At 49.3% G+C, this 56268-nt stretch carries 61 protein-coding genes and 1 pseudogene; 9 read left to right on the plus strand and 53 right to left on the minus strand.

All coding sequences use genetic code 11. The annotated features are described in order from the left end of the window. Positions 1–427 precede the first annotated feature (427 nt). From ACE5LO_RS21485 to ACE5LO_RS21555, 15 genes are all read right to left on the minus strand, one after another. Complete coding sequence (locus ACE5LO_RS21485; RefSeq protein ID WP_375522030.1) at positions 428–1306, minus strand: nucleotidyltransferase-like protein; 879 nt, start codon at positions 1304–1306, stop codon at positions 428–430. Positions 1307–1439: 133 nt separating this feature from the next. After that, entirely contained in the window at positions 1440–3143 is a 1704-nt protein-coding gene (locus ACE5LO_RS21490) for a glycosyl hydrolase family 18 protein (RefSeq protein WP_375522091.1), read from the minus strand. Between the two features lie 123 nt (positions 3144–3266). After that, complete coding sequence (gene perR, locus ACE5LO_RS21495) at positions 3267–3686, minus strand: peroxide-responsive transcriptional repressor PerR (protein WP_375522092.1); 420 nt, start codon at positions 3684–3686, stop codon at positions 3267–3269. A gap of 71 nt (positions 3687–3757) precedes the next feature. Next, positions 3758–5092, minus strand: coding sequence for a DUF4097 family beta strand repeat-containing protein (locus tag ACE5LO_RS21500; protein WP_375522031.1), 1335 nt, complete (start codon positions 5090–5092; stop codon positions 3758–3760). A gap of 4 nt (positions 5093–5096) precedes the next feature. After that, positions 5097–5687: a hypothetical protein gene (locus ACE5LO_RS21505; RefSeq protein ID WP_375522032.1), complete on the minus strand. Its 591-nt coding sequence runs from the start codon at positions 5685–5687 to the stop codon at positions 5097–5099. 166 nt (positions 5688–5853) lie between these two features. Beyond that, positions 5854–6312: a GNAT family N-acetyltransferase gene (locus tag ACE5LO_RS21510; RefSeq protein ID WP_375522033.1), complete on the minus strand. Its 459-nt coding sequence runs from the start codon at positions 6310–6312 to the stop codon at positions 5854–5856. After that, entirely contained in the window at positions 6309–7754 is a 1446-nt protein-coding gene (gene gatB, locus ACE5LO_RS21515) for an Asp-tRNA(Asn)/Glu-tRNA(Gln) amidotransferase subunit GatB (protein WP_375522034.1), read from the minus strand. The genes ACE5LO_RS21510 and gatB overlap by 4 nt, the downstream gene beginning before the upstream one ends. A 26-nt stretch (positions 7755–7780) precedes the next feature. After that, positions 7781–9238, minus strand: coding sequence for an Asp-tRNA(Asn)/Glu-tRNA(Gln) amidotransferase subunit GatA (gene gatA, locus ACE5LO_RS21520; RefSeq protein ID WP_375522035.1), 1458 nt, complete (start codon positions 9236–9238; stop codon positions 7781–7783). A 27-nt stretch (positions 9239–9265) separates the two neighbouring features. Continuing rightward, positions 9266–9553, minus strand: coding sequence for an Asp-tRNA(Asn)/Glu-tRNA(Gln) amidotransferase subunit GatC (gatC, locus tag ACE5LO_RS21525; RefSeq protein ID WP_375522036.1), 288 nt, complete (start codon positions 9551–9553; stop codon positions 9266–9268). A 203-nt stretch (positions 9554–9756) separates the two neighbouring features. Then, positions 9757–10134: an ATPase gene (locus ACE5LO_RS21530; RefSeq protein WP_375522037.1), complete on the minus strand. Its 378-nt coding sequence runs from the start codon at positions 10132–10134 to the stop codon at positions 9757–9759. A gap of 166 nt (positions 10135–10300) precedes the next feature. Next, positions 10301–10498: a hypothetical protein gene (locus ACE5LO_RS21535; protein ID WP_375522038.1), complete on the minus strand. Its 198-nt coding sequence runs from the start codon at positions 10496–10498 to the stop codon at positions 10301–10303. Between the two features lie 191 nt (positions 10499–10689). After that, a complete protein-coding gene (locus tag ACE5LO_RS21540) occupies positions 10690–11316 on the minus strand; it encodes an MBL fold metallo-hydrolase (protein WP_375522039.1) in 627 nt (208 codons plus the stop codon). Between the two features lie 3 nt (positions 11317–11319). After that, positions 11320–11889: a thioredoxin family protein gene (locus ACE5LO_RS21545; RefSeq protein WP_375522040.1), complete on the minus strand. Its 570-nt coding sequence runs from the start codon at positions 11887–11889 to the stop codon at positions 11320–11322. A gap of 1 nt (position 11890) precedes the next feature. After that, entirely contained in the window at positions 11891–12505 is a 615-nt protein-coding gene (gene uptA / locus ACE5LO_RS21550; RefSeq protein ID WP_375522041.1) for an undecaprenyl phosphate transporter UptA, read from the minus strand. A 43-nt stretch (positions 12506–12548) separates the two neighbouring features. Continuing rightward, positions 12549–12779 (minus strand): hypothetical protein, encoded by a 231-nt coding sequence (locus tag ACE5LO_RS21555; RefSeq protein ID WP_375522095.1) that lies wholly within the window; start codon positions 12777–12779, stop codon positions 12549–12551. Between ACE5LO_RS21555 and ACE5LO_RS21560 the strand changes: the two genes are divergently transcribed. Beyond that, the gene (locus ACE5LO_RS21560) at positions 12667–12990 is read left to right on the plus strand and encodes a dehydrogenase (RefSeq protein WP_375522042.1); all 324 of its coding nucleotides are present in this window, start codon (positions 12667–12669) and stop codon (positions 12988–12990) included. The genes ACE5LO_RS21555 and ACE5LO_RS21560 overlap by 113 nt on opposite strands. Before the next feature lie 59 nt (positions 12991–13049). On the opposite strand, the gene ACE5LO_RS21565 is transcribed toward ACE5LO_RS21560, so the two are convergent. The 4 genes from ACE5LO_RS21565 to yyaC form a co-directional block, all read right to left on the minus strand. Next, positions 13050–14243, minus strand: a complete 1194-nt coding sequence (locus ACE5LO_RS21565; protein WP_375522043.1) for a class I SAM-dependent methyltransferase — start codon at positions 14241–14243, stop codon at positions 13050–13052. 24 nt (positions 14244–14267) lie between these two features. Next, positions 14268–14921 (minus strand): DUF6483 family protein, encoded by a 654-nt coding sequence (locus ACE5LO_RS21570; protein WP_375522044.1) that lies wholly within the window; start codon positions 14919–14921, stop codon positions 14268–14270. Positions 14922–15000: 79 nt separating this feature from the next. Continuing rightward, positions 15001–15795: an alpha/beta fold hydrolase gene (locus ACE5LO_RS21575; RefSeq protein ID WP_375522045.1), complete on the minus strand. Its 795-nt coding sequence runs from the start codon at positions 15793–15795 to the stop codon at positions 15001–15003. Positions 15796–15816: 21 nt separating this feature from the next. After that, the gene (yyaC, locus tag ACE5LO_RS21580; protein ID WP_375522093.1) at positions 15817–16329 is read right to left on the minus strand and encodes a spore protease YyaC; all 513 of its coding nucleotides are present in this window, start codon (positions 16327–16329) and stop codon (positions 15817–15819) included. Between the two features lie 189 nt (positions 16330–16518). On the opposite strand from yyaC, the gene ACE5LO_RS21585 reads away from it, so the two are divergent. The 4 genes from ACE5LO_RS21585 to ACE5LO_RS21600 all read left to right on the plus strand — a co-directional run bounded on the left by ACE5LO_RS21585 (position 16519) and on the right by ACE5LO_RS21600 (position 18502). Further along, entirely contained in the window at positions 16519–16743 is a 225-nt protein-coding gene (locus ACE5LO_RS21585) for a DUF1128 domain-containing protein (RefSeq protein ID WP_375522046.1), read from the plus strand. A gap of 215 nt (positions 16744–16958) precedes the next feature. Beyond that, positions 16959–17648, plus strand: a complete 690-nt coding sequence (locus ACE5LO_RS21590) for a phosphatase PAP2 family protein (protein WP_375522047.1) — start codon at positions 16959–16961, stop codon at positions 17646–17648. Between the two features lie 102 nt (positions 17649–17750). Beyond that, entirely contained in the window at positions 17751–18149 is a 399-nt protein-coding gene (locus tag ACE5LO_RS21595; protein ID WP_375522048.1) for a YtxH domain-containing protein, read from the plus strand. Between the two features lie 5 nt (positions 18150–18154). Next, the gene (locus ACE5LO_RS21600) at positions 18155–18502 is read left to right on the plus strand and encodes a DUF5665 domain-containing protein (protein ID WP_375522049.1); all 348 of its coding nucleotides are present in this window, start codon (positions 18155–18157) and stop codon (positions 18500–18502) included. Between the two features lie 200 nt (positions 18503–18702). On the opposite strand, the gene ACE5LO_RS21605 is transcribed toward ACE5LO_RS21600, so the two are convergent. From ACE5LO_RS21605 to ACE5LO_RS21665, 13 genes and pseudogenes are all read right to left on the minus strand, one after another. Further along, the gene (locus ACE5LO_RS21605) at positions 18703–19677 is read right to left on the minus strand and encodes a magnesium transporter CorA family protein (RefSeq protein ID WP_375522050.1); all 975 of its coding nucleotides are present in this window, start codon (positions 19675–19677) and stop codon (positions 18703–18705) included. Positions 19678–19790: 113 nt separating this feature from the next. Further along, a complete protein-coding gene (locus ACE5LO_RS21610; protein ID WP_375522051.1) occupies positions 19791–20561 on the minus strand; it encodes a sigma-70 family RNA polymerase sigma factor in 771 nt (256 codons plus the stop codon). After that, positions 20558–21010, minus strand: a complete 453-nt coding sequence (gene rsbW / locus ACE5LO_RS21615; RefSeq protein WP_375522052.1) for an anti-sigma B factor RsbW — start codon at positions 21008–21010, stop codon at positions 20558–20560. Before rsbW ends, ACE5LO_RS21610 begins: the two co-directional genes overlap by 4 nt. A gap of 33 nt (positions 21011–21043) precedes the next feature. Next, on the minus strand, positions 21044–21367 hold the full coding sequence (locus ACE5LO_RS21620; RefSeq protein WP_375522053.1) for an STAS domain-containing protein: 324 nt from the start codon (positions 21365–21367) through the stop codon (positions 21044–21046). A gap of 68 nt (positions 21368–21435) precedes the next feature. Further along, positions 21436–22674, minus strand: a pseudogene (locus ACE5LO_RS21625) (response regulator); the annotation flags it as partial. An 18-nt stretch (positions 22675–22692) separates the two neighbouring features. Further along, positions 22693–23565 carry a CheR family methyltransferase gene (locus ACE5LO_RS21630; protein ID WP_375522054.1) on the minus strand — a complete coding sequence of 291 codons (873 nt, stop codon included), beginning with the start codon at positions 23563–23565 and terminating at the stop codon, positions 22693–22695. Positions 23566–23646: 81 nt separating this feature from the next. After that, complete coding sequence (locus ACE5LO_RS21635; protein WP_375522055.1) at positions 23647–27276, minus strand: response regulator; 3630 nt, start codon at positions 27274–27276, stop codon at positions 23647–23649. Continuing rightward, positions 27273–28442 (minus strand): PP2C family protein-serine/threonine phosphatase, encoded by a 1170-nt coding sequence (locus ACE5LO_RS21640; RefSeq protein ID WP_375522056.1) that lies wholly within the window; start codon positions 28440–28442, stop codon positions 27273–27275. The genes ACE5LO_RS21635 and ACE5LO_RS21640 overlap by 4 nt, the downstream gene beginning before the upstream one ends. Positions 28443–28572: 130 nt before the next feature. After that, positions 28573–28914 (minus strand): YflT domain-containing protein, encoded by a 342-nt coding sequence (locus tag ACE5LO_RS21645; RefSeq protein ID WP_375522057.1) that lies wholly within the window; start codon positions 28912–28914, stop codon positions 28573–28575. Between the two features lie 93 nt (positions 28915–29007). Next, complete coding sequence (locus ACE5LO_RS21650; protein WP_375522058.1) at positions 29008–29526, minus strand: hypothetical protein; 519 nt, start codon at positions 29524–29526, stop codon at positions 29008–29010. Between the two features lie 57 nt (positions 29527–29583). Further along, positions 29584–30081 carry a DUF948 domain-containing protein gene (locus ACE5LO_RS21655; RefSeq protein WP_375522059.1) on the minus strand — a complete coding sequence of 166 codons (498 nt, stop codon included), beginning with the start codon at positions 30079–30081 and terminating at the stop codon, positions 29584–29586. Positions 30082–30331: 250 nt separating this feature from the next. Then, positions 30332–31519 (minus strand): SH3 domain-containing protein, encoded by a 1188-nt coding sequence (locus tag ACE5LO_RS21660; protein WP_375522060.1) that lies wholly within the window; start codon positions 31517–31519, stop codon positions 30332–30334. A gap of 94 nt (positions 31520–31613) precedes the next feature. Then, on the minus strand, positions 31614–32546 hold the full coding sequence (locus tag ACE5LO_RS21665) for a DMT family transporter (protein ID WP_375522061.1): 933 nt from the start codon (positions 32544–32546) through the stop codon (positions 31614–31616). A 168-nt stretch (positions 32547–32714) separates the two neighbouring features. Between ACE5LO_RS21665 and ACE5LO_RS21670 the strand changes: the two genes are divergently transcribed. Then, positions 32715–33557 (plus strand): TrmB family transcriptional regulator, encoded by an 843-nt coding sequence (locus ACE5LO_RS21670; protein WP_375522062.1) that lies wholly within the window; start codon positions 32715–32717, stop codon positions 33555–33557. Between the two features lie 6 nt (positions 33558–33563). Here the strand turns inward: ACE5LO_RS21670 and ACE5LO_RS21675 are convergent, their stop codons facing one another. Next, a complete protein-coding gene (locus ACE5LO_RS21675) occupies positions 33564–34550 on the minus strand; it encodes a Gfo/Idh/MocA family protein (RefSeq protein ID WP_375522063.1) in 987 nt (328 codons plus the stop codon). A gap of 198 nt (positions 34551–34748) precedes the next feature. Between ACE5LO_RS21675 and ACE5LO_RS21680 the strand changes: the two genes are divergently transcribed. Then, positions 34749–35606 carry a MurR/RpiR family transcriptional regulator gene (locus ACE5LO_RS21680; RefSeq protein WP_375522064.1) on the plus strand — a complete coding sequence of 286 codons (858 nt, stop codon included), beginning with the start codon at positions 34749–34751 and terminating at the stop codon, positions 35604–35606. A 16-nt stretch (positions 35607–35622) separates the two neighbouring features. Here the strand turns inward: ACE5LO_RS21680 and ACE5LO_RS21685 are convergent, their stop codons facing one another. Beyond that, positions 35623–36498: a cation diffusion facilitator family transporter gene (locus ACE5LO_RS21685; protein ID WP_375522065.1), complete on the minus strand. Its 876-nt coding sequence runs from the start codon at positions 36496–36498 to the stop codon at positions 35623–35625. A 315-nt stretch (positions 36499–36813) separates the two neighbouring features. Between ACE5LO_RS21685 and ACE5LO_RS21690 the strand changes: the two genes are divergently transcribed. Beyond that, positions 36814–37017 (plus strand): hypothetical protein, encoded by a 204-nt coding sequence (locus tag ACE5LO_RS21690; RefSeq protein WP_375522066.1) that lies wholly within the window; start codon positions 36814–36816, stop codon positions 37015–37017. A 97-nt stretch (positions 37018–37114) separates the two neighbouring features. On the opposite strand, the gene ACE5LO_RS21695 is transcribed toward ACE5LO_RS21690, so the two are convergent. Both ACE5LO_RS21695 and ACE5LO_RS21700 read right to left on the minus strand, forming a co-directional pair. Then, entirely contained in the window at positions 37115–38743 is a 1629-nt protein-coding gene (locus ACE5LO_RS21695; protein WP_375522067.1) for an ABC-F family ATP-binding cassette domain-containing protein, read from the minus strand. A gap of 111 nt (positions 38744–38854) precedes the next feature. Further along, positions 38855–39874: an MBL fold metallo-hydrolase gene (locus ACE5LO_RS21700; RefSeq protein WP_375522068.1), complete on the minus strand. Its 1020-nt coding sequence runs from the start codon at positions 39872–39874 to the stop codon at positions 38855–38857. Between the two features lie 286 nt (positions 39875–40160). On the opposite strand from ACE5LO_RS21700, the gene ACE5LO_RS21705 reads away from it, so the two are divergent. Continuing rightward, positions 40161–41300 carry a virulence factor gene (locus tag ACE5LO_RS21705; protein ID WP_375522069.1) on the plus strand — a complete coding sequence of 380 codons (1140 nt, stop codon included), beginning with the start codon at positions 40161–40163 and terminating at the stop codon, positions 41298–41300. Between the two features lie 513 nt (positions 41301–41813). On the opposite strand, the gene ACE5LO_RS21710 is transcribed toward ACE5LO_RS21705, so the two are convergent. The 17 genes from ACE5LO_RS21710 to ACE5LO_RS21790 form a co-directional block, all read right to left on the minus strand. Further along, positions 41814–42398: an ATPase gene (locus ACE5LO_RS21710; protein ID WP_375522070.1), complete on the minus strand. Its 585-nt coding sequence runs from the start codon at positions 42396–42398 to the stop codon at positions 41814–41816. Then, positions 42391–42567 (minus strand): hypothetical protein, encoded by a 177-nt coding sequence (locus tag ACE5LO_RS21715; RefSeq protein WP_375522071.1) that lies wholly within the window; start codon positions 42565–42567, stop codon positions 42391–42393. Before ACE5LO_RS21715 ends, ACE5LO_RS21710 begins: the two co-directional genes overlap by 8 nt. Positions 42568–42898: 331 nt before the next feature. Next, the gene (locus ACE5LO_RS21720) at positions 42899–43993 is read right to left on the minus strand and encodes a toxic anion resistance protein (RefSeq protein WP_375522072.1); all 1095 of its coding nucleotides are present in this window, start codon (positions 43991–43993) and stop codon (positions 42899–42901) included. Between the two features lie 11 nt (positions 43994–44004). After that, entirely contained in the window at positions 44005–44691 is a 687-nt protein-coding gene (locus ACE5LO_RS21725; protein ID WP_375522073.1) for a hypothetical protein, read from the minus strand. Between the two features lie 117 nt (positions 44692–44808). Then, positions 44809–45834: an ATP-grasp domain-containing protein gene (locus ACE5LO_RS21730; protein WP_375522074.1), complete on the minus strand. Its 1026-nt coding sequence runs from the start codon at positions 45832–45834 to the stop codon at positions 44809–44811. Between the two features lie 16 nt (positions 45835–45850). Further along, positions 45851–46669: an HAD family hydrolase gene (locus ACE5LO_RS21735; protein ID WP_375522075.1), complete on the minus strand. Its 819-nt coding sequence runs from the start codon at positions 46667–46669 to the stop codon at positions 45851–45853. Continuing rightward, positions 46666–47793: a cysteine protease StiP family protein gene (locus ACE5LO_RS21740; RefSeq protein ID WP_375522076.1), complete on the minus strand. Its 1128-nt coding sequence runs from the start codon at positions 47791–47793 to the stop codon at positions 46666–46668. The genes ACE5LO_RS21735 and ACE5LO_RS21740 overlap by 4 nt, the downstream gene beginning before the upstream one ends. Before the next feature lie 18 nt (positions 47794–47811). Continuing rightward, the gene (locus ACE5LO_RS21745; protein WP_375522077.1) at positions 47812–49152 is read right to left on the minus strand and encodes a phosphoribosyltransferase family protein; all 1341 of its coding nucleotides are present in this window, start codon (positions 49150–49152) and stop codon (positions 47812–47814) included. Then, positions 49133–50344, minus strand: a complete 1212-nt coding sequence (locus ACE5LO_RS21750) for an HpcH/HpaI aldolase/citrate lyase family protein (RefSeq protein WP_375522078.1) — start codon at positions 50342–50344, stop codon at positions 49133–49135. Before ACE5LO_RS21750 ends, ACE5LO_RS21745 begins: the two co-directional genes overlap by 20 nt. Positions 50345–50463: 119 nt before the next feature. Further along, on the minus strand, positions 50464–51192 hold the full coding sequence (locus ACE5LO_RS21755) for a MeeY/MeeF family manganese export membrane protein (protein ID WP_375356678.1): 729 nt from the start codon (positions 51190–51192) through the stop codon (positions 50464–50466). An 87-nt stretch (positions 51193–51279) separates the two neighbouring features. Beyond that, positions 51280–52545: a TerD family protein gene (locus ACE5LO_RS21760; RefSeq protein ID WP_375522079.1), complete on the minus strand. Its 1266-nt coding sequence runs from the start codon at positions 52543–52545 to the stop codon at positions 51280–51282. A gap of 62 nt (positions 52546–52607) precedes the next feature. Further along, positions 52608–53189, minus strand: a complete 582-nt coding sequence (locus ACE5LO_RS21765) for a TerD family protein (RefSeq protein WP_375522080.1) — start codon at positions 53187–53189, stop codon at positions 52608–52610. Positions 53190–53202: 13 nt separating this feature from the next. Then, on the minus strand, positions 53203–53781 hold the full coding sequence (locus ACE5LO_RS21770) for a TerD family protein (RefSeq protein WP_375522081.1): 579 nt from the start codon (positions 53779–53781) through the stop codon (positions 53203–53205). 48 nt (positions 53782–53829) lie between these two features. Then, a complete protein-coding gene (locus ACE5LO_RS21775; protein WP_375522082.1) occupies positions 53830–54402 on the minus strand; it encodes a TerD family protein in 573 nt (190 codons plus the stop codon). Positions 54403–54430: 28 nt separating this feature from the next. Next, positions 54431–54877 (minus strand): tellurite resistance TerB family protein, encoded by a 447-nt coding sequence (locus ACE5LO_RS21780; RefSeq protein ID WP_375522094.1) that lies wholly within the window; start codon positions 54875–54877, stop codon positions 54431–54433. 153 nt (positions 54878–55030) lie between these two features. Next, entirely contained in the window at positions 55031–55609 is a 579-nt protein-coding gene (locus ACE5LO_RS21785; RefSeq protein ID WP_375356681.1) for a TerD family protein, read from the minus strand. Positions 55610–55658: 49 nt separating this feature from the next. Then, on the minus strand, positions 55659–56249 hold the full coding sequence (locus ACE5LO_RS21790) for a TerD family protein (protein ID WP_375522083.1): 591 nt from the start codon (positions 56247–56249) through the stop codon (positions 55659–55661). Between the last annotated feature and the right edge of the window lie 19 nt (positions 56250–56268).

The following is a 56268-nucleotide window of genomic DNA, read 5'->3' on the forward strand; positions in this document are numbered from 1 at the left end:
ACGAACCAAATGGCTTTGCGGATCGGTTTTACGATGTAAAACCTACTCACTCGTTGTTCAGTTTTCAAAGATCAAACACTTGCTTTTCATCATCACCGCATCTCAGCGGCGACTTTTATAATATATCATACCCTTTCGTATTACGTCAACAACTTTTTTTCTTTTTTTTCATACGTGTAAGTTGTTGTTATTTTTAATCCATAATAACGCAAAGGCGAATTTTAATTTAACATGTACTTTGCCGAACAGTCAACCTTTTATACAGCTCAATCCTTTAACTCGCAATCCCTTATAGTGCATGTTCAAAAAGTCAGGTTTTCAGCACCGAGAAGGTATTTACTTCGTGATCAAAAGATGACTTTTTGAACTACCTCTTATAAAAAAAGAGAGCCGTTCCATATTAACAGCCCTCTTCTCATTTAATTAACTAATTGGCTGTATAACACAGCTCTCTTGCATATTCATTGGAAAACGCTCTCCGCACCGTGGTTTCTTTAATATAAGAACGGTAAACCAGCTTGCGCAGAACCAAAGGAAGCTCGAACTGAACATGCTTCAGTTCCGGATGATTAAGCAGTTCATGGATTGACCATGGTTCGCTGCGGCTCCGGAGTATTTTAAACAGCAGAGCGGAGCAATCCGCCATCTTGGACATGACCGAAAATTCGCAGGCCAGCAAAACAAGCTCAATCCGCTGTTCTACTGTCTCGGTACTGATAATCAGCTCTTCATACAGCTTATAGACCGATTTGTCCATTGAACGGACCTGATTCAGCACATTTTGAGATGGCATGATGCCGCGTTCGATGACCTCAATACTTGCCCAGTGCTGAAGAGCCTTAAGAACACTATGATAAGCATCAAGCACAGAGCCTTCCTTAAGATACTTTTTGGCATTCACATAATCTTTAAGAAAACGAGCAAACTCATGAAAAAGCTTCTGTTCACGCATTTGACCATCAAATTCCCTGATTTCCTGACGCAGGAGTTGTATCTTGTTGCCGGCTTCCCAAATAATATCACCTTCCAGCAAGTAATGCACCAGATCATGCTGTTCTCCGTCAATCAGCCAATGCCAGATACACGATAAAGAAGCGCAAAGGATCTGGCACCGCAGTTCTCCAATTTTTACGTGCTTAAGCGGTTTCTCCGGTGTGTCAGACTCACAAACAATCAATATAAATGCTTCAAAATCATGAATTATAGACCCTACAAAGTGATTCCCTGACTTTCGATATGCTATGGCACCGATGGCATCCTTCTCTAACAAATCAACGGACAGCAAATCTAAACTAGTTAACTGCACGTCACCCTCCATAACAATGAAGCGGACACACCGCTATATAAAAGTTTTATATAATATTCTACACATGCACCCCAATTCCTTCTTAACCAAGCAGACTTAATTTCAAAATGGAACATGCATTCCTATAAGATTTTTACTTTGCATTGAACGTTTTCAGCACATCCCAGGCATCATTACTTGCAAAATTGCGATTCCAAACACCGACGCCCCCCAATTGAAGGGATTGTGCAAGCTTCACTCTGGCCTTCAATGAGCTCTTATCTTCCAGCCAGATTTTTTTGGGCACACCGTCCTCTTCATATTCAACATAGTTCTGTTGTTCTTTCTCCAAAAATTGAGGCTTAAGCTTATGTTCCTTCAAAATTTCGGCCGCGCTCTCCATTCCGATGGCTTTGGAGCTGACTTTAGTCTCCCCGTTCTTTTCCTCCTCAGACCATACTCGTGTATATAGTGGAATACCCAGCACCAATTTTTCAGGCGGAACGCCATCCTCGTCAATAATCCGTCTAACCGAGGTCTCAGTCCATGGAAGGGAAGCCACCGATCCAGCTTCTGGGCTGGATGCCCAATGTTCATCATACGCCATTACCATCATATAATCCGTGATTTTCCCCAAAGAAGCACGGTCCAGGAATACCGACCATAGCTCGCTATCGGATTTGGGGGTTACATCAATCGACAAAATCAGATCATTGGCCCGTGCCAGCGGCTTCAGCTCTCTTATGAATTGGGTCACATTGGTCCCATCCTTGGTATAGACATTTTCAAAATCGATATTAATGCCATCAAGGTCATACTGCTTGGCTAAAGCGATGGTCTTCTGGATGATCCCCATACGCCGTTCATACGTGGATAAAGCGCCGGAGGTGAGATCCGGATCAAAGCCGTTGCTGAGCAGCCCCCACACCTCCATACCGCGATGATGCGCCCACAACACATATTGCGGATCGGCATTATCTTCGATCTCTCCCTCTTCGCTTGTGATGCTGAACCAGGTCGGACTCACCACATTGACTCCCGGGAGCGAACCAATACTGGAAGTGTCAGGATTTCGCGAATATACCGCTTCCCAAGCCAGATTTACAGCTTTGCCTTTCCACTTCTTCTCCGAAACAGACAAGCTCTCTTTCCCCGCCTTCACCTTTCGCGTTCCATCCAGGGTGACATGATCCGACTGTACATACCCTGTATAACCATTATCCAATTGGGCGTAGTACCAGCCGTTCTCCCGCTTCCATAACTGTAATGCCGTCCCTTGGGTCATGTCCTCTACTATAGGAGCATAGTTGGAAGGCTTTGTCCGCAGTACAACACTGGAACTGCGTCCCTCCACCTGCACTTTGCCAAGGTTAACACTTTCCCCCGCCGTCATAAGCATGACCGCCCCGGTCGTGGTATCCTCCTGCATTTCAGTGCCGTAAATCTCCTCAACCGAATCATACGGCACGTATATCTCATTGTTGATTTCGGCAACTGCCCTGGCGGATTTATATGCCTCCCCGTTGAGTTCCCCTTTTTCCTGCTCCTCGGACAGATAAAGAACCTGCTGGCGAGTAGCCATAATTACCGATTCTGTTGTTTCTTCGTAACGCACGGAATCATCAATAAATTCTTCTATAAACGAAAGCGGCAGCATCAGATTTTCCCCTGTGCCTTCCGCTGTATACTCTGTTATTTTTCCTTGAATAAAAATAGGCTTGTCCTGCCAATCCGGTTTTTCGTGCAGTGGATTCCCCCACCATAATACCGCTGCTGTGCAGGCACCCGCTGCAATCAACAGTAAACTGACAATTCCTTTACGCCCCTGCCGCTGTCTATGCCTATCTTTCCGCTTCATTCTGGACAAAAATAATCCCCCATCTGATCACAGTGTCGCATATAGCAGTGAAAATAAAAAAACGTACGAAAATTCAATTCAAACATGAATTTCCACACGTTTCATTTTAAGGGAAGCTGGTGTCTACCTGCAAGATTTGCATAGTCCATGCAGTTCCAGCCTGTGTCCGTGGACTTCAAAGCCCGTTTCCTCAGCCGCGAACTTCTCTACATCCAGCAGGGAAGGGTAGCTGAAATCCTCAATCTTGCCGCATTTCTCACACACAATATGATAATGGTCCGATATATTGGCATCATAACGGCTGGAGTTGTCTCCATACGTCAATTCATGCACCATACCCGCTTCAAGGAAGACCTTCAGATTGTTATATACTGTTGCAACGCTCATGCTTGGAAACTGAGGCTCCAACGCGCGATAGATTTCGTCAGCCGTGGGGTGCCCCATGGATTCCATTAAATAATTCAATATCGCATGGCGCTGGGGCGTTATGCGTACACCGGTATTTTTCAATTGTCGCAACGCATGCTCGACACGTGTTGCCATCATGCCCACCGCCTTAATTTGTTCCTGATCCTAGGTATTAAAGACATTGTAAAGTGAACCCAAGATTTTTGTCAACGCGGCGTTCCTGCTTCCTCCGGCGTTTCAAGAGAAGGTGCGAACTCAGGCTGTGACATCTCAGAGGAACGCACTGTAAGGTCGCTGTTGCCTTCCACCAACAAGCTATACTGTCCATCGCCGACCTGTCCAGACACCTTCTTCCCTTCCACCTCAAAGGGAACATCAGCAAAAATATCGCCGTAGCTGCTTGAGCCCTCCAGCCGGAAGCTTCCAATAACAGGCAAACGAAGTGTAATATCTCCTACTGCGCTATATATATTCCAGTTGCCACCAATCCTGTTGGATTGTACCGCGATACCCCCATTCAATGAGCTGGCATCCACATTCCATGAGGCGCCGTTGATGCCGATATTGCCATTTTTGGTATCAGCCTTAATATCCCCTTCCGTTCTGGCAGCCTGGATGTCACCGACGAGCGTATTCAGCGTGGTTGAGCCCGAAATATCTCCCGCAAACATATTGCCACGGTTGGTACTCATTTCCATATTGCCCGTAACCCCATGGACATTAACCGTCCCGTTTAACGTCGTTCCCCGTATATCGCCTATCACATCGTTGACCGCAAGGCTGCCGTTGCCGCTTTGCAAGGATATGGAATGGATCGCATTTACTCCGGTTAACGTTATGTCTCCGTTAGATGTCCGAATGTCCATATCGAAACGACGGTCCTCCGGCAGTACGATCTCCATATTCATCAGCGGCTGCCTTTTGCTGGATGCCCCGTACCCTTGCGCCGACGTCCGGATCCGAATCGCATTGCCATTTGTGGCTTGCAGCGAAGAGGCTTCAGCAATCACCCTGGCTTCCTCTGCAGTCACTTGATCAATCCACATCGTGGTGTGAACCTCCACATCTTGAACCGCTGCTTTGCGTACAATAATATCCCCGTTGACCCCCTCGACCAGCAGCTCCGACGTTTGCATTCCGACTGGCACAAGCACACTGCCTTTATCCATGCGGTTGTCTTTCTCCTCGCTGAAATCCATGGACGCGGCAGTCAGATTAAGGCTGACCCTATTCCATAAATACATGTAATGCTCCTGCTGAGTTACTATAAAAACGGAAGCACACAAGAGCACCGACAGCAGCAAGCCTTTTAGATCGAGTCTGAAAAGGCGTTTCCGTTTTTTAAAAGCATCTGATCTGCGTACAGTTCGCCAGCAAAAAAGAAAATATTCCAGCCCCAGGCCAACGAAGAGCAAAGGCCACCATGTCAGCAATTCCATCATATAGTCAGTGCCCTGCACCAGGTCTGTAAATAACAAAACCCCCACGGATAGAAGAAGAAGGGAGGCGGTATACCGCCCTACTCTGATTTTACGCTGCATAGCGTTATGTCCCTCCTTTCCGTGAGGATCTGCCCCACCGGAGGGATACCCCGAGCTCACGGACAAACATGAGAACTCCAATGATAACCAGCAAAAAGGCCAACAGATAAAATCCGTAGTCTGCAAAAAAATAATCCAGCCAGCGGGGTCTGATACGGAAAAGAATCATCAAGGCTCCACCCGCCACCAGCAGCAAGAAAAACAAAATTCCCGTTTCCCACACCTCGTAGCGGCTTCGTTCCTGCCCGGACTGACTGTGAATCGTGACCCGCCGGGGCTTGCGTTTATGAAGAATAATATAATCTGCCGACTGAAGCGCATCATAGACGTTATAAAAATAAAGAACAGGAATGAACATACCCAATAGAACAAGCAGCGGCACATTGATCCGCATCACTGCTGAGGATACGTACAGCATGGCTGAAATATCCACAAGCAGCAGCAGAATAAAAGTTACGCCCCTGATAAACTGCCCCATAAAGAGATGACCCGCCCCTGGAAGCAAGGCAGCCAGTACGACAGCGGCAAGCTTCCGCAAGCGCGGCCGCAGCTGCCTCGTCCGCTGTGTATGATTCCGTGAAATCTCGGGATTCATAGCAACCTCCTGGGCTTCTTGTTTGTGATATCAGGAAGCCGTTTCTACGAATTTTTACTGTCCGTTACTTTAAAATAGTACCCTATTCCGTTCTGTGAGTAACTGGCAAAAATCTGGGACAAGCCAAAAAAGATCCCGCTTCTGCGGGATCCAAAGGTTATATCAGCTAATTATTCAGATGGAACGTTTTTAATTCTACACCCGGGGCAATTTGCTGCACAGCTACAGGCCGGAACCCATATTTCTGATACAGGGAAACCGCAGGCGTATTCAAAGTGCCTGTGGAGACAATAAACAATGGAATGTTCCGGTGCAGCTCCAGCACATGCTCAATCAGCGACCCGGCAATTCCTTTCCGGAAATGTGCGGGATGAACCATCATTCTGGAGATCGTGAGCGAGCCAGGCTGCTCCGTCTCCGTTGCGATGGCACCAATAATCTCTCCATCCTCACTGACGGCTCCGTAAAATTGTTCGCCACAGGCGCGAAGGGTGTCCATCGTGTCCATCAACGGCGGTATTTTGTCGAATCCGATTTTCTCCGCTTCCAGACGGTATGCCACATGCTGGAGCTGCCACAGCTGCTCAAGCGTATCATCGTCCTGCAGGGATAAAGCTCGAATCATGAGTGTCCCAGCACTTCAGCAAGCAGTTTGTTTACAAGCCCGGGATTCGCTTTCCCCTTGCTTTCTTTCATGACCTGTCCTACCAGGAAGCCGATCGCTTTTTGTTTGCCTGCCTTATAATCCTCTACAGACTGCGGATTGTTGGCAACTACTTGCTCTACAATCGCCATAATGGCACCCTCGTCACTGATCTGAACCAGACCCTTCTCTTCCACAATCTGCTGCGGAAGCTTGCCGGTCTCCAGCATTTCCTTGAAGACCGTTTTGGCAATCTTGCTGCTGATCGTCCCTTTATCCAGCAGTCCAATCATCTCACCAAGCCCCTGTCCGCTCAGCTTTACATCAGACAGTTCTGCATTCATGCTGTTCAGATAGCCAAGCAGGTCCCCCATAATCCAGTTGGAGACCGCTTTGGCATCCTTCGTATACTGCAGACTGTTCTCAAACAGGTCCGCCAGCGCTTTGGAGGAGGTGATAACGGCCGCATCATACTCAGGGAGCCCGTATTCCGAAGTATAGCGGGCTTTGCGCTGATCCGGGAGCTCGGGGATAGAGACACGGATCCGCTCCTTCCAATCCACATCGATGTGAAGTGTAACAAGGTCAGGATCCGGGAAGTAACGGTAATCATGTGATTCTTCCTTGCCACGCATGGCAATCGTCTTGCCCTGCGTCTCGTCCCAGCGCCGGGTCTCCTGGACGACGGAGCCGCCCTCTTCAAGGATCTGCTCCTGCCGGAACTGCTCATACTCCAGCCCACGCTGAACGCCGCGGAAGGAGTTCATGTTCTTAAGCTCCGCCCGTGTGCCGAGCTTTTCTTGGCCGAACGGACGAAGGCTGATGTTGGCATCACAGCGCAAGGAGCCTTCTTCCATTTTCACATCAGACACTTCGCAGTATTGCATAATGGAGCGCAGCTTCTCCAGATAGGCACGCGCCTCTTCCGGCGACGAAATTTCCGGCTCCGACACAATTTCAACCAGCGGTGTGCCGACACGGTTAAAATCAACGAGCGATGCGAATCCGCCGTCAACATGCGTCAGCTTGCCCGCATCCTCCTCCAGATGCAGACGGGTGATGCCAATTCGTTTGGTTGTGCCGTTCACTTCAATATCAATCCAGCCGTTCTCGCCAATCGGCTGATCATACTGTGAAATTTGGTAGGCTTTGGGCGAGTCCGGGTAGAAATAGTTTTTACGGTCGAATTTGCTCACGTCGCCAACCGTGCAGTTCAAGGCCATGGCCGCTTTCATCGCGTATTCCACAGCCTGCCGGTTCAGCACGGGCAGCACACCCGGATGACCGAGGCAGATCGGACAGGTATGCGAATTCGGCGGTGCTCCGAACTCCGTCGAGCATCCGCAGAAAATTTTCGATTGAGTATGGAGCTCCACATGGACCTCCAGTCCGATGACGGTTTCATACTTGGATGTTGTAGACATATCGGGATAACCTCCTTCTCTCCGGATTACAGCTGCGGCCGCTGCTTGTGAAACTCCGTATTCTGTTCAAATGCATGCGCCACCCGCAGCACCTGCGCCTCGTCAAAAGGTTTGCCGATAATTTGCAGGCCGACAGGCATCCCTTCCGCCAAACCGCAAGGAACACTGATCGCAGGAACGCCGGCCAGGCTCACCGGAATGGTCAAAATATCGTTCAGGTACATGGTCAACGGATTATCAACCTGCGTGCCCAGCTTAAAGGCCGTAGTTGGCGCAGTCGGTCCGACAATGACATCGTACTTCTCAAACACCTGATCAAAATCACGTTTGATCAGCGTGCGCACCTTCTGTGCTTTCAAATAATACGCGTCATAATATCCGGAACTGAGCGCATAGGTGCCGAGCATAATTCTCCGTTTCACTTCCGGCCCGAAGCCTTGGCTTCTGGATTGGTGGTACAGATCAAGCAGGTTCTCCGGGTTGTCCGCCCGCACGCCATAACGAACTCCGTCGAAGCGAGCCAGGTTGGAGGACGCCTCCGAGGAAGCCAACAGATAATAGGTTGCGACGGCATACTCCGTATGAGGCAGCGACACTTCTTCCCACACTGCTCCCATGCCTTCAAGCGTCTTCAACGCTTCAAGCACTCTCTCTTTCACCTGCGGATCTACACCTTCGCCAAGATATTCCTTCGGCACTGCGATACGCAGCCCTTTCACATTACCTGTGAGGTTAGAAAGATAATCCGGCACATCGACCTTGGCGGACGTGGAATCCATCCCGTCGTATCCTGCGATAGCTTGAAGCACATACGCCGAATCCTCGACATTTTTCGTAATCGGCCCGATTTGGTCCAGCGAGGATGCAAAGGCAACCAGGCCAAACCGTGACACAAGCCCGTAAGTAGGCTTAAGACCGACTACACCGCAGTAAGAGGCTGGCTGCCGGATAGAACCCCCTGTATCCGAGCCCAGCGTAAAATAAGCTTCGCCTGCGGCAACCGCTGCGGCAGAGCCTCCGCTGGACCCGCCAGGAACCCGGTCCAGATCCCATGGATTACGAGTCGGGTAAAAGCTGGAGTTCTCGTTGGAGCCGCCCATGGCAAACTCGTCCATATTCATTTTGCCCAGAGTTACGGCGTCCGCAGCATTAAGCTTCTTCACTACGGTGGCATCATACACGGGATTAAAATTGCTCAAAAACTGGCTGGCACAGGTTGTGCGCAACCCTTCTGTGACGATATTGTCCTTAATACCGACCGGAAGGCCAAACAGTAATCCGCGCTCCCCTTCTGAAGCGAGACGGTCGTCCAAACGGCGGGCAGCCGCCCGGGCCCCTTCCTCATCTATCGTAAGATAAGCCTTCACTTTCTCCTCACGGGCTCCAATATTCTTCACAGCCTCGTCAACCAGGTCCGTGACGGAAACATCCTTGCTATTCAGCCTGTTATGTAATTCCGGCAGCGTGTTATCAAACAAACTCAACTCAAACATCCTCCTTTCACCTTCGAACTATTCCAGTATCGCAGGAACCTTAAACTGTCCGTCTTCCTCCTCGGGAGCGTTGCGCATCACCTGCTCCAGTGTCAGGCTTGGACGCGCCTCGTCTTCCCGCATGACATTGCTTACATGCAGTACATGAGTCGTCGGCTCCACTTCGTCCGTCTCAAGCTCATTCAGCTTCTCCGCATAATGCAGAATGGCATTTAATTGCTCGGTCATGAGCTCCTCTTCCGCAGAGGTCAGGTTCAATCGCGACAGCTTGGCCACGTGGCGTACGTTTTCCAAAGAAATGTCCATGCGGTGTTTGCCTCCTTTGTGTATGTAAAGCGCTGTCCTCCGTGCTTTTAAAATAACGTTTTTATTATAGGTTAGAACGTTTTACAATTCAATGTCGCGGGGGAAAAGTTCTTGTCCATCTTCGGCTGTCTTTCCCGTAAAAATTAAAAGGGCCGCCGGATCTGGCCCGACAGCCTCAGAACCGGCCTAAGCCGGTGGTTAAATCAAATCCATGCGCGCAAATTAACCTGCTTGATAAAATCCGATGGTGATAATGATTCCGCTGCGGTTTCTTCTTCCTTATTCTCTATTCCACCGTTCATGACACTACGGAACAATTGCTCATTATGAGTAGCAAGGGCGTAATCGATCAGTGCTTCGCGTTCGACCCTTTCAGCTTCCCTCTTCAGCATTTGTGTCTCAGGTTCTACATCTCCGGCTGGAACAAAGAAATTCCGGTTGATCTTCGGCACACGGATAACATAATCAAAGGCGTTATCCGGATTCCGGTCATAGGCAATAATATAACCGTGTTCCCCCACAGGGAGATTCTGCTCAAAGGCATCCGTGACGATCATTATCTTCTCCCCTAAACGATACATCGTCTACCTCCTGGCTGTCTTAGTTATCTGTTTAGTCTACTAAAAAACGATCAAAATGTCTATGAGCAAATTCAATTGATTCCAAGTGAATTTGCGGGAAATGAGCACGCTGGATACCTTATTCTATGGATCAGCCATTGGAAAGGTCTCCACGTCCTTCCTTATATTAACGTCTAAACCGGTGCTCCGTCAGCCGGCGATGCCAATACTGATTGCTCCAGTCTCCATGCTGTTTAAGATGCCTCCAGCCCGCCGGAATCTCTTTATTGCTTTGCTCCGTGCTTTCCCCTCCGGTGATCGTCTGCGAATGCGGACATATTGCATTTCTTATTTGTTCCGCAGTAAGCCGGACCTGCTGTTCCAATAGCTCTCCCCCCTAAAAAGACAGCAAAAAAAGACAAAAAAAAGAACGCAAACCGGGATTAATTCCTCAGTCTGCGTGCTTCGCGGATGGTTATATAACTTCTAAAGGTTATATTAGCAAACGGCATCGCTCTTGTCCAGAAGGTTTTTGAAAAAAACGGCGGCTTTTGACGAATATTTGCGTTTTCCGTGTCAGCGGATATACGGATTGTTTGCTTTTTCGTAACCAATCGTTGTTTTGGGACCATGTCCCGGATACACCGTCACCTCATCATCCAGCCGGTACAATCGATGCACCGAATCAATCAGATCCCTTTCCCTGCCGCCGGGCAGGTCAGTTCGTCCTACGCCCATCCGGAACAGCACATCGCCGCCGAACAGATCCTTGCCACAGTGAAAGCTCACGCTGCCCGGGGAATGCCCGGGGGTATGGTACACCTTAAACTGATGACCGATCAATTCCAGAACCTGACCTTCACTAAGATCATACTCGGCCGGGGCCGCCGTCACCGGCTGCGAGATTTGCGGCCACATGAGAGAGCCGTTCAGCTTGGGAGAAGTCATCCATTCCTGCTCAAGCGGATGCAGATACACCGGACAGCCTGCGGCCCGGCGTACCTCTTCGACTCCTGCCATATGATCGAAATGCGCATGCGTAAGCAAAATCGCTTCAATGGTCAAACCTTCGATGGCTCTGACCAGGGAGCCAGGATTCATCCCCGGATCGATAATAAAGCCGCGGCCCGTATCTTTGTCCTGCACGAGATAAGCATTCGTCTGCAGGGCACCGAGATTAAATGAGCGAATAGTTAAGGCCATAGCTTACAGCCCCGAGATGAGCTCGCGCAGCTCTTTCACAATGACGCCGTGAATCCCGGTTCCTTCCCCGTATCTGGCACGAATCTCCGCGCGGGCAGCGTCCAGCTTATCCTGGTAGTCTGGTGCTTCGCGGTCGGGATTTTCTTTTTTGAACTGAACCATAACCTCTTGAACATGCGCAGGGCGAGGTCCCCAATGGCCAAGCACATGCCCACCGGTATCCGCAAAAATAACGATAGGGATGGAACGGCTGCCCATGGTCAGGAAATCGTTCATCAGCGCATCATGATTTTCCAGAATGAGCACCTCTGTCGGTATTCCTGCACTCTCCATGGCACGGAACACCACGGGCACACAACGCACCACATCCCCGCACCAATCGGCAGCGAGAATCAGGACGCGCAGATCATCGCGGTGGTTCAGACTTGCAAAATACTCGCGGTCGCTCTCATCCTTCCACGCAAACCGGTCATACCAGGAACGGAATGCCTCCTTGTTCTTTTCCATGCTGTCCATGAATTGCTCGGGCGTGAGCCCTTTGCCGAAATATTGGGAAACATTGCTGCGGGCCATATTACACACTTCCTTTCTTGTTTTTGGAGATGATCCATTTGATTAGAAAATATGCAGCCAACAGAACAACTGCAGCCAACAGGATAGGAGTTACGTAAGGGGCGGCCTTTTCATCGATATGCTCCCATTGGTTGCCGAGAAGCATTCCTAAATAAATAAACAATACACTCCATGGAATAACAGCCAAAGTAGTTAAAATGATAAAACGCCAAACATTCATACGCGATATTCCTGCGGGGATGGAGATGGCATGTCTGACTACCGGAATGAAGCGGGCCGTGAAAATCACGCCTGTGCCGTATTTGTTAAACCAGGCTTCCGCATGATCGATATGCTTTTTGTTAATCAATATGTACTTCCCGTATTTCTCAAGCACAGGTCGACCGCCGTATCTGCCAATCCAATAGATGAATAACTGCGCCAACACGCCGCCCACGGTTCCGAAGAATACGGCTGGCCAAAATTCAACCTGCTGACTGTAAACCAGAAACCCTCCGTAAGCGAGCACGATCTCACTGGGAATGACCTCCACCATTAAACCCAGCGCAATTCCTATGTAACCAAGATGTTGAATCCACTCGAACAATTGAGAAATGATATTTGAAATGATACCCATTGTTCCTCCGCTCCCTTTATATTCTCGTCCACGGTTTATTCTATCACAGCGGCAGAACGGACTGCCACCAGCCTCCTGACCCGTTTATGCGGGCATATTGCCGGGGTAGCCGCCCCGGACCTGCCAGCATATCATGAATTGTCTTGAAAGGAGGATGACCATTGCCTGCCAACCATTTGCCGAAGCACACACAAGGACCATCCGCTCTGCCAACGGCACGCGGGATACGCCGGGCCTGCAGCAAGGAGCTGTACCGCACCTGCAAACGTCTCAAAACATATATCCCCCCCGATTTGGTGCGGAAGGGGGAGGAGTTGTACTGCCGCAAGGTAGCCGGGAATCTGATCTGGATCACGGAGAACAGCAGCAACCGGAAGCTGCTGTGCGATTGGTGGGACGAAGAGGTCGGACCTGAGCTTGCCGAACTATGGCAGGTGGAGAAATCCGTATTATGCACCGCCTTCCGGAGCTCTTACGGCGGATAAGCTCAGTTTAGACAGAGAGAGCGGCGCCGTGCACCGGCCCCGCTCTTGCAGCACTTATTTTATTGGGATTTGGATTGCGATGCTCCGGCTCCTTCCGGGAGCAGATCAGCGCACGCACGTTCCAGATAAGGATCGGCATGCAAAAAATCACGGAACACCGTATATTCACTCCACAGTCTGGAGCGGTCTTCCTGCTGTCCTTTTACAGCCCGGATCAGGAGATTTTTGGGCGTATGCTCCAGATCAATAAACTCCAGCAGTTGGGTACGGTAACCGAGAATATCCAGCAGCTTGGCCCGGATTCCGTCCGTAGCCAGGGCTGAGAAGCGTTCCTTCAATATCCCGTGCGACAGCATCGGCTCCATCACTTCATTAGAAATTTGATTGAAGAGCTCATGCTGGCAGCAGGGAACAGACAGAATGACCGAAGCGTCCCAGCGGACGGCCTTTTCGAGCGCGGCATCCGTCGCCGTATCGCAGGCATGCAGCGTTACGACCATATCGACCTGGTCCAGCTCGTTATAGTCGGCAATATCCCCGACCAGAAATTTCAGATTACTATACTGCAGCTTGCCTGCCAGAAGATTGCACGTTTCGATCACATCCGCTTTCAGATCGAGACCGACCACGTTCAGGGGCCTTCGCTGCTGCACCGCCAAATAATGATACAGCGCAAACGTTAGATAGGATTTGCCGCAACCGAAATCGACAATCGTCAACGGGCGACCTGCTGGCAGATAGGGCAGCACATCCTGAACCATTTCAAGGAAGCGGTTAATCTGCTTGAATTTATCATATTTGCGGGCCAGCACCTTGCCCTCTTCATTCATAATGCCCAGTTCAACGAGAAACGGGACAGGCTCCCCTTCCTCAAGCACATAACGCTTTTTGCGGTTATGGGCCAGATTGGTAGCAGACTTGGAGGGAGATTTGGTCAATATGGAAACTTTGAATTTTTTGCTGATTAACACCTGGTAATCCGCCTCAGCCGTACACAGCAAGCCCTGACGGAACGCTTCTTCGAACAGGGCAGTCATACGCCCGGCCGCTTCGGATGGGGTCAAATTTTCGTGAGTTACCTTATTGCTGTAAACATAGGCGAACTGGTAGAACAGCTCCTTCTTCAGTTCAACCGGTTTGATTTGCACCTTGGTGAAGGAGGCCTGCTCCTTCTTGCGCAGCTGGCTGAGCGTTGCCGTGATCAGCGATCCCTCCGCCAGCACCTGGTTAACAAGATTACGCAGAGATTCCAAAACAATAACCTGCTTTCTGCCTCATTAGGCCCATTCTAGCTGCAGCAGCTCTTCCTTTCCCTGCTCCGCTTCCGTGCGGGAAAGGCCACCGCGTTCCAATTCATCATCCGGCCGCTGCAGAAGACGATCATAGAAAGCGACCGCTTCATGAAGCAGCGGCTTCTGTTTGACGCCAAGATCAAACCATATTTCATCCGCCCGGGCATACTGGCCCTCTCGCTCAAAATAAGCTGCAAGAAGTTTGTCCAACTCCAGGGGAAAAAGATATTCCTTCACCTGCTCATGAACAGCCGATATTCGTTCAGGCAGCATCTGCAGCTCCCTGGAAGCGCCGTTCAAAGCGCTGTATACATATAAATGAAGAGCCTTCATCAGCAGCTGCAGCCCCTGATCCGGCTCTCCTGTGTCCATTCTGATCCTTCCCGCTTCCTCCAGCAGGCGGGACGCCTGCTGCAGCTTGTCCACTTCTACGGTCCCACCCATGCGGAACAGATCAATGATCTGTTCGGGGGGCAGCGATTCCAGCAGGGGGAGCGACAGCCTGAACCGTTTTTTCAGCAGCTCGTCCAGCCTGGCGAGCGCTTCTGTATGGCGGTTCTGCTGCCTTAAACCGAGGGCCGCGCCCACCGCCTCCGTCATTTCTTCCATCATGCGGAGTAAATAATCTCTTCTGAACACGACCGAATCCCGTCCTTTCACACCCGGCAATATTATGCTCTATGCCAGGACTGCAAGCCTCTCCTGTTCCAATTGTAGATCAATCCGCCGCAAAAGCCAAAAAGTCCTTAATGACTTCGGCCAGTTCACGCGGAGCCTCCATCATGCTCATATGCCCTGCCCCGTTGATGATAGTCTGCCGAATGTTCGGCTTGTCTGCGGTAAAGGCGCGTGCAGCAGGGACCACCTGATCGTGCTCCCCGGCTACGAGAAGCACCGGCAGAGGTATGGCTGTCAGCACATCCCGCCGGTCGGGACGCTCACGCATGGCCAGGGCCACTCCGACCGCTCCTTGCGGGGGAGTCGTGTAGCCGATCTCCTTGGCCTTAATCACTTTGTCTGCCATAGAATCCAGATGCTGAGGAGCAAACAGTCCCGGCACCATGCCGTCGACAAAAGCCTTAATACCTTCCGTTTCAATCGTAGATACAGCTTTGAGACGCTTTTCCTTGCCTTCCTCCGTATCCTCATGTGCCGTGGAATGGATCAGCCCGAAGGCGTTGAACCGTTCCGGACGCCGCTGTACGGCGGACAGTGCAACATAGCCGCCCATGGAATGGCCGAACAGTGAAGCTTGGGGAATCTCAAGCTTCTTCAGAAGGTTAAGGACATCATCCGCCATTTCTTCCATGGAATAGGCCCCTTTGGGCGCATCCGACTGTCCATGCCCGCGCAAATCCGGCACGATGCAGCGATAATGAGGGGACAGAAGCGGAATCACGTCGTCCCAATAAGCCGAGCTGCCGCAAAATCCGTGCAACAGCACAATAACGTTGTCACCTTTTCCCTCATCCGCGTAATAGATGGTCGTTCCTTCACACACCTGTTTATTCATAACGATCGCCCTCTTTCCATATCATTTTGTCCGGCTGCTTAAAGTCAGCCCAAAGCCTGCGGATGCGGCATCCGCGATACAAGCGGCCATAGTCATTACCTGATGCAGAGACGTCGTCTGCAGGGTCCAGTAAGGCTTGGGCCCCATCATGTTAACCACACCTGCAACGCTGTAATTGCCGATCGTAGGAAGCTGAAGCCCTGTGGATCGCGCCGGCGCAAGCGGAGCCTCGGCAACGAGGAACAGCCCGACCGAACCCGGCTGGCCCAGGCAGGCATCAATGGCTATAATCCGCTGTTCCGCTGGAATTCGGCGGATCTCCGCTTCCAGGGTTACTGCATCGCATGGAGCAGCCAGTGTGCCGATCACGTGCGGAAAGCCCTTCTCCTTCAACAGTGTGCCGGCCAGCGGCCCAAGCGCATCTCCCGTAGACCTGTCTGTTCCGATACAGACAAAGGTCACCTCGGCAGCCTCAAACCGCCCATGGATACTGTGAAAAAATGCTGCCAGCTCGCTGCCCGGCACCCGTTTCATCCCAGACTGGTTCTTCCGTCCGCCATCCGGCGTTTCCCTCAACACCTTGTCTGTCCACCTCATTCCGTCCCGGTATTTGCTTTGATTCTAACGCATACCCGGCTGTTCAGGCAAAATAATTGGTGGCCTCTCCGCAAAACATGATACAATACTTCCAACCCCCCCTTGTGAAAGGATGAATAAATACCGATGGATTTATCGCAGAAATCCCAGACCAATATCGAATATATGATCGAAGCCATCAAGAATAAGCTGCGCATGGCAAGCGGCGCCGCTATGCAGTCCTCCGCTTTCTCCGTGGAGCAGTATGAAGATCTTCATGACATTTATGAAATGGTGATGAACAAGCCCAATCTCAGTATTTCAGAGGTTGAAGCGGTTGTTTCGGAGCTTGGACGGCTGCGCAGCTCCTGAATTGTCAAACCTGAAGCAGCTAAAGTAAACGCAGATTGTGGGCCCGGGCTCATAATCTGCGTTTTTTTTGCGCGGCCCCCCTTGCAGATCTTACTGTGGTTTGCGGCAGTTCTCCAGCTTTTATTATAATAAAAACGTCTACCGACGTATATTCACAGAAGACAGACCGCGTTTAGCAGTAGTTTTTATTACGATTCTGGAGGATGCCAGCAAAAATGAATCGTCATACCACCCATTATTACCGTTATCTTCGTCGTATTGCCCTTGCAGTGCTCATCATACCTTGCATCCTTTGCATGCTTGTACTCCTCGCCAGAATGATCGGAACAGAACCGCTGCTCCGGCTGGATGTATGGCTGCAGTCCTTAATATTTCCCGTCTCCGGTGACGTCCTTCACCGCCTTCTCCCGGCAGCCCTTTTTATTACAACACCCGGTTCCTTCTGGGTTACCCTGCTTGCAGCGCTTGCTTCTGCCTTATGGTTCTGGCTCGGAAGAAAAAACAGGATCACCGCGTTTTCCGTTCTGGTCAGCTTTACAGCCATGTGGAGTCTGAACTCCCTCGTCAAGTTGCTGCTTCAGCGCGACCGGCCAAGCCTGCAGCATCTGACCGAAGCGGGAGGTTACAGTTTTCCCAGCGGACATGCCATGGTCGCCATGGGCTTTTACGGAACGCTCTTTGCGATCTGGGCCATGCACAACCGCAATCACGGCCGCTCCATTTCTTTTCCTCTCGTTGCTGGAGCTTTATTGATATTGCTGATCGGCCTGAGCCGTATCTATCTTGGCGTTCATTATCCGAGCGACGTGGCTGGAGGATATATTGCAGGAGCCCTCTGGCTATGGTTTACATTGCCTCCCCTGTATACATGGATTCAGGACAGCCGCACCCCGGGAAAATGGTAGGCTTGGACGCATCATGCCATTTCGACTCCTGTTTCAGCCGGCAGCACTGCGTTTAATACGAAGGTAAGCGAAGGTGATACAAATCTTGAAGGAGTGATTGAGATGAATAAAGCGGAAACTCAGTATCCGGCACAAAGCGGTTCCACATTTGCCAAAGGGATATTTATCGGCGGTCTTCTTGGAGCGGTCGCTGCACTGCTGTTCGCACCAAAACCCGGACGCGAGCTGCGCAGCGATCTGTCCGATAAGATGACGACAGTAACAGACAGAACCAAAGACTATGCTGCTATGGTAGGAGCCAAGACGAAGGACACAGCTTCGATGGTGGGCGGCAAGGCAACGGATTTGGCCAAAACCGTAACCGCAAAAACATCCGATGTTGCTAAAACCGTCGCCGAGAGCAAAGACAAAATCGCATCAACCGCAAAACAGGCTTCCGAAGAAGTGATGGAAGAAGCCGTCAAAGCAGATAAAGACGTTATGAATGCTGCGCGGGGATAACATTCATGGGCAAAGTCAGCAAAGAAAGCATGCCTGCCTATGAGGTGGACGAGCATCCCTTTGAACTGCGCCATGAGGTCAAAAGGCTCAACGCCCGGCTGGATCAATTGGCGGATGCCCTGGAAAAATCCCAGTTTCGCGATATGATTGAAAACTACTCCAATCCAAAAAAGCGCATTATCAGCAATTTAACGGCAGGCATCGCGAGAGGGCTGGGCCTGTCCCTTGGCACCATTTTGATTATCTCTTTGTTAGGCTGGCTGCTGTCCTTCCTGGTGCAGCTCAATCTTCCCGGTATCGGCAGCTTCCTGGCCGAGCTGCTGAAGTATGTGGAAGCAGCCAGAAACAGCTGAATAATATACAGGGACCTCTCAACAATTTCTTTAATGAGGGGCCTTCTTTTGCACGAAGCAGCGGAGAGGACGAAGCAATTCCGGAAAAGCGGCAGCGTTCGCCTTTGGCCCGAAGGGTCAACAGCGATTGTAGGAATGCTTCGTTCTCGGAGCGTCTCACAACATACGAAAGTAACGCCTCAGGATTTTCAGTGCCTAATTCAAATGTTCCTCTCTTTTTTGCCCGCCCGCAGCAGGTCTCCTGTGAAGCCTTTTTTCCTCATCCATATGTACATGCCGGCCATGCTGATCAGGGTCGTTATCATCACCACTGTGAAGCCCCAGGGTGTCTTGATCCATGGCAGATTTTCAAAATTCATGCCCCAAATCGCTCCGACTACCGTTGCAGGGGTAAAGACGGCCGTCACAATCGTCAGGGTCTTCGTGATTTCATTGCCCCGGAAACCCGAGATGGCGTTATCTATAGAGATGAGTGTATCAATCTCCCGCTCATAGTGCTCGAATAAACGCTGCATGCGTTCAACCCGGTAAAGCATCCGCTGAAAGAACGGATTATCGTCCAGAGCATCGAGATACGCTTCACGTGATGCCGAAATCAGCTCCTGAAACGGTACAAACATATTGCTCCAATAGAGTAGCTCAAAGCGGGAATCCAGTATTTTGTCCATCAGCGTTCTGGCGTTCTTCTTCTTCATGCTCTCTTCCAGGGGCCGCAGATTGAGCTCAAAATGATCCATCCCATTCTGAAAATAATGCAGCAGAATCCGTACCAGGACAAAAAGTCCGTCCGCCCCGCTCCCGCACTCGTCCAACATGCGCATTCTGTCTTCCGAGCTCATAAACATTCTGGTCCTCTGATCCAGATTAAGTGTCACCAGCCGTCTGCCATGAACAAAAAAATGAAACATGCTGGCACTATAGTTGCTGGTAAGGCTTTCTTTAACCGAATACTGCAGCGTTCCGAAGAGCATCGGATCCCTTCCGTCCAGATAGTGAACGGACAAGTAGTTGGACTCTGCTTCTTGAATCACTTCCAGCCATGCCCCTGTCTCGGGCATCTCTTCTTCCAGCGCAGTCAGAATCGGGGTCGACCATGCATCGGTTTCAATGTCCCACCATTCCCATGCCCCTTTATTGAACTTATGTTTATAATATTCCGGTACGCGTTTACTCAAGAATCCCCCTCCTGATCAAAATATTCTTAAAAGGACACCCTTATCCAGTCACAGAATAATGGGTGTCCTTTATGTCGGGCATACAGGGTCATAACAGCATAATATATTCTGTTTCATAAGGGAGAATTGGACATTATGCGCTTCAGCTTCTCGGTTGCTCTTTTCTGAATCCGCGAAACGCTCATCTGGGACACGCCAAGCTTCTGGGCGATCGCCCTTTGAGATTGTCCATCCTGAAAAGCCAGCAGCAGCACCTGCTGCTCCTGCTCCTTCAACTGGCTGAGTGCCTGCTGAAGATCCATACGCTTCTCAACCGTATCAAAATCGTTCGTATCCGAGCTGATCAATTCCCCGAGTGTTGCGGCACTTTCATCCTGCGACAGCGGAGAATCAAGAGAGACGTAATGATAGCATTCACGTCCAGCCAGCACCTCAATCGTCTCCTCGACCGGGAGATCCAGATATTCGGCAATCTCCTTGACGTCCGGAGAACGCTCCAGCTTGACGGTCAGTTCGTCTATGGCGTGCTGTATGAGGGCACCCTTCTCCTTGATCCGGCGCGGAACCTGAATATACCATGATTTATCACGGAGAAAGTTCTTCATATGCCCGATCATGCTCTTCATGGCATAGGGCTCGAAGGGAATCCCAAGCTTGATATCGTATTGCTGCAGAAGACGCACCAGGGCCATTTGACCGGTTTGATACAAGTCCTCGTACAGGTCAGGCCTGTTCCGGGCAATTTTCCCAGCCGCCATTTTGACCATAGGCTCGTACTTTTTGATCAGCACGGTGGCAATCTCATTATCCTTGGTTTGTTGGTACTCCCAGATCAAACCAACGGCTTCATCCATGGACTCTGGGGGAGTTACCTTTTCCTTCATACCTTCTCCTCACTTTTTGTCATGCGTTTCACAAGGATGACTTCCGTACCCTGCCCTGCCTTGTTAATCACGTTGACGTCATCCATAAGCGCCTGCATAAGATAAAAGCCCAATCCGCCAACCTGGACGTCATCCAGTTTTTTATCATGAAGTGTTGCTCCGGTACCCGTGCCATTCATCCGCTCAAAGCTCTCCCCTTGATCTTTTACACGGATGCTTAGCTCGGTATCATTAAATTCGAAGCTTACCTCAACAAACCCTCCTTTTTGGCTATATGCGTACAATACGGAGTTATTACAAGCCTCGGATACAGCTACTTTCATATCTTCGATTTCTTCATAGGAGAACCCCATCTTGGAGGCAATGCCATACAGATTCAATCTCACAATATCCACAAAATCAGCGGTCGCCGGCAAATTTAACACTATTTTCTGAACTTCACCATTCATCCTCTTTTCGATCCTTTCCTATTGGGAATTCTCCTATGAAGCAAAGAACTTGGCGATACCCGTCATATCGAAGAGCTTTTGAATCCGAACCGGTACCTCTTCAACCATGAAGCGTGCTTCCATGCCGTTCCTTGCCTTTAAAATCGACAGCAGAATGCCAATCCCCGTACTGTCAATATACTTCAAATCCTTCATATTCATAATCAAATCCTGCCCGGCTTCCTCCACCAGGGGTTCCATGATCAGACGGAAATCGGGCGCTACCGACAAGTCCAGCTCACCGCTTAAATAAACGGTGCATGCTCTGTCACGCAATTCAATTTTGGCGTTAAACTTATCCGTTTTATTGGTATTCATATAGGCCTCTCCCCCCGAAAAATAGTTTCTTTATTCATAACCCGTTATGTCAGTTTTTGAAACAAAAACGGGGAATTCCACTCCTCCCGCTGCTCATCCTCAGGCATCGGCTCCTGATGCAGCCCCATTTGCACAGTGAACATAAATGTCGCCCCCTGCCTGGAGGTTGTATCCAGCCGAATATCACCGCCCATCATCTGAATAAGGTTTCTGCAGATGGCCAGTCCAAGCCCGGTTCCTCCGTATTTGCGCGTCATGGAGGAATCCAGCTGCGAGAAAAACTGAAACAATTGATCCGCTTTGTCGGGAGGAATGCCGATCCCGGTATCCTTTACCGTAAATTCCAGGGTGACCTTGCCCTTGCCCGACTCCCCGGCAGACACCCGTAAATGGACGCCCCCCTGATCGGTAAATTTAATAGCGTTAGAGATCAGGTTGATCAGCACCTGGCGCAAACGCGCCATGTCACCGAACACCACATTCGGAACACCAGACTCCACATGGAAACCCAGCTCCAGATTCTTTTTTCCGGCATCCCTGGAGAAAAGGCTGAACACCTCCTGAATACAGGAATTAAGCTCAAACGGATGCTCTTCAAGCTCCATTTTGCCGGATTCCAGCTTGGTAAAAACAAGAATATCATTGATGACAGCCACCAGCGCATCTGCACTGCGGCGTATAATATCACCGTATTCCCGCTGCTCATCCTTCAGTTCCGTTTCCATCAGCAGGTCAATCATGCTGATGACTCCATTCATCGGGGTACGGATTTCATGGCTCATCATGGCCAGAAACTCGGTTTTGGCTTTCGCGGCAACCTCCGCCACTTCCTTGGCGGTTATCAGCTCCTGGTTCATCTTCTCCAGCTCCAGCGTTTTTTGCTGCAGCAGCATGGACTGGGTTTTCAATCGTTTGTTGGTCAGGTACATTTGCACGAAGCCTTCAATTTTCGACTTTAGAATTTGTGGAATAAAGGGCTTCACCATGTAATCGATTCCGCCCGCGGAATATCCCGCAAACAGATGCTCCGCTTCCTTGCTGTTGGCAGAAATGAAGATGATCGGGATGTCCTTCGTCTTCTCTCTGGCTTTAACCAGCTTGGCTGTTTCAATACCGTCCATCCCCGGCATTTGCACGTCAAGCACGATAACGGCAAAATCATCCTTCAGCAAACAGCGCAAGGCCTCTTCACCCGAAGTTGCCTTGACGAGATTATACTGTTCATTCTCAAGAACCGCTTCCAGTGCAAGCAGGTTCTCCGGTCGGTCATCTACCAGCAAGATATGAATTGGTTCATGCAACCCCATAGAATCCTCCTGAGCTCTCTATTTAATCTTCCGGTATATTTTCTCTACCCGGTCAAGCGGCTCGTAAAAGTCGCTGTAATCCGTGAAATGGATAGACTCCTTCGCCCCCAGCACCAGCACGCCAAAGCGGCTCAGGCTTTCATGAAACAAACCGTGCACCTGATTCCGCAGCTCATCGTTGAAATAGATCATGACGTTGCGGCAGAAAATGACGTTGAACTCATTGAAGGACCGGTCTGTAGCCAGATTATGCTCCGCAAAAATCATATTTTTGCGCAGGAAAGGATGAAACATGACCGAGTTATATTTGGCTGTGTAATATTCCGAGAATGACTGTGCTCCGCCGGAGATCAGGTAGTTTTTGGTATACAGCTTCATTTTATCGATTCCGTAAACCCCTTCTTTGGCCTGCTGCAGCGACCTGGCATTCATATCGGTGGCATAAATGCGCGCCTTGTCATAAAGCCCCTCTTCATGCAGCATAATCGCCATCGAATACACCTCTTCACCGGTCGAACAGCCCGCATGCCAGATTCTGATATACGGGTATGTGCGCAACATCGGAATGATCTTCTGACGGAAGGTGCGAAAGAGCTGCGGGTCCCGGAACATCTCCGTGACCGGAATGGACAAGCTTTGCACCAGTCTCTCCAAGCAGGCACGATCGTGCAATACCTTCTCCTGCAAACCCGATATGGACTTTACACCTTCCGACTGGACACAGTGATGAATGCGGCGCTTCAGCGAGGGAAGGGCATAATTTCTGAAATCATAGCCATACAAACGGTGTATACCCTCAATCAGCAGTTCCAACTCAATTTGCTCCCGTTCATCCGCATTCAGTCTCCCTTCCTCTTCAGATTTTCCTTCCGCCAGATCTCTCGCTGTCATATACTCGCTCCACTTCCTAAAGGTTTTACATGCTGCCGGTTCAATTCCGTTCCGTTTATATCTATTACCCCGAAAAGCCGGCTACGAATACAGCCACACTCTCATTAATGATAAGAGCTGATCCGTTTGAACCGGTTTTTTGACATAATCCGAGGCCCCTGCCTCAATGCACTTCGCCCGGTCTTCCTTCATGGCCTTCGCCGTAAGCGCAATAATAGGCAGCCTCTCGTATTCCGGCATGTTCCGGATATGTCCCATCGTCTCGTAGCCATCCATTTCAGGCATCATCATATCCATGAGAACCAGATCGAACTTCGTATCTCCTTGGAGTAGCTCCAGAGCTTCCTTGCCGTTCTCCGCAAAGGTGACGTTCATGCGGTAGCCCTCCAGCACACTCGACAAGGCGAATATGTTGCGGATATCATCATCGACAAGCAAAATGTTTTTCCCTTCAAACAATTCCTCTTTGTTGTACAGCTTTTGCAGAATGCGGCGCTTGTCCTCCGGCAAATTGGCTTCCACCCGATGCAGGAACAGCGTCGTCTCATCCAGCAGCCGTTCCGGAGATTTGACATCTTTGATGATGATGGACTCAGCATATTTGCGCAGACGCATTTCCTCCTTGCTGTCCAGCTCCTTGCCTGTGTAAATAATGATCGGCAGATCGCTCAGGCTCTCATCATCCCGGATGCGGTCCAGCAGATCAAAGCCGGTCATGTCCGTCAGCACCAGATCGAGCACCATACAGTCATAGTGCTGGCTTTTCAGCTCATCCAGTGCTTCTTTGCCGGTAGAAACGGCTGTAATGGCGACATCATCATGCTCGATAAGTTCAATGATGGATTGCCGTTGGGTATCATTGTTCTCCACGACCAGCAGCCGCTTCAGCTTGCTGTCCATGTAAGATGAGATTTGGGCAAAAGCCTTGTCCAGGCTTTCTTTGGTTGAAGGCTTCTTCAGATAAGCAATGGCCCCCATCATCAAACCCTGCTTGACATCATCAATCACCGAAATGACATGCACCGGGATATGCCTTGTAGCAGAATTGCTCTTCAGCTCGCCCAGAATGGACCATCCGTCCATCACAGGCAGCTGAATATCCAGAATAATAGCGTCAGGAAGGTAGGTTTTTGCCATTTCAAGCCCCATGTCTCCCTGCAGGGCAGACAATGCTTTGTAGCCGCGCTTTCTAGCCATTTCAATCAGGATATTCGCAAAATTCACGTCATCTTCGATGATCAGCAATACTTTATCCTTGGGCCCAATCTGCTCCCGGTCATCTTCCAGCTTGGGTGTATCCGGTACAGGCTGCTCCCTGTCAGGCTTTCTGCTCACTTCTAAAAGGAAGCGACCCTCCCTGATCCTTTGCATATCAGGGTCAATCATCGGAGCCGCTTCTCGTCTTGCGTACTCGCTCACCGCAGGTCCGCTCGCGGCATCATCCGGCACCTTCGCTGTAGTCTCCACAGGCAGGTACAGCGTAAAGCAGCTTCCTTCTCCCTGCAAGGACTCAACCTCGATGCCGCCGCCAAGCAAGCGGGACAGCTCGCGGCTGATGGACAACCCGAGACCGGTACCACCGTATTTGCGGCTCATAGTCCCGTCTACCTGCTGGAACGCCTCAAAGATCAGATCCGTTTTGTCCGGCGCAATGCCGATGCCGGTATCACGAACAGACAGTGCAAGATAAGGCTGGTTCTCATTCAGATAGGCCGGCAGCTCTTCCTTGTCCGCCTCGGCTATCGTAAATTCCACCGAACCGGACGATGTGAACTTGAAGGCATTGGACAGCAGGTTGCGTATAATTTGCTTCACACGGTATCCGTCGCTGATGATGGCTTGCGGAAGCCTGCCTTCCCTTTTGCTCACCAGCTGCAGTTCTTTTTTGGCCGCTACCGGCGCAAAGTTTTGCTCAACAAACTTCTCAAGTCCCTCCAGGCTGACGGATTCATAATTGATGTCCATCTTTCCGGCGTCTACTTTGGACAGGTCCAATATTTCGTCGATCATTTTAAGCAAATCGGCCCCTGACATATAGATAGTCTGGGCGTACTCGACCTGCTTCGAATTCAGATTAGCATCCCTGTTCTCGGACAGCAACTGGGACAGGATGAGCAAGCTGTTCAGGGGTGTGCGCAGTTCATGCGACATGTTCGCCAGAAACTCCGATTTGTACTTGCTGGTTACGGCAAGCTGCATCGCCTGCTGCTCAAGCTGCGCACGCGCCTTCTCGATCTCCAGGTTCTTCTCTTCCACTTCCTGAACCTGTTCCTCCAGCACTCTTGTCTTGGCCATCAGCTCTGTATTGAAATGCTCCAGCTCTTCCTGCTGCCGCTGCAGCTCTTCCGACTGGCACTGCAGCTCCTCCGTGAGCGCCTGCGATTCGCGCAGCAATTGTTCCACGCGCAAACGGCGCTGAACGTTGTTAAGAATAACGCCAAGATTCATCACCAGCTGTGAGAACAGCCTCTGCTCAAGCTCCCCGAACGGCTTGAATGCTGCCAGCTCGGCTACGCCAAGCAGCTCGTCCTCGAACACGATCGGATAAATCATAATGCCGGTCGGCTGCGCTGCCCCAAGCGAGGAACTGACGGATAAGTATCCTGGTGGCGCCTGATCCAGGATCACCGGTTTATGATCCATAGCGCTCTGGCCAATCAGCCCTTCCCCGAGCATGAACTCTTCCTTTCTTAACATCGATTTACCCGTCCCTGCGTAAGAGCCGAAAGCAAATAACCGATCAGACTGCTTCTCTTCATCCAACAAATAAATAGAGCCATAACTGGCGCCCAGAATAGGCGTGAATTCACTGATAAACATCTGAGCGATTTGCTCGCGTGAATTCACGCCCCGCAGCAGTTCCGTAACACGTGCCGTATTATTGCTGAGCCAGGTCTGGTCCTGCTGCGACTGGATAATGGATTGCTCCAGCTGACGTTTCTCCTCCAAATCGTCGGCCATTTCTTTGAACACCTGCGCAATTTGGCCGATTTCGTCTTTGGAGGTTACCCTCAGCCGCCTGATGGCTTTAAAACGTCCTTTGCCAAAGCCGTTAATCATCAGCGCCACAGTGTTAAGTCCGCGCGTAATGCTCGGAAGCACCCAGAGAATGATCAGCAGAGACAATAGCAGACCGGCAGCCATAATGAGGGTTGACGTTTGGATGGCTTCGCGGAACACCTCTCTGGAAGCCGCTATTTCGTTGTCCACCTCGGTATCCTGATAATTGGAGAGCGTATTAATTCCCTCCACTACAGCTTCCTGGGCAACCAGCCCTGTACTGTTCCTGTACGCATTGGCTTGATCATAATCTCCTTGCCCAAGAAGCTGCATAAGGTGGGCTTCATATTGTTTAAAGCTTTCCCATGAGGTTTCCACATTGTCTATCAGCACCTGTTCAGAGGCGGAGGAGGGGCTCCCTTTAATCGCTTCAAAAGTAATATCCCCTGTGGCAATCATCTGATCCAGCTGCTGCTTTCCTTCGGGAACGGAAGCGCCGGGGTTGAGCAACAAATTAACCATAACTATAGCCATATCATTCACCTGGCTGCGGATCATGGCAGTCTGACGGACCTTCAAATAACGGTCTTCGTATACTTTGCCCAGTTGGCTATTCATTGTACCCAAACGGTCATAACCGATCAGAGTCAGCACGATCATGACCGCCATCAGCACCCCGAAGCCGATGAGCAGCTTATTTCTGATTTTCATGCCGAAGCCTCTCCTTCTTTCAACGAAATCCACACCAGACATTTATCGTCATCGCGATCCAGTGGCACTTCCACTTCAAAGAAAGCCTTCCGCATGACGTCCTCTTCCCACTCACGATAGTCGCGCAAATGATGAATCAAATATTGCAGCTGCTGTTCATGATCCCCTTCCACTGCTTCGAGCAACCCGTCCGTATACAGCGCAATCCGCTCACATCCCTCGTAGTGAATCGTTTCCGCCTGGACTTCGATTTTGTCGAACAGCCCCACCGGATAGCAGACGCTGTCCAGCGTGGTGACATTTCCGTCCTTCCCGATCATCAGTCCCGGGGGATGCCCGGCGTTAACATAGTCGATGCGCTTCATCCGCGTATCGATCACCATATAAATGGCGGTAAAGTAGTACTGAACCAGTTGCTTGCCAAGATCCAGCTGATTAAAGCGGCGGTTCAGCTCCTGAATCACTTTCACGGGATCCACGTAAGTAGTAACGGTGTCTTTGAGGACCGATGCGATGAACATACAGAACAGGGAGGAAGAAATGCCGTGTCCCATCATATCCAGCAGAATGACGGCATAACGCCCGTCCCCCAACGGATACCAGGAATATAAATCTCCGGCAAGCTCAAAAGACGGCTGGTACAAAGCGTGAATATGCACGAGCGGATCCTGTATGGCTGGACTGAGTACGGCCTGCTGCACCATCGCGGCCAGCTTGAGTTCGTCCTGAATCCGCTGGTCCCTTTCCCTATGCCAGTCCTTCTCCTGCTTCAGACGCAACGCCAGCCGGATTCTTGCCATTAGCTCCACTTTATTGATCGGCTTGGTTACGTAATCCATGGCTCCCGCATCCAGCGCCTCGGCCAGCTTTTTCGAATCGCCGATCGCTGTCACCATAATGATCGGGATGTCCTTGAGATGCTCGTATTGCTGGACGATATTGCAGGCTTCTATGCCGTCCATTTCGGGCATCATCATATCAAGAAGTATCAAATCAATATCCGAAGGGTGGGGATGGATTTCAACCGAACGATCCTCCAGGCCCAAATATTTGAACATTTCCGCAGCTGAGGTGGCGGAGACCACATCCCTATAGTTTTCCTTCTTCAATATCTCCCGGATAATGATCACATTCGTCGGATTGTCGTCTACGATTAAAATTCTCATCTCTCTCTCCTTCTTCATTTGAGACTGAAGCTGACATAAACATAGATAAGGAATGAGACGAGCGTGCCCCATTCCTTATCTATGTTTACGGATGATGCCGGGTAATACCTGGCAGAGCAGCCGGTTTGAATCAGGATTTTTTGGCAATCACAAGCACTTTGCCAAGATCAAGCTCTTTTTCATAAAATGCCGCTTCGGCTTCAGTAAAGCCCATCGACACGATTTTGGCTCGCAGCTCGTCGCCGCGTGAGCGGAACAGGTTGGCCAGAGAGTCAAACATGCCTTCTTCCTTCATGCCAATTTCTTGTGCATCCGCTGTCCCGGCAATACGGTCCGTACGGTCCTGGCTATGCGCCAATACAAACACGTCTTCATAACGATAGCCTGTACTGCGCAGTTCCTTAACCGTGTCTACGGCCTGCACCCCGTTTTCCACCACTTTTGCATAAGCCTGTGCATTCGTCGAATTCATCGTTCTCACTCTCCTTAACAGTATTCTGGTTTCACTGTTTGGGCCGGCTCAGGTACGTTGTATCATTAACCTGCTGCAGCGATTTTGAAACATTTACTGAGAATTTTCAGCAAAAAACTCCACGGCCTGCAGCTCTCCGCTCACCGGGTCCGTATAAACTTTGATAGCTTTGTGCCCACGGATGTACACATCCCCGTCTTCTGCCGCAAACTGAACACGCCCCAGTTCCTGAGCAAGCGTGCCCCGGTTCAGCGGCAGCCAACGGTCATTGATTTTGACCCGCTTGACTTCCGGGTCCACATGCACGTAATCGACATACCCGTACCGGATGCCTACCACGGCGTCAGCATAATGGTATTCGGTTGAGCGAAGCAGCCAGTCTTTCGTAACCTGTAGTGGTTTTCCCTTTTTATGCAGAACATCTTCTTCCCGGTCATCAAGCGAGATACCATTCAGCGTAATGAACCGGGACATAGAGGAATGCTTCGGAACCGTTGCCACCGCGTGCACCGCCTTGTCTGCGGCCGGCGGCGGAGCAGCAGTCTGAACCGCGTCCGCTCCGGAAAAAGGAGAAAGCAAAGCTGCAAGCATCATCAGTTGGATCAACATCATTCTGCTCACCCTTTCAATGAGTTTCATTGCTTCCGGTAGTGCGGATTCACCGGCGGTTTATCTGCTGCGCATTCTGCTCCATGCCCCGGCCGCAATGTCCACATAGGCCAGCCAGTTTCTCGCTTTACCGGATTTGCCGTACACCGCATCATAGCTTTGGAACGTGCGGTCTGGTGGCTGGGACGGGCTTGCCGGCACCCGTTCCTTTGCTGCGGTGCGGGCCGTTTTCGTCTTTTGCAGCTTGGACATGAACGTCGTGGACAGTTGCTTGCCCGCTGCCGTGATTTCCGCCAGGACATCCCCCAGATTTTTTACCGTGGTCACGACCGGATCGATCTGCTTCATTTTGTTTTCCACGTCCACCGTGATGTCGTTCGCATGTCGCAGCATCTGTTTGACCTCATAGCTTAATTCATCAATCGTTTTTTGCACCTCTTGCAACGTATCTGTTACCTTCTCCAATGAATCCGAAGCTGATCGAAGAGTTCTGACCATAAAAAATACAAGCACCGCAAACGCGACCGCGATCATAAAAATACTGATTTGTGTTAGCATAGCCTAACCTCGCTTTCCTGTCGCAGATGTCTTCGTTCCCCTTGTACTGCTTAGTTACCCCTACCATTAGGGCACGAAACAAACGATATGCGAAACGATATGCGAAACGATATGCGAAACGATATGCGAAACGATATGCGGGCTATAGCCCAGAAGTGCAAGTCCTCTGCCGGAAAGATATACTGCACAAAAAAAGCCCTGAACTCAGGCGGACATAGACCCGCCAAAGCCAGAGCTTTGCTGTGATTGTTTACTTTAAAATCCGGTCGGCCACACTGCCCCCAAACAGGAAATGATCCTGCCAGGTTTTGCTGAAATCGGTGACCTTCACGCCTCCGGCAGCCGCCGAGAACGTATGCAAAAGCTGGTTGTTCCCCAGGTAAATCGCTACATGCGAAATGGTGGAATTCGGCAGGCCAAGCCCTGCTTCGGCTTCCGCCCTTGAGCTTGCATAGTCGAAGAATACCAGATCCCCGCGCTTCAAAAGGGAAATGTCGTACACTGGCTCGCTGTTCTGCTGAACCCAACTGCCTTGCTGGCGGGAATCCGCCGGAAGCTGGTAGCCCAGCCCCTCCAGAAAAATTTGCCGGATAAAGTCCGAGCAGTCAAACGTATCCGTCGTGTTCCGGTCTGAACCGAATTCATACGGGGTACCCAAATAACTCATTCCGGTGGCGATGACCGTTTCGGTCGCCTCGGACACGTCCGTTCCGGTGTAAGCAGGCTCAATCTGCTTCACCGGCGGAGCGGAAAGAACAGGCTCACTCCAGGAGGAAGCAGCAGACAATGAAGAGGCAGGAGCCGGAGAGGACCCAAGGATGCCTCCCTTCTTCAGAAACTTTTCCGAAGAACTGACATAACCGCTCAGACCGCTGAAAGTCTGCACCTTATACCAGTAAGGGTCGGTTGTATCAAGAATGGAGACCACCTCACCCGTTCCAAGCACGCCCAATACAGCGGACTGCGTGGACGGCTGTCCGCGCAAATTGACGGTAGTCTGAATCGTCCCCGTCTGGCCGGCTTGTCCGGATAAAGCAGTGGCCGTTGAATTCACTGTCACATTGACGAAAGCTAATGAACCGGCAGGCTTCTGCGGGGCGGCTGCTGTGGCAGGGACGTTTAGTGTTGGTGAAGACGCGCTCCTGCCGATCTTTATGTATTGAGAGGAACTGCTTGTGTACCCCGTTAATCCGGCGGCTGTCTTTACTTTGTACCAATAATTGTCCGCCTGTCCGAGGATGGTGACCGTCTCACCCTGCTTTAGAAAAGCGGCGGTTCCACTGTCCATCGAAGGTGCCGTTCGCAAACGGACGGCGGTTTGGATCACGGCACTCTGTTCGGAAGAAGCAGCAGCCGAGGCAGGGCCGGAGAATGCAGTATCCGTAATAATGCCTATTACCGAAGAAGCGAGCAACAGGGTTAAAGCGCTTTTTTTCATGCGTGACCTCCATGCTTTCCGCAGCTTTATTTGCTAAATTCCAACATGATTTCTCTCAATTATAACTAAAGTATGGAGGAATCCGACATAGTTCTTATGACCCATTACCTTTTGTTGTGTTATCCCCCACGCTCAGCATAACTCCGGCAATGATCAATATCCCGCCAATCCAATCGTAAATATGCATGACCTCCGCAAGGAACACAGACGAAAATAATACGCCGAATAGAGGAACCAAGTTCATCAGCGTCACAGCCGTACTGGAGCTGAGTCCGCGCAGCCCGTAATTATAGAGCATAAATGCTGCCACCGAGCAGAAAATCCCCAGATAAAGGAGCATCCATAGCGACTCCGCAGTTGGCGCCTGCCATCTGGACCTTTCGAGCAGGGCAAGCGGGATAAATGCAATCGTTCCGGTGATGGTCTGGTAAAATGAAACGGTGACCATCGAATAACTGCTGACCACTTTGCGTGTTGTAAAGTTGTAGGCAGCAAATACAACGCCGGCAGCAATCAAAATCAGGTTGCCTGTCAGCTGCCCCGAGCCGGCTCCCGGACTACCGCCTGAAATCTGGTATACCCCCGCTATAGCCATTACAATCCCCAGCCCCTTCAGCCAGGAAATTTTCACACGGTAAAATATAAATTCAAGCAGTGCGGTAATAGCCGGATAAGAAGCGACAATCAGCGCGGCGCTTGAAGCTGTTGTCAGTTCAAGTCCGATATTCTCCAGTGCGAAATAGAGCGTTGTTCCCAGCATTCCGCTCAATGCCATCCACCCCAGATCCTTCGGTGCGGGTAAGGCAAATTCTTTTCTGACCAGCATCACTACTCCCAAAATGACCGAAGCTATGAGAAAACGGGCTGCCCCCAATGTAAGAGGAGGAAAGGAATGATAAGCGATCTTGGTCCCTACAAATGAGGTGCTCCAAATCAATATGGCAACAACAGCGGCGGTCAAGTAAAGGCTTCTGCTGCTTTGTGCTTGTTCCATACCCGGCTTTCGGGCATCAGTTGAAGTATCCATGCTCTACCTCCTGGCTATTATGACTATAATAATTAGTAGCTACTTATGTAGTCACTAAATAAAAGGTATAGCATTGGCAGGATAGGGTGTCAAGTGTAATAATGGAGTATAATCGGATAAACGAACGAAAATGGGCTTTGCGCGAAGCGAGGATCAGGAGGTTCTAGAATGAAATCAGAAATCATCAAAATGCTGCAGGATTTGAATTTTACTGAATATGAAGCCAAAGCATATTTGGCACTGCTTGATAAATCGCCTTTATCGGGGTATGCGATTTCTTTGAATTCAGGCGTGCCCCGCTCCAAAATTTATGAGGTGCTGAGCGTCCTGGTGGAGCGCGGTGAGGTGATGGTCAGCCACGAAGACCCGTCATTGTATACCCCGCTGCCGCCACAGGAGCTGATCCGGCTGAAAAAAAGCAAAATGGAATCCTCTTTTGAGGCTGCCGAAGCAGCGCTCTCCCACTACTCCTATGTTTCTCTGAACCGGGAAAATATTTGGAATATCACCGGATATGAGGCCATATTGAGCCGTACGAAGGAAGCGATCCACCGGGCGGCCGGGCGGATTTTGCTGGAGATCTGGACGGAGGAAGCACAGCTGCTGGAACCGGAGCTACGGGAGGCGGCAGAGCGGGGCGTAGAGATTCTGATTGTCGTATACGGAGAACTGGAATTCGATTTTGCGCAGGTATATCCACATGATTCGAGTGAGGAGATTACGCAGGAATACGGCGGCCGCTGGATTGTGGCAAGCACTGACGACCGCGAAGTGGTCGCAGGCATCGTGTCCCTCGGCACCGACAGCCGCGCCGCCTGGACGATGCACCCCGGCCTCGTCATGCCGATCACCGAGGTCATCATCCATGATCTGTACATCTACGAGATGCTGCAGGCGCATCGCGAAACGCTAGAGCACACCTTCGGCCCCAATCTGATCGAGCTGCGAAAAAAATATAATTTCGGACCATCCGGCTACAGCATGGCGGTAAGGTTGGGGCTAGGAAAATAACACTATTCACTCATCCGCAGCAAAATGGATCCCTGCATCCCGCCGGGCCTGGCAGGCTATGTCAATCACCGATACCGAATGGCGGAGATTCTTATAGCATTGGTCATAATCACCGGAACGGAACATTTCTGCAAAGGCCACAAACTCGTTGACCATATGGTTCTGTGCTTTATTAAAATTGCAGGCTCTCTTGTCCTGCCCAATATTCACAATAACCGAATCGGCCAGATTAGGCGGACTGTCCAGCCGGATAAGGCCCTTTTCGCCCTGGATCGTAATGAAGCCGTCGCTATCGGAATCCTTGGAGCCGCAGCATACTGCGAGACTTTGGTCATAGCGGAGAGTAACAATACCAGAGGTGTCTATTCCGTTATGCCCGATATTTGCAACATAGCGCACCTCCTGAGGCATTCCCAATAACCCGGCAACAAAATGGAGATTATAAATATTAAGATCATACAGCGCTCCGCCTGAGTAATAAGGATCGAATGCCGGCAGAACCGTTCCGGTCGCATATTCGGAGTATCTGCTGGACACCTTGGAGAAATTGCTTTGAATAAGCTTAATATCACCAATCAGAGGCAGCTGCTCCTTGATAAATTGATAATTAGGGGAATAGAGCAGTGTTATAGCCTCGAAGAGAAACAAGTTTTTTTCCCGCGCAAGCTTCTCCAGCGTTAATGCTTCCTGGAATGTAGAAGTAAAAGGCTTTTCCACGATCACATGCTTGCCCGCCTCCAAAGCTTTTTTGGCATATTCATAATGAAGACTGTTAACGATACCGATGTAAATAAAATCAATGTCGCCATTCTGAAGCATGGCTCCGTAATCGGTATATATTTTTCCAATGCCGTACGTTTTGGCGAGTTCTTCGCCTTTTTCAATCCCCTGTTCACGGACGCAAATCGCTGTGCATTCTATAGAATCAATTTCCTGTAACGCATCCAGGCAAAATCTCACAATCATTCCGCTGCCTGCAATTCCAATGTTCATCACTTCAGCTCCTTAGGCAATACAATGGTTAAAGATGTCGAGCTTTATTATAGTTCGCCGCATTTAATTGTGAATGCATCCGGCCAAGATTATAATTAAAGTACGGTAATTCTAGTTATATGCCGTTACAACAGCGTACCTTAGGTAACGAAAAGCCATTTCTGAAGAAAGGTTTGGCTTTGTCAGGAGGATTCACACATGCTCCAAAAACTGATCAAAATGGATAATATGTCTGATTCCGAGCGGGCCATTGCGCAATACATGATCGACAATAAAGAAAAGGTTCTGCACATGACCATCCATCAGCTTGCCAGGGAGACCTATTCTTCCAACCCAACGATTATCCGTTTGTGCAGAAAGCTCGGAGTGGACGGGTTTCGGCAGTTTAAAATCGTACTTTCCTCTGAATTGGAACGGCATTACGATGAACTATATCCCGTAGACGTAAATATGCCTTTTCGAGAAAAAGAAAGCTCCATGGACATTGCCAGGAGGATCCGTGAGCTCAGCCAGCAAACACTGCTGGATTCCAGCTCCATGCTTACAGAAAAAAAACTGAATGAGGCGGCATCCATCCTTGAAGCATCCCGTCAGGCTTACCTCTTTGCCGTTGGCGATTCCATGATTCGGGCGGCAAGCTTTCAAAATAAATTATTAAAAATAAACCGCCCGGTGCAGCTGAGCAATTTCCTTAATGAACAGGGTTACCATGCGTTCAATGCCAGCAAGGAAGACTGCGCTGTCTTTATCACTTATCACGGAGGCCATGCTGATTTTATAGAGTATGCGACCTTGATGAGGGACAAAGGGGTGAAGCAAATCGTCATTACCTCAGAGACTGAAGGAAGGCTGGCGAAACGATGTGATGTTGTGCTACCGCTGCCTGTGAGTGAGACGAATGCCTCCAAGATTGCCACGTTTTCCTCCCAGGTTGCTATTGATTATGTACTGAATGTTTTATATTCTTGTGTCTTTGAAAGACAATATGACAAAAACCTGAAGTTCAAAAATAATAGTGATCACTATGTAAAAAGGATTTCCTCATCCCGTTCCTGAGGAAATCCTTTGCTTTTTACTTCACGCTGCTCGGTTCTACGTGGACGTGCACATGCATAATGTTGTGTGCCTTTTTCATCCGCTCCTCAATCTTGTCGCTGATTTGATGGCTCTCAATAAGCGTCAAATCGGGCTTGACCTCAATGACGACATCCACCAGCACGTGATTGCCATGGACACGCGCCTTCACATCCCGTATCGCTTCCACTCCCGGTGTTCTGGCTATCGTGCTGCGCAGATCGGACAACTGGCTTTCATCAAAGCCGTCCGTCAGCGTGTGCGTACAATCCCTGAAAATTTCCCAGGCAGTTCTACAGATGAGCAAGCCTACAAGAATGGCGGCTACCGTATCCAGCCATGGCAGACCAAACTGTGCGCCGATAATCCCGACCGCGGCCCCGATACTCACCATGGCGTCGGACAGGTTATCCTTTGCCGCAGCCATCAGGGCCTTATTGTTGATCGCACGGGCAAGCCTCCGGTTATACAGGTACACGCCCATCATGGCGACGGCACTGATCACCGCAACTCCCGCACCAAGAATATCAGGCTCCTGCTTGCCGCCCTCGAAGATAGACCGGACAGCCTCCACCAGCACCTGCAGCCCTACCGCAGCCATAATGAAGGACGCAATCAGGGCCGCTACCGTCTCTGCACGGAAATGCCCGTAGGCATGGTCGGAATCCGGCGGTTTTTGGGAAATGCGCAGGCCGATCAGCACGGCAACGGAAGCCACGATATCTGTCACGTTGTTAAATCCGTCCGCAAGCAGAGCGCTTGAGAACAGCAGGTACCCGCATATAATTTTAAAGGCCGAGAGAACAAGATAAGCCGCTATACTGACCCAGGCTCCTTTTTCACCCCTGCGAATTTCCTCGTACACATCCGGCAATGTAGACACTCCTCACCCCAAATATAAAGGCCAAACCAATTTCCTTATGGTAACAGACAATGCTCCAGTGGGTCTAGAGAAACAGTGTTTCTTGTCTACAGGGCTGTAGTGACAGCGAAAAAATATTGCTTATGCTCATTCGTGTAGTGTATTAGAAAATGTTTTTCCCTGGAACAAAACATCTGCTTTAATCCTATCCGCTCTTATTCATACTGCCCTTGTCCGGCCTGTTAAAAACGTATAAAATGGGTTCAGTATGCGCCGCATGCAGTCCCATTCCCGGGTCCAATCTGGCGGCATCAGGAGGAGTTTACAATGAGTGATAATCAGGATAACCAGAACCGTGAGGAACCCCGTAAAATTGATTTGGCGGAAGCCGTCCGGCAGAAGCTGGCCCAGAAGAAACAGCAGGCGGGCAACCCGCAGGGCGGCGGATTTCATGGCGGACAAACCAAGGCTCTGAAAAGCCAGAATACGAAAAAACCGAATAACCAGCGTCGCCGTACCGGGGGTTCCTAGAACCATATCCGGAGCGCGTGCCATGAAAAAGGGGCATCCCGGGTCAACAGACCTTTGGGACGCCCCTTTTGTTGATATAAAGTTACCGCAGAAACTCTTACGAAATTTCCACAGGGTACATGCGCTCACGCAGTTGCTTGATTTCTTCGCTCTCCAGATATTCGTCATAGGTCATCACGCGGTCGATGACACCGTTTGGCGTAATCTCCACGATGCGGTTCGCTATGGTTTGAATAAACTGATGGTCATGGGAGGTAAACAGAAGGGTACCGTCAAAGTCGATCAGACCGTTATTGAGCGCCGTAATGGATTCGAGATCCAAATGGTTCGTAGGCTCATCCAGCAGCAGCACGTTGGCACCGTTCAGCATCATTTTCGCCAGCATGCAACGCACCTTCTCGCCCCCGGACAGTACGCTGGCCTTCTTCAACGCTTCTTCACCGGAAAACAGCATACGTCCCAGGAAGCCGCGCAGGAAGGTCTCATCCTGATCCTTGGAATATTGGCGCAGCCATTCCACCAGATTCAGCTCAACCCCGTCAAAGTATTTGGAGTTGTCTTTTGGGAAATACGCCTGGCTCGTTGTAACTCCCCATGTGAATTCTCCGGAATCCGCCTCTCTCTCGTTCATCAGAAGTTCGAACAAAGTGGACTTGGGTAGCCCGTTCGGGCCGACAAATGCGATCTTGTCGCCTTTGTTGACCACGATGCTGAATTCGTCCAGTACCTTCTCCCCTTCCACCGTTGTGCTCAGGCGGTCCACCGTCAACAGCTGCTTGCCGGCTTCGCGTTCAGGCTTGAAGTTGATGAAAGGATATTTCCGGTTGGAAGGCCTGATATCATCCAGCGTAATTTTATCCAGCTGCTTTTTACGGGACGTCGCCTGCTTGGATTTGGAGGCATTGGCCGAGAAGCGTTGGATAAACGCCTGCAGCTCTTTAATCTTCTCTTCTTTCTTCTTGTTCGCATCGCGTGTCAGCTGCAGCGCAAGCTGGCTGGACTCGTACCAGAAGTCGTAGTTGCCGACATACATCTGAATTTTACCAAAATCGATATCGGCAATATGCGTGCAGACCTTGTTCAGGAAGTGCCGGTCATGGGATACAACGATGACGGTGCCTTCATAGTCCATGAGGAAATTCTCCAGCCACTGGATCGACTCCAGGTCCAGATGGTTCGTAGGCTCGTCAAGCAGCAGATTGTTAGGGCGTCCAAACAATGCCTGTGCAAGCAGTACCCGCACCTTCTCATTGCCGCTCAGTTCGGCCATCTTCTTGTCATGAAGCTCGCGTGCAATGCCAAGGCCAATCAAGAGAGCAGCAGCATCAGGCTCGGCGTCCCAACCGTTAAGCTCCGCAAATTCTCCTTCAAGCTCGCCGGCGCGCAGTCCGTCTTGCTCGGAGAAATCAGCCTTCGCATACAGCGCGTCCTTCTCCTTCATAATTTCATAAAGCCGGGTGTGTCCCATAATAACGGTCTCCAGCACCGGGTATTCATCGTATTCATAGTGGTTCTGCTTCAGTACGGCCAAACGTTCGCCCGGTGTCATATGGACCTCGCCGCTGTTAGACTCAATTTCCCCGGACAAAATTTTCAAAAATGTCGATTTGCCGGCTCCGTTTGCACCGATCAGGCCGTAACAGTTACCTGGTGTAAATTTAATATTTACATCTTCAAAAAGTGGGCGCTTGCCATATCGAAGCGTTACGCCGCTTGTACTGATCATATTTGCATTACCGTCCTTTATTCATTTTGGCATAAATCCGTGTCCTAGCTTCGTATTATAACACAGAACAAGGGCGGATTTGAACCTTCCGCCCTTGTTCCAGCTGATTTTCTACTTCCAGGATACGGACCCCGCCTTAACCTTCCGGTTTTCAATCCGCAGCATTTCCCCATGTCCCAGCACACGGATGCGTTTCCTGGCGATGCCAAGACGCTTTCGCTCCGCCTCCAGCCTGTCAAGCGCTTCCTTCGGTGTATCGTCCGCCAGCTTGAACGTCCCGTAATGCATAGGCACCATCAATTCGGACCGGGTATCCAGAAACCCCTGCAGCGCTTCTTCCGGCGTAACATGCTGTGAGGTCATGAACCACTCCGGCTCATAAGCACCGATCGGCATTAGGGTTACATCAATATTAAACCGTTCCCCGATATCCTTAAAACCGTGGAAAAATCCGGTGTCCCCGACAAAGTACAACGTAGGCGGCACATGCTCTTCAGCCTCGCTGCCTTCATTCTGCAGGAGTCCCCCATGGCCGGGCAGATGCCTCCATGATTCCAGCACATATCCGCCCCAGTGGGAGGTATTGGTATCCGTAAGTGTCCGGCGTGTCCAGTGCTGTGCAGGCACAAAGCTGATTCGTACCCCGCCGATCGTGACATGCTCCCACCAATTCAACTCCACACAGTTATGGAACCCTTTTCTGATCATTTTGGATCTCAATCCAGACGGCACGATCAACTGGGTCTTCGCACTGTACAATTTGCGCAGGGAGTCGATATGCATATGATCATAGTGGGAGTGGGATACGAGAATGACGTCAAGCGGGGGGACATCCTGAATGGGGATGCCCGGGCGCGCAAGACGGCGGTTCAAGGCCATACGTTCGGCCCATACCGGGTCGGTCACGATATTCAGTCCGAGATACTGAATCAGAAACGTGGAATGTCCGATCCACGTCATTGTGGTCTCCTCCCTATTGCCATGAAGAAATTCCACATCCGCCGTATGGAACGGGACCGTAAAGGAATAATCTTTTATCTTGCGACGGCGCTCTTCACGCCATTGCCGGAATTGTTTGAGCGTTTTATCTGTACTTACATTGTCGATGTTGTTGAAGCGGTACTTTGGCATTCCCTTGGTCTCCTCTCCTTGATGGCATCCGTCCGGGAAGCTGTATATTTCATCGGCGGATGAATCCGGGTTATCTATATATATAAGTATAAATCAAGCAAGAGCAAAAAGAAAAAAGGCTTTAACAGGCCATAATATATACATTTTGTATATTCAAAGCAACTTTTAACCGAACTCCCCGTATTCTGCAAAAATCCGTCATACTTTTGAAGCGCCAGACAAATGATGTACAATAGATTACAAGAAATTTTAAATTATTTTGCTGTAAGGAGGCTCGCTGGAATCCATGAAAATTACTTCAATCGAACCGACTCCAAGTCCGAACACGATGATGCTTCACCTGGACGAATCGCTGGAGCCGGGAATTCGCAAAACATATACGCTGGAAACGGAACGTTCTGCGCCTCCTTTCATCCGCCGCATGCTGCGGATAGATGGGGTGAAGAGCATTTTTCACACCGCTGATTTTGTCGCGCTTGACCGCAAGGGTAATGCCGACTGGGCAGCCATTCTCGGAGAGGTGCGCGAGCAGTTCGGCGCGGACGCGGCGGACACAAACTGGGACATCCCTGGGGAAGGTGAAGGTGAAGTTGAAGCTTTCGGGGAAGCACACGTATTCGTGCAGTTCTTCCGCGGTGTTCCCATGCAGATTCGCGTCAAAGCTGGCGGACAGGAGGAGCGCATCTCCCTCTCCGACCGCTTCGTCAACGCGGTCACGGAGGTGGCCAGCGCTACCCTGATCAAGGAGCGGAAGCTTGTCGATTACGGCATTCGCTATGGCGAGCTGGCTGATATCGCACGCGAGGTGGAGCAGGAGCTTGAAGCCGCATATCCGCCCGAGCGCCTGTCCAAGGTGGTGGAGCAGGCTATTGCCCATGGCAAGGACAGCGGCGAATTCATCGAGCAGCGGCGCGCATACACCGACGCGGAGATTGAGGAAGCGCTGGGCAGCGAGGATTGGCGCGTACGGTATGCGGCCATTGATGCCATGGAACCGACCCCTGAACGTCTATCGCTGATCACCCGCGCGCTGCGCGATGAGAAGATGCAGGTTCGGCGTCTGGGCGTAGTCTATCTCGGCGATGTGCGCACTCCCGAAGCTATGGAACTGCTGTATGAGGCGCTGCGCGATCCTTCAGCATCCGTACGGCGGACGGCAGGCGACACCCTCTCCGACATCGGCGATGCTGCCGCTACCGCTCCGATGATTGCGGCGCTGAAGGACAGCAGCAAGCTCGTGCGCTGGCGGGCGGCGCGTTTCCTCTATGAAGTCGGAACCGAGGATGCCCGCGATGCGCTGGAGCAGGCGGTGGAGGACCCCGAGTTTGAAGTCAGCCTGCAGGCCAGAATGGCCCTGGAACGGATCGAGTCCGGGGAACAGGCCGCAGGTACGGTATGGCAGCAGATGGCGAAGCGCAATTCCTGAGGTGAAGCCTGAAAGGTATGATGCACAACGAACCGTCCGCAGCTTCCCTGAAGAAGGAGCAACATGGCAATAACACAAAGACCGTCCCGGCAGCTATTTTGCTCCGGGACGGTCCTAACAATCCATTAATCCATTTCCATGATGTCTTTTGTTCTCTCAGATGCAGCAGCTATCAATAGATATACAATCACGATTCCACACGAGATGGGTCCCAGCATACTAACACTCTCTCCTTTTTAACTAGCATATGCAAAGTTAAGAGGCTGAATGCTATTTATTTTTCCCAAAAATCTCGTTGGATAAACAAATACAGGTGAGATTGAAGTCGCGAATTTGCGAAACTTTTTATAAATTTAGTTTCTTTTATAGAATCAGGATCTTCCCGTAAGCATGCGGATGTAGTTTAATAGTAGAACTCCAGCCTTCCAAGCTGGTAGCGTGGATTCGATCCCCATCACCCTCTCCATTACGAAAACACCCGAAAGCTTTGATAAATAAGGATTTTGTTGTTTTTCACTTCAATTGCCTTTTAATATTTTCAACCCATTGAGGCAGAAACTCACTTTGATGTTTTACCCGACTCTTTTCCACTCTCAGCACAATTTCACCAGTTGCATTTGTATTATCTATCACAATTAAATCGTCAATTATATCTAAGTGTGAAAGCAAATTTTGCGTTGATGTTGTATGTCTTCTTATGATATCTGAAGTTGGTATATCGTGACCGCCATTTTTAACACGCGTCGCTACCCGCTCAATATTTAACTCATAGTCACTAAGCCCTACGTAAAACATCGTGATTTCAAATCCGTTTTCTCGGGCATATTTCATAAGTCGTATCGCATTACCACCAGCTAGCGTTGTTTCGATGGAAAAATCCCGGCTTTGTCGAATACATTCTCTTGCAAGCTTAATCGCTTCTTTGCCTGCCGATACTTTTCGGCGTTCCGGGTGTTCCGCATCCATACCTCTAGCCAAGGCATCCGGATCAATATGGACACTGATTCCCAGCATATCCAAGATCAAATTACGGATCGTACTTTTACCGCTACCATTATTTCCGGCAAATACATACATAACGGCAACAGGCTCATTCATGTGGCGTCCCAGTATAAAACATTGGTATAATCTCGCCGTTTGGATATTCTCTTACCATCTGACCATCGCTTTTTTTATATACGATATATGTTCCGTTTGCTTTGGCATCCAGCATAGCACGATCACCGGTAAGCTTTATTTTTTTTTGCAATTCTTGAAGACGAACCATACAATTTTCACCTTCCATCCCCATTGACTTGCTGACACTTACCATTATACCCTACAATCGAATTTACGGATACCGCCCGGCGCACAGGCAGATAGCGGTATCCATTCGTTCGGCCACGGGTTATAGGATAAGGAGTTACACGGCAGAAAAAGCTATTCAGTATTATAATCGATAGGTAATCCTCGCGAGAGATTCGCGTGCAAGAGCCGAACACAGGTGACAGTGTCCGGCTCTTTAATTTGCCAAGGGGGGTGGGATCAACAGCGATTGGAGGAATGTTTCGTTCTCGGAGCGCCTCACAACAGTCAAAAGGGGCTCCCCAGGAATATGATTAGTCCAAAAAGCCAATCGAGCCGGAGCTGTTGATTGTATCCGTCTTGCTGGCGTTGCCAGGCATTAATCCCAACCGGTTATGTACCTGTTGATTAATTTCGTGCAGACGCTTGGTATGCTCAGTAGCCGATTGAATGATGATCCGGTTCGATTGCTCATATTGGTCCATGGCGCTGAACAGATCACTCATGGCCCGGTCAATGGATTCGAGTTGAATTCCCGGCCTTCCCAGCAGTTCCGTCGTTTTTTGCGTCGTTTCCTTCAATAACCGCGCGTTGTCTTCAAACATATTTTGCAGTGTATTGTTTGCTGCATTCACGGCATGGATCGTCTCAACTTGATCCTGAAGCGCAAGGGCAATCATCGCAGATACCGTAATCAGATGCTGCGTTTTATCAATCGTCGCATCTACTGAGTCGATAAGCTTATCATTATTATCATTAATAATATCTGCACCGGCAATCGCTTGCTGATACAGCATCACCATTTCCTCAAACGACTGAATACGGGTTACAACCTTGCGCAGCCCTTTCTCCAGCTGTGTTTTGCGAAGCTCATTTGCCGGCTTGGCAATTTCGGTTTCAAACATTTCTTTCAATTTATGTCCCATTGCAATGCGAACCTGCAAATTATAAACGGATTCGATTGAAGATCTTTTCAGATTCTTCATATAAGCAACGTTTTCTTCCAGCGTCTCTTTACCATTTCGCAGCGAGGAGACGATGGCATCGACATTCGTTTTCACCGATTGATATTTATAAATATAATTTTTGAGCGGACTTTTTCTCAGAAGCTTATCAAAAAATCCGATTTGCTTGCTCTTGCTTAATGAATCAATCTCGCTTCTCAGCTTCAGTATGCTATTGGGAACCTCGGACCGGTTACCGGACATTAAATCATTTACAGGACGCTGCAGCATGGCCAAGGATTGACCGGCCTGCTCCATCGTTTTTTGGCCCATTCTGCCGATGGAATCCATCAGGGTTTCAAGCTCAAGGTTGTCGGAGGTTGAGATTTTGGAAATGAGCTGCTGGGCCTCAGACTCAACCTTGGTTAAATCTGCCGGTTTGATTTGAACAAGAGTTGTTGACATGCTGTTCCTCCTTAATTGGACGTACTGTATCTTTGCTGGATTAAATCCATGCGTGTTTTTAGTTCAATTAAATCTTTTTGCTCAATGCTCTCGACATATTGCGAAAGCTTCGAATTAATATCCTTCATTCCGTTCAACAGCAGACGCCGGTTTTGGCGTTTCGCCTCAGGTCCCAAATTAAGAAACGGATTAACGGCTCCGTTAATATCTTTAAAGACCAGGCGCTGAATGTTGTGATTAATGTTGGGATCGTTCATCTTCTTTAATTGAGGAATCAGCCGCAGCACACGGGTCAGCACTTTTAGTGTCTTCTCTACAATTTCATCATCAAGGGTACTTTTCTGCCCTTCGGATATGATCATTTCTTCCAGTACATGGATGTATTGAATCACCGGACCCCAAAACGGATCATTTTCTTCCTGAGCACTCCCGTTCTGGTCATGCACCTGATTTTGATTGTGCATCTGATTGCGAACCTGGTTTCCGTCAGGTGAATCCTTTATTTCCCTCCGCTCATTCACAGGCAGGTAAGGCTCGTACTTGATTCCCTTTTGTGAACGGCGCAAGTAGCCAATACTCAGTAATGCAAAAATTGTCGGTATACATAGGTTCAGGAAATCGGGAAGGATGCGGGATGTTATAAACTGTGAAATTAAAAATCCGACAATGGATATCCCTGTTGCTACACCATATCGCATAACTGTTCTCACCTCTTACTGTTGCTGCTGGGCATGCATCGCCCTGCCATTACTTGGTATTCCATAACCTTCATGATACAGACGCCCTATTATACTGTCAATTTTTGAATATACCCTTTATGGAAAGATCCGCTTCATGACCATCTCTTTTTCGACATGGGTTGCCATAATTCCGAATTCAGGATCAGGTACCTCCACCTCTTCACCGAGGAGCAATTTAATCGCAAGATAAGGAAAATTGATCCCGGTCAAGCAAGAGGTATAAAGACCACCCGATGTTCTCGGGTTAATCTCAAGCAGCTTGGGCTTGTCCCCCTGGTAAATCACCTGAATATTGAAGTTATACTGAAGAGGTAGCACTTGATGGATTTGATGAGCCCAATCTATCAATAGCTCGTTCTTCTCCAACAGACGTACACGGCCTTCCACCTTTTTACGCGGCACAGCGGCCAGCAAGGAGGATGAGGACGCAAGGCAATCAATGCTGTATTCATGCCCCTTCATGAACTCCATCACCATCAGGGGCGGAAATTCGGGAACACTTGAAAGCAAACGAATCGCTTCATCCAGATGAATATAGGGCCCGCATGTGTCATAAAGACTCATAATCGATGGCCGTGCTTCCTGGATCACTCGAAAGCCTGCGCCACCTTCTCCGCTCGCCGGTTTAAAGCAAACACGATGCCCCTTCTCTTTCAGTCGGTGATAGGCTTCTTTAAATTCCGCCACAGTTGACACGATCTCATAATCCGGCAAAGTGATGCCCTCTAGAGCTGAGAGCGCTGAAAATAATTTGCCTTTATCAGATACCAGGCCAATAAGATCGGCATCTCCGGCAGCTAATAGCTTTGTCCCGATGCTGGCAAATTCCGCATGATGCTTTACAATTTCCGACATTCCGAAATGAGGGATGAAAATATCAATGCGATGCTTTTTGCAAAAATCGAGACAATACCCGGGATACTCATGAACAGGCAGGCTGGGCTCAAGCTCGGCATAATCTGCAATCTGTAACATCAGAGAGTGTTTTTTGGGATGTGTCACATAAAGCTCAAACTGCCTTTGATCCGCGTTATGACGAATCATTTCAGCATAGTGGCTTGCGGTTGAAAAAGTCCGATTATACCAAATACGTAAGCCCATAAAGTTCTCTCCTTCATTATAAAATGCCGGTAACCTGCTGCTGTATATTCAAAAAATAGTCTGTAATCTCCTCAATGAGTTCTTCTGCAGCCTTTATTCCTGTAAGCCGTGTATATCGTACCTCCTCGTTCCCCGGTTTACGGGCATACAACTCGCCATGCCTTGGCGATAAAGCAAGATCGGAGATGTTCAGCAAACTTTCATCCAACAGAGAATCCCCTGCCGAAGCAATATACCGTGCCCCCACAAGCTCACGAATATAAAGAACCGCAGCCCCTTTATTAACGCCAGCAGGCACTAAATACAGCTTTCTCCCCTGAAGTGACACATGCCAGCCCATGCCCTCCAGACGCTGCCTGAATTCTTCAATAATGGGAACCGGTACACGCTCGGGGTCCAGAATAACGGTAAAGAACAGCTCATCCGAAAAATTCATTTTCTTGACCCACTCCGGCGAGCTAATCTGCTCAAACGCTCTTCTTACCTCCTCGAAAGAGGCGCTCTCCATCAAAGCTCTTTGAATTTGAGCCGACCATTCCTGATCCAGGACCCCGTCAATCAAAATTTTCCCGCCGTTGCTGGTTACCGCATATCTGGGCTGAAAGTATTGTTGAATATAGAAAATCCGCTTATACTGCTCCTCCGTCCTGGTCGTAACGGGAATGAACAGAGCTTGATCAGAAAGGTTTTGCAGCAGTTCAATCGAGGTTTGAGTCATATACGAAATATATTCCCCTTGATAAAGCTCAACCGGAACGAGCTCATGCTCCGGAACCACACCCATTGATTTTCTGGAATAAATAAGAGTCCTGTCCAAGTCGCTTGAAAAGATCATGCTTTCTCTCCTTTGGCCGGCCTAATGATTCCACAGCATGAATATGTTAATTCAGGGTAAACCTCAACAGGGACATTTCTGTCCTGTGCCAGCAGACGAATATGCTCCAGATTCGGATTGTCCTCCCGGTCAACAAGTATCTTCCATGGCACTCGTCTCAGCAGCACCCGGGTCGTTTCACCGACGCCCGGCTTGATCAAATTAACGTCACTGATGCCGAAGTCATGCTGAATGCGCGTTATATCCTGCATTCCCTTCCATGATTCTTCTTCCGGATACCGGTACAACTGCTCGGCTTGCAGCTTCGCCTGCTCAGCAACTTCAGCGAAGAAGGCCGACACCTGATCGGCAAACAGATTCGACACATCTTCAGCCAACCATTCACGATAAAATTTTGCTCCATGAAAGTCATACGGGCCAATAAGGTCAGGGCGTAGAACAGTCCGGCTTACCAATCCGGAGACAGTAGAATTTAACGCAGCGCTCGGGATCAGGAAATCCTCACGAGTGCCGAAGGTCAGGGAGCAGTGGCCGGGATCTGCAAGCACAGCCAAGTCAGCGTTTAGACGGAGCTGATATTTCTCGTAAAATGCTTGGCATGCCTCTATGAGCACTTTGCGGATCGCTCCCTTGCCTGTCCAGCCGTCCACAAACTGAATCTCGCTGGACGGATGATTTTGCAGCATATAAAGAACTGCATTTTCATCTATTCCTTTGCCCCTGATAATCGAAATGCTATAGTGCGGCAAGGCTTTATCATATGTTTTTTCAATATATCGTTTGATCAGTATCCCAATGGGCGTTCCAGCACGGGCCAGAGATGCCAACACCAGGTTAAATCCTCTTTTTTTCAGAATAAGCTCTGCAGTTACCGCCGCAGCCAGAGCCACCTTTTTGGCAGTACTTTGCAGTGTTCTGTGAAATAAATCAAGGTACTCCTGCGTAGGTTGGTATTCTACCGGAAGCATTTCGGAGTAATGCCTGCCCGCCTGGATCGCTTCTTCCCGGTCCTCTGTAGGAACTTCAAGCTTGGCGTCGCTTATATTCTTTAGCAGAAAAACAACATCCTCCGCTTTATAGCTGCCCATTAACGGCGGAGACGGCAGTCTGGTGTCTAATATCATAATGTACACTCCTTATCATTAAAACAAGACCATATTGATTTGGGGGATGCCCGTAGACAGAAGAACCTTTTCATAAGATTTAAGAGCATCGGGATGGCTCGACCGTTCTATAAAAACAAAGAGCTCCCCGTACACACCCTTGGGAACATTATAGAAATAGTAAGGAATCGCCGGATCATCCGGGGAATGAAAAGCAAATTTGTTTTTGACTGCATATGCTTCATCCTCAAACGGATGAATCGGGCTCCTTGTGCTTGACTGATAAAAAATGCCCTCTCCCATTTCCGCCGCAATTCTCATGGGAATATACATGAATTCTCCCGTGCCCAGACAGAGGGTGCTTTTGTCCGTTCGGTACTGCATTAGACACACTGCCGCATTCGAGATAGAGTCATCCAATGCATAGCTTTCCTGGGCACTCATTCCAAATCGCCCCGATAGTTTCAGATACTCCTCTTTATTCACGTCACCAAGAGAATTGACGGAAGAATAGCCGAGATGATCAAAATATTCAGACAGCGAGATGATGCGGATCCTCTGTTCTCCAGCCTCATCCGTCGGCAGATGCGAGAGGTTTGCCTCAACCTCCGGCGTTCCGCTCACGCTAATTTCCCCTTGTATCAGGGAGATGCAATCTATCGTAATGCCCAGGCTTTGTTCAAGCTGCGTGAATTGCGCCTTTTGCTCATCCGACCGCCAGTCCAGGAGACTTGCTAGCACATAGTGCTTTCTGGGATGCTTTTGCTGGATATCCCTAATGATGTTAAGGGCTGTTTTGCCGGTTGTGATTTCATCATCGACCAAAACAATCGTATCCTCACCCTTGAAAAAATCAGCATCAGCCGCATAACAACGGTGGGCTGTGGCATGAGAATGCTCCTCCTCGAAGCTCAAGCGGGGACTGGTTTCATGAATGCTCTCCCTTGTCGTATGAATAAATCTGGCCGGACCTGTAAACAGATCAAACATCCCATGTCCCAAAGCTGTCGCGGTTTCTGCAAACCCGATAAATATTGTGGGCTTGGGGACGGGAAGACGATTCTGCTTCAATTTCTCATACAGCTTGGCAGCTTCCGCCGGATCGCTGAATCCCCGTACAATCTCGTCCATTTCGACCGGAAGCTGCTCCCCGTTGTGAGCCTGGAGCAGAAGCCCCAAGCTTAATGCGCCCAGCAAACCAGTATGAGGCTTAACGGGGATATGCTTGCCGAGAATTTTGCTGACAAATAAAAAGCTTCTTTTCTTATTGATCCGCGCTGCCAGGGCAAAGAGATCATCCAGTGGAATCTGATACGGATTGTCCGTAATTTGAATATTCAGGTTTAGTTGATCCAGCACATTAAATGAGTATTTGTTCATGTTCTTTTTCTCCAAGGAGTAGAGTTGTAAAATTAACGTTTTCTTGAAGCACACCATACACCCTTGCCCGTGCCAGCATTCGCTGCGCCCAGTTGAGATGGGGTTTGATTTCATTCATTTTATTGGAATATTTGCTTTTGAATACGCCCAGCATACCGGTGTTATTGTCGATAATAGACAACGCGTCCATATATTCCTCATGTGTCACAACATACATCGATTGAACCGGCAGAATGTGGGTTGGATGAATGATCGTTTTTCCGATAATTCCATTTTCCTTGTCCATGGCTATCTCACGGATCAACCCGTCTACGTATCTATTCAAAATTTCCATTCTGCGCTTTCTGCCTACCCTGCCTGCGGTTTCTTCAAACAAGCTCTGCCTCAGCTGCGGCTTAAGCACCCGATCCGACTTGAAATACTCCCATACAGGCCCGGAAATGACATGTCCGTCTTCCGCACGTCCAAAGTAATTTATAATATCGGTAATACAATCCCGGATCACGGAGATATCATAAATCGTCATGTCAGGACTTCTGCGCAAGCCAAACAAACTTGAAAAATCAGTAGCCCCAATCCGGATGTTCAATATGCAGCCTTTATACTGTGCGATGAGTTGTCTGAGTGCCGATAAGGTCTGGTATCTTGCTTCTTTATAGATGACATCCGATGATTCAAGAATGGGCAGTCCATATAATGTCGGTGATGAGAGCCGCTTGGTATAATTATAGCTTTGGATGATTTCAAGATATTGCTGCCCATTGGAAAGCGAGAATTTCGGCAGCATAAATCCTGTAATCATTTCCGTCGTTTCTTCAAAGATCGTAATGATGCGTTTGAGCTGCTGCGGTGACCGTACCCGGATAAATATTAATGGGATGCTTTCTTCACTGACTGCTCCCAGCTTGATCATGGAGTAGAGACGATAGATTTGATCCAGCATGGAGGCCTCCGCCTGTTCAACTTGATGGTCGCCAACCGCATCTTCCAAGTCTATAACCATGGAGGTGAGGCCTTTGATTTTATTGTCTATAATGTCTTCCACGATAGCCGGCCTTGTAGCCGGCATGTATAAGGCGGCGCCCACTGCATAAGCCAAGGTCTCTTTTGGGGTCCGGTTGGTAAAATGAGACGGGGCTATATGAAATATTCCGGCTTCTTCTTCCGGCTGCAAATAGTTAAAATAGCGCACATTTCTTCCTCCTTGACATGCAGCGTAATTCCAGGTTGCGGCACCTGCCAACAAAAATGCGAGTACACTCTAAAATCCAAAAAAACCCTCCCAGTGAAAGGAGGGACCCGAAATTTAGACTATGCGGATTTTACAGAGCTGGATTTTTTGCGGATGGAGCTGAAAATAATGGTCCCGACGAATACAGCGATCAGGATAGCAAAGAAGAGATAATGCGACATCTCAAATCCTGCTACAGCCGCAAGCATTTTAGCCCCGATAATGATGATGAGAATAAACGCCGCTTGTTCAAGCTCCGGATACTTGTCAATCAATTTCAGGAATACCTGTGCGACCCCCCGCATCATCAGCACACCCAAAATGCCGCCAAGGAACAGCACCCAAACTTCATTGCTCACGCCAAAAGCTGCAATGACGCTATCAATACTAAAAGCAATATCCATAGCTTCTACGGCAAGCACGGTTTGCCAAAAACCTTTGCCTTTATTTTGGACCTCTTCTCCTCCCTCTTCCTCGCTGGCAGGCTGACGGCGAATATAAGGAAGAATTCCATAAAACTTGATTTCAAGCTTGAACAGGTGGCTGAGCGCAATCCACAAGAGATAAAGACCCCCAACAATCTTGACCCATGTGATTTTAACAAGGAAGGTGCCAATGCCGATGGCGATGAACCTGAAGACGTAGGCCCCCAATAGACCATAGAACAATGCTTTCTTCTGCTGCTCTTTAGGCAAATGTTTGACAAGCACAGCCAGCACCAAGGCATTATCTGCCGAGAGCAGCCCTTCTATGATAATCAGAGAGAATATAATTCCCCAGCTTGCCGGCTCGCTTAAAACTTGCCCCATGTGCTCCCAGTTAAAAAACGAAGAAAAATTATCTATTAAACTTTGAAAAAAACCGCTCACTTACTTTCCTCCTTTAAAATATCGGACCTACTTCCATCCGGTTGTCCACCGCATATTCCAGCCGTAAGCTCGATCAAGCTCCTTATGACCTGAGGTATAGTGGACCAGCTTTTCCACACTAAAGGTCTGGTTATTGACATTCGTAATTAATGCAATACCGCACATGCCCTTCCTATTATTGTGCTCGTCCAGGCGAACCTCGATATCAGGGCCTCCGCTCTGCTTGATGGTAACGATACCATCAGCTTCCGCCCAATTCGCAATGCCTTCATAGATATAAGCGAAGACCAGTATGCGTTTGATTTCCGAGAGATAATTGCCATTGATGCGAAGGTTTTCCCCAGTCTTCACCATTCCAGTCCGGTCGTCCCCATCCAGCGCAACATAGGGCTCGTCATCTAAAGAACCAAACTGTCTTCCCAGAGCTTGAACGACACCATTATAGCCGTCTTGTAATTCAAAGAGACACCCGAGATCCAGATCAATCTTTCTTGCAGAACCAAAGGCAGACTTTTTGCCCTGGGTCCAATTTAGATTGATCAAAATCTCGCCCAGTGGGCCTGCTCCTTTTTGCAGATTGATTTTGTCTCCGCGTTTCTTAAGCTCAATCTTCGACAGATTGACAGGATTAGGGGCCGGCGGTGGAGGCGTGTGCTTTTGCTCATTCACTGGCGCCGGAGTAGGAGCGCTCTTGGGCGGCTGAGGAGCCGGCGAAGCTACGGATTCTTCCTTGACTTCGATTCCGTAGCTTTGGCAAAGAGCTTCAAGCCCGCCGGAATAACCTGCAGCGATAGAATTGAACTTCCATTGTCCCTGATGCCGGTAGAGCTCCCCTACAACAATGGCCGTTTCCACACTGAAAGGAGTGTCTATATTAAATCGGATAACCTCCTGGCTGTTCACCGGATCAACGATTCGAATATATGTATTGCGAACCCTTGCAAAGCTTTGTGAACGTTTCTCTCCATCATAAATGGTAAGAGAGAAGGAAATTCTTTCGTACTGGTTGGGTATGCTGTTAAAATTGACCTCCAGTTGCGCTTTATCCGCTACTCCAGCCAAACTTGCAGCCTGCGGGCGGACGGTTATACATTGGTTGGGGCCGACAGGATTGCCGTAAAAGATCAGATCGGAATCCTGCGTGACCTTGCTATTTCCAGCCAGCAGAAAGGAAGAGAAATCGATATCCACATCAGAAGCAGCCTCCCAGCCCATACCGATAACAACACTTCTCAAGTGAGGGTTTGTTTTCGTAAGATCCGCTTTTTGGCCTTTGATCAACGTAATCGTCATCTGTACCAACCTTTCAAAAAACTCTTTACCGGGTGCTGATGGCCCCGCACCCGGCCTTGATATTACTGGGCGTCCAAACCATAATTTCTGCAAATGGCAGACAGCCCGCCCTGAAAGCCTGAACCGATGGCCTGGAATTTCCATTCACCGTTATGCCGATACAACTCGCAGACCACCACTGCTGTTTCCAATGAGAAATCCTCTCCCAGATCGTAACGAAGAATCTCCTCGTTCGTTTGTTCATTCACCAAGCGGACGAATGCATTTGAAATATGCCCGAAGTTTTGTCTTCTTGCCTCAGCATCATGAATTGTTACCGCAATCCCGATCCGCTGGACATTGGGCGGCAGCAACGAGAAATCAATGATAATTTGCTCATCATCCCCGTCTCCTTGCCCTGTACGGTTATCGCCCGTGTGGTAAACCGACCCGTTGGGAGTTTTAGGATTATTATAGAAGACAAAATCTTCGATACCTCTCGCCCTGCCATCCTCATAAAGAAGAAAAGCTGATGCATCAAGGTCGTAATCATCACCAGTACTATACTTGTTGACATCCCAGCCCAAGCCAATGATGGCTTTCGTCAATAAAGGGTTCGTTTTGGTAAGGTCAATTCGTTGACCCTTTGACAGACTGATGCTCATAACCTGCCTCCTATTAAACGGTTACTCCGTAATCCCGGCACAATCCGGCAAGCCCATCCTGGAATCCGCTTCCAACCGCACTGAACTTCCATTCGCCATTATGCCGGTACAGTTCTCCCACAGTAATAGCCGTTTCAACGGAAAAATCTTCACCAAGATCATAACGTATCAATTCTTCGTTATTTGCTTCATTCACAACACGGACATATGAATTAGCCACCTGACCGAAATTTTGATTTCTCTCTCTTGCTTCATGGATCGTAATGCAAAAAGCGATTTTATGAACCTCAGTCGGCACATTGGCCAAATCTATCATGACCGACTCGTCGTCTCCCGCACCTTCACCGGTACGGTTATCACCAGAAATTGCTATGGAATGATTGCTGTTCGACGGATTATTATAAAAAATGAAATCCTGATCGGAGCTTACTTTGCCTGCCGCATTCAGAAGAAAGGCTGATGCGTCAAGATCAAAGCCGCTGCCGCCGTCATATTTGTTCAGGTCCCAGCCCAGGCCTACTTTGATTTTAGTCAGTCCCGGATTCGATTTTGTCAGGTCTACCTTTTGTCCTTTGGAAAGATTCACAGCCATTTGACGGTCTCCTCTTCACTTAAATTTGCAGCACTGCCCGGTTTAGGCCTAAAGACCAAAGTCACGGATCAACCCGGCCAGACCGTCTTGATACCCGCTGCCAACTGCGCTGAATTTCCATTCACCGTTATGACGATACAATTCGCCAACGACAATCGCCGTTTCCACAGAAAAATCCTCGCCAAGATCGTAACGAATCAGCTCTTCGCCCGTTTCTTCATTAATAATTCGTGCAAAAGCATTGGATACTTGTCCGAAATTCTGATTGCGTTCCGCACCTTCATGGATCGTTATGCAGAATGAGATTTTCTCAATGTCTGCAGGAACGGCGTTCAAATCCACGTTGAGCTGTTCATCGTCACCTTCGCCTTCACCAGTCCGATTATCGCCCGTATGTACTACAGAGCCGTTTGCATTTTTAGGGTTATTGTAGAAAATAAAATCTGTTTCTTTCTGCGCTTTTCCTGCTCCGTCCAAGCAAAAGGCGGATGCATCCAGGTCAAAATCGGCGCCACCATCATATTTGTTGGTATCCCAGCCCAAGCCTACGATCACTTTCGTAAGACCCGGATTTGTTTTTGTCAAATCGATTTTTTGTCCTTTGGATAAACTGATTGCCATGATTACATTTCCCCTTTATAAGTTATTATCAGAGCCCGAAATCCCCTGGTGCTACACCAAGCACCTCACAAATCTCTCTAACGGATTTCTTCTCCAACTCGTCGAAGTCACCGTCAGCCGCCCCTACTGCACAGCATACTCCAACAATGATTCTTCCAACCTCAGGTTTGGATTTGAATTTAGCGATGACTCTCAGTGCTTCCTGTTTGCCTACCATGACATCAAAATCCATATTGCCAGCATAATGATTGAAGCGTTCAATCACTTCGCTCATGTTAAATATCTTCAATTCCTCGCTGCGGCCCAAATATCCAGCCATCTTTTGCTTTTCTGAAGCATCAATGGTTCCGTCAGCAACGGATACAACCGCACATCCTGCTACAATCGCTTCAAGCAAATCCTTGTTTTTAAACTTTTTCACATTGTCGGAAAGAGTTCCTTTTGTACGAGACAGCCATCCTTGAAAAGCGTTCATAGCCCCTGACATTTAGATTAACCTCCAATTGTTTAATTACGATAAAATGATAAAAAAATAGTCGTATCAGCTCGTTGTTTGTTTCATTGCCAGCATAATGTATGAAATGCAGCCCAAAATGCCTACTTCTTTCTTGTTTGGATCACTGTCCGGTTAAGCGGAAAGGCCAAAGTCACGAATCAACCCGGCCAGGCCGTCTTGATATCCGCTGCCAACTGCGCTGAATTTCCATTCACCGTTATGACGATACAATTCGCCAACGACAATCGCCGTTTCCACAGAAAAATCCTCGCCAAGATCGTAACGGATCAGCTCTTCGCCGGTTTCTTCATTGACTATCCGTGCAAAAGCGTTCGATACTTGTCCGAAATTCTGGTTGCGTTCCGCACCTTCATGGATCGTTATGCAGAATGAGATTTTCTCAATGTCTGCAGGAACGGCAGCCAAATCCACCTTGAGCTGTTCGTCGTCCCCTTCGCCTTCGCCAGTGCGGTTATCGCCGGTATGTACAACAGATCCGTTTGCATTTTTTGGATTATTATAGAAGATAAAATCTGTTTCTGTCTGGGCTTTTCCTGCTCCGTTCAAGCAAAAAGCAGAAGCATCCAGGTCAAAGTCGGCACCGCCGTCATATTTATTGGTATCCCAGCCCAAACCTACAACTACTTTCGTAAGACCCGGATTTGTTTTTGTCAGATCGATTTTTTGTCCTTTGGATAAGCTGATGGCCATGATTAAATCTCTCCTTTATATAGTTTATATAGTTCAAATCTACAATGAATTATTGGAACCGTTGCGCCAAAATATCGATATGTGCAGCGTGAGCCCCTTCGCCTACAGCGTTAAACTTCCATTCTCCGCCATGCCGATAGATTTCCCCGGCCAGCAGAGCTGTATATCCGCCGTAGTTATCCGTCAAATTAAAGCGGACAAGCTCCTCATTACTCTGTGAATTCACAACCCGAATATATGCAGACTCTATCATTCCAAAATCCTGGCCGCGTTGTTCACATTGATAGATATTAACGACCATCAAAACCCTCTCGACATCGGCGGGAACCTTTTTCAAATCAATCATAATTTGCTCGTCATCCCCGTCGCCTTCACCCGTCAAGTTGTCGCCGGAGTGTTTGACAGATCCGCATCCGCTAACTTTATTATAGAAGCAGACCAGATTGGAATCTTTCTCAAGTCTTCCTTGTCCATTCAGCAGGATAGCCGAGGCGTCACAATCAATGTTCGCACCTCTTTTCCTCCCGAAAAAGCCTTTTGTCTGAACAGGGTCCCACCCCAAACCTACCGTAAGAAATGAGAGACCTGAACTCCCTTTTGTCAGGTCAATCTTCTGCCCTTTAACCAACGAAATCCCCAAACTCGACACCCTCCCCGGG

The sequence above is a fragment of the Paenibacillus medicaginis genome, from assembly GCF_042138635.1.
Taxonomy (GTDB): domain Bacteria; phylum Bacillota; class Bacilli; order Paenibacillales; family Paenibacillaceae; genus Paenibacillus; species Paenibacillus medicaginis.

What these genes read in the sequence shown, in the direction of transcription:
- ACE5LO_RS21655 (WP_375522059.1), bottom strand. Translation starts at nt 30,081, where the DNA reads ATGCTAACACAAATCAGTATTTTTATGATCGCGGTCGCGTTTGCGGTG.
- gatB (WP_375522034.1), bottom strand. Translation starts at nt 7,754, where the DNA reads ATGTCTACAACATCCAAGTATGAAACCGTCATCGGACTGGAGGTCCAT.
- ACE5LO_RS21720 (WP_375522072.1), bottom strand. Translation starts at nt 43,993, where the DNA reads ATGTCAACAACTCTTGTTCAAATCAAACCGGCAGATTTAACCAAGGTT.
- ACE5LO_RS21490 (WP_375522091.1), bottom strand. Translation starts at nt 3,143, where the DNA reads ATGAAGCGGAAAGATAGGCATAGACAGCGGCAGGGGCGTAAAGGAATT.
- ACE5LO_RS21635 (WP_375522055.1), bottom strand. Translation starts at nt 27,276, where the DNA reads ATGAAAATCAGAAATAAGCTGCTCATCGGCTTCGGGGTGCTGATGGCG.
- ACE5LO_RS21540 (WP_375522039.1), bottom strand. Translation starts at nt 11,316, where the DNA reads ATGGCCTTAACTATTCGCTCATTTAATCTCGGTGCCCTGCAGACGAAT.
- ACE5LO_RS21510 (WP_375522033.1), bottom strand. Translation starts at nt 6,312, where the DNA reads ATGATTCGAGCTTTATCCCTGCAGGACGATGATACGCTTGAGCAGCTG.
- ACE5LO_RS21690 (WP_375522066.1), top strand. Translation starts at nt 36,814, where the DNA reads ATGAGTGATAATCAGGATAACCAGAACCGTGAGGAACCCCGTAAAATT.
- ACE5LO_RS21780 (WP_375522094.1), bottom strand. Translation starts at nt 54,877, where the DNA reads ATGAACGCTTTTCAAGGATGGCTGTCTCGTACAAAAGGAACTCTTTCC.
- ACE5LO_RS21710 (WP_375522070.1), bottom strand. Translation starts at nt 42,398, where the DNA reads ATGAATGAGCCTGTTGCCGTTATGTATGTATTTGCCGGAAATAATGGT.
- ACE5LO_RS21740 (WP_375522076.1), bottom strand. Translation starts at nt 47,793, where the DNA reads ATGATATTAGACACCAGACTGCCGTCTCCGCCGTTAATGGGCAGCTAT.
- yyaC (WP_375522093.1), bottom strand. Translation starts at nt 16,329, where the DNA reads ATGAAACGGGTGCCGGGCAGCGAGCTGGCAGCATTTTTTCACAGTATC.
- ACE5LO_RS21610 (WP_375522051.1), bottom strand. Translation starts at nt 20,561, where the DNA reads ATGAAGGAAAAGGTAACTCCCCCAGAGTCCATGGATGAAGCCGTTGGT.
- ACE5LO_RS21600 (WP_375522049.1), top strand. Translation starts at nt 18,155, where the DNA reads ATGGGCAAAGTCAGCAAAGAAAGCATGCCTGCCTATGAGGTGGACGAG.
- ACE5LO_RS21700 (WP_375522068.1), bottom strand. Translation starts at nt 39,874, where the DNA reads ATGCCAAAGTACCGCTTCAACAACATCGACAATGTAAGTACAGATAAA.
- ACE5LO_RS21660 (WP_375522060.1), bottom strand. Translation starts at nt 31,519, where the DNA reads ATGAAAAAAAGCGCTTTAACCCTGTTGCTCGCTTCTTCGGTAATAGGC.
- ACE5LO_RS21505 (WP_375522032.1), bottom strand. Translation starts at nt 5,687, where the DNA reads ATGAATCCCGAGATTTCACGGAATCATACACAGCGGACGAGGCAGCTG.
- gatC (WP_375522036.1), bottom strand. Translation starts at nt 9,553, where the DNA reads ATGGACATTTCTTTGGAAAACGTACGCCACGTGGCCAAGCTGTCGCGA.
- ACE5LO_RS21585 (WP_375522046.1), top strand. Translation starts at nt 16,519, where the DNA reads ATGGATTTATCGCAGAAATCCCAGACCAATATCGAATATATGATCGAA.
- ACE5LO_RS21680 (WP_375522064.1), top strand. Translation starts at nt 34,749, where the DNA reads ATGCTCCAAAAACTGATCAAAATGGATAATATGTCTGATTCCGAGCGG.
- ACE5LO_RS21725 (WP_375522073.1), bottom strand. Translation starts at nt 44,691, where the DNA reads ATGCGATATGGTGTAGCAACAGGGATATCCATTGTCGGATTTTTAATT.
- ACE5LO_RS21575 (WP_375522045.1), bottom strand. Translation starts at nt 15,795, where the DNA reads ATGAATAAACAGGTGTGTGAAGGAACGACCATCTATTACGCGGATGAG.
- ACE5LO_RS21675 (WP_375522063.1), bottom strand. Translation starts at nt 34,550, where the DNA reads ATGAACATTGGAATTGCAGGCAGCGGAATGATTGTGAGATTTTGCCTG.
- ACE5LO_RS21500 (WP_375522031.1), bottom strand. Translation starts at nt 5,092, where the DNA reads ATGCAGCGTAAAATCAGAGTAGGGCGGTATACCGCCTCCCTTCTTCTT.
- rsbW (WP_375522052.1), bottom strand. Translation starts at nt 21,010, where the DNA reads ATGAATGGTGAAGTTCAGAAAATAGTGTTAAATTTGCCGGCGACCGCT.
- perR (WP_375522092.1), bottom strand. Translation starts at nt 3,686, where the DNA reads ATGGCAACACGTGTCGAGCATGCGTTGCGACAATTGAAAAATACCGGT.
- ACE5LO_RS21645 (WP_375522057.1), bottom strand. Translation starts at nt 28,914, where the DNA reads ATGAATTCGACGAATGCACAGGCTTATGCAAAAGTGGTGGAAAACGGG.
- ACE5LO_RS21745 (WP_375522077.1), bottom strand. Translation starts at nt 49,152, where the DNA reads ATGAACAAATACTCATTTAATGTGCTGGATCAACTAAACCTGAATATT.
- ACE5LO_RS21785 (WP_375356681.1), bottom strand. Translation starts at nt 55,609, where the DNA reads ATGGCCATCAGCTTATCCAAAGGACAAAAAATCGATCTGACAAAAACA.
- ACE5LO_RS21595 (WP_375522048.1), top strand. Translation starts at nt 17,751, where the DNA reads ATGAATAAAGCGGAAACTCAGTATCCGGCACAAAGCGGTTCCACATTT.
- ACE5LO_RS21630 (WP_375522054.1), bottom strand. Translation starts at nt 23,565, where the DNA reads ATGACAGCGAGAGATCTGGCGGAAGGAAAATCTGAAGAGGAAGGGAGA.
- ACE5LO_RS21755 (WP_375356678.1), bottom strand. Translation starts at nt 51,192, where the DNA reads ATGGGGCAAGTTTTAAGCGAGCCGGCAAGCTGGGGAATTATATTCTCT.
- ACE5LO_RS21765 (WP_375522080.1), bottom strand. Translation starts at nt 53,189, where the DNA reads ATGAGCATCAGTCTGTCAAAGGGTCAACGAATTGACCTTACCAAAACG.
- ACE5LO_RS21715 (WP_375522071.1), bottom strand. Translation starts at nt 42,567, where the DNA reads ATGGTTCGTCTTCAAGAATTGCAAAAAAAAATAAAGCTTACCGGTGAT.
- ACE5LO_RS21735 (WP_375522075.1), bottom strand. Translation starts at nt 46,669, where the DNA reads ATGATCTTTTCAAGCGACTTGGACAGGACTCTTATTTATTCCAGAAAA.
- ACE5LO_RS21545 (WP_375522040.1), bottom strand. Translation starts at nt 11,889, where the DNA reads ATGGCCCGCAGCAATGTTTCCCAATATTTCGGCAAAGGGCTCACGCCC.
- ACE5LO_RS21665 (WP_375522061.1), bottom strand. Translation starts at nt 32,546, where the DNA reads ATGGATACTTCAACTGATGCCCGAAAGCCGGGTATGGAACAAGCACAA.
- ACE5LO_RS21620 (WP_375522053.1), bottom strand. Translation starts at nt 21,367, where the DNA reads ATGAATACCAATAAAACGGATAAGTTTAACGCCAAAATTGAATTGCGT.
- ACE5LO_RS21590 (WP_375522047.1), top strand. Translation starts at nt 16,959, where the DNA reads ATGAATCGTCATACCACCCATTATTACCGTTATCTTCGTCGTATTGCC.
- ACE5LO_RS21775 (WP_375522082.1), bottom strand. Translation starts at nt 54,402, where the DNA reads ATGGCAATCAGTTTATCCAAAGGACAAAAAATCGATTTGACAAAAACA.
- ACE5LO_RS21530 (WP_375522037.1), bottom strand. Translation starts at nt 10,134, where the DNA reads ATGTATCGTTTAGGGGAGAAGATAATGATCGTCACGGATGCCTTTGAG.
- ACE5LO_RS21770 (WP_375522081.1), bottom strand. Translation starts at nt 53,781, where the DNA reads ATGGCTGTGAATCTTTCCAAAGGACAAAAGGTAGACCTGACAAAATCG.
- ACE5LO_RS21705 (WP_375522069.1), top strand. Translation starts at nt 40,161, where the DNA reads ATGAAAATTACTTCAATCGAACCGACTCCAAGTCCGAACACGATGATG.
- ACE5LO_RS21695 (WP_375522067.1), bottom strand. Translation starts at nt 38,743, where the DNA reads ATGATCAGTACAAGCGGCGTAACGCTTCGATATGGCAAGCGCCCACTT.
- ACE5LO_RS21650 (WP_375522058.1), bottom strand. Translation starts at nt 29,526, where the DNA reads ATGATGTTGATCCAACTGATGATGCTTGCAGCTTTGCTTTCTCCTTTT.
- ACE5LO_RS21730 (WP_375522074.1), bottom strand. Translation starts at nt 45,834, where the DNA reads ATGGGCTTACGTATTTGGTATAATCGGACTTTTTCAACCGCAAGCCAC.
- ACE5LO_RS21640 (WP_375522056.1), bottom strand. Translation starts at nt 28,442, where the DNA reads ATGAGAATTTTAATCGTAGACGACAATCCGACGAATGTGATCATTATC.
- ACE5LO_RS21760 (WP_375522079.1), bottom strand. Translation starts at nt 52,545, where the DNA reads ATGACGATTACGTTGATCAAAGGCCAAAAAGCGGATCTTACGAAAACA.
- ACE5LO_RS21670 (WP_375522062.1), top strand. Translation starts at nt 32,715, where the DNA reads ATGAAATCAGAAATCATCAAAATGCTGCAGGATTTGAATTTTACTGAA.
- uptA (WP_375522041.1), bottom strand. Translation starts at nt 12,505, where the DNA reads ATGGGTATCATTTCAAATATCATTTCTCAATTGTTCGAGTGGATTCAA.